General features: G+C 62.2%; 51 protein-coding genes, 2 pseudogenes and 1 riboswitch (1 of these 54 cut by a window edge). Of the genes and pseudogenes, 33 read left to right on the forward strand and 20 right to left on the reverse strand.

The genetic code is table 11. The features are described 5' to 3' along the window. Window positions 1-446 carry the 5' portion of a lipoprotein insertase outer membrane protein LolB gene (lolB, locus tag ACI2JX_RS14650; RefSeq protein WP_186554197.1) on the reverse strand. It extends 172 nt beyond the left edge of the window, so only the first 446 of its 618 coding nucleotides appear in the window; the start codon lies at window positions 444-446; its stop codon lies off the left edge, out of view. A gap of 3 nt (window positions 447-449) precedes the next feature. Next, a complete protein-coding gene (locus ACI2JX_RS14655) occupies window positions 450-2171 on the reverse strand; it encodes a tetratricopeptide repeat protein (protein ID WP_404690354.1) in 1722 nt (573 codons plus the stop codon). Window positions 2172-2383: 212 nt separating this feature from the next. Between ACI2JX_RS14655 and hemA the strand changes: the two genes are divergently transcribed. From hemA to ACI2JX_RS14685, 6 genes are all read left to right on the forward strand, one after another. Further along, window positions 2384-3661, forward strand: coding sequence for a glutamyl-tRNA reductase (hemA, locus tag ACI2JX_RS14660; protein WP_186554195.1), 1278 nt, complete (start codon window positions 2384-2386; stop codon window positions 3659-3661). Then, window positions 3658-4740: a peptide chain release factor 1 gene (gene prfA, locus ACI2JX_RS14665; protein WP_264234729.1), complete on the forward strand. Its 1083-nt coding sequence runs from the start codon at window positions 3658-3660 to the stop codon at window positions 4738-4740. Before hemA ends, prfA begins: the two co-directional genes overlap by 4 nt. Further along, on the forward strand, window positions 4740-5570 hold the full coding sequence (prmC, locus tag ACI2JX_RS14670; protein WP_404690355.1) for a peptide chain release factor N(5)-glutamine methyltransferase: 831 nt from the start codon (window positions 4740-4742) through the stop codon (window positions 5568-5570). The genes prfA and prmC overlap by 1 nt, the downstream gene beginning before the upstream one ends. Beyond that, window positions 5564-6319: a molybdopterin-synthase adenylyltransferase MoeB gene (locus tag ACI2JX_RS14675; protein ID WP_404690356.1), complete on the forward strand. Its 756-nt coding sequence runs from the start codon at window positions 5564-5566 to the stop codon at window positions 6317-6319. Before prmC ends, ACI2JX_RS14675 begins: the two co-directional genes overlap by 7 nt. Then, window positions 6312-7109 (forward strand): glutamate racemase, encoded by a 798-nt coding sequence (gene murI / locus ACI2JX_RS14680; protein ID WP_264234732.1) that lies wholly within the window; start codon window positions 6312-6314, stop codon window positions 7107-7109. The genes ACI2JX_RS14675 and murI overlap by 8 nt, the downstream gene beginning before the upstream one ends. Before the next feature lie 114 nt (window positions 7110-7223). Next, window positions 7224-7742, forward strand: a complete 519-nt coding sequence (locus tag ACI2JX_RS14685) for an acyloxyacyl hydrolase (protein ID WP_264234733.1) — start codon at window positions 7224-7226, stop codon at window positions 7740-7742. A gap of 32 nt (window positions 7743-7774) precedes the next feature. Here the strand turns inward: ACI2JX_RS14685 and ACI2JX_RS14690 are convergent, their stop codons facing one another. The 5 genes from ACI2JX_RS14690 to ACI2JX_RS14710 form a co-directional block, all read right to left on the reverse strand. Continuing rightward, window positions 7775-8473 (reverse strand): SDR family oxidoreductase, encoded by a 699-nt coding sequence (locus ACI2JX_RS14690; RefSeq protein ID WP_264234734.1) that lies wholly within the window; start codon window positions 8471-8473, stop codon window positions 7775-7777. Next, window positions 8470-9912, reverse strand: a complete 1443-nt coding sequence (gene phrB / locus ACI2JX_RS14695) for a deoxyribodipyrimidine photo-lyase (RefSeq protein WP_404690357.1) — start codon at window positions 9910-9912, stop codon at window positions 8470-8472. Before phrB ends, ACI2JX_RS14690 begins: the two co-directional genes overlap by 4 nt. Window positions 9913-9919: 7 nt before the next feature. Beyond that, the gene (locus ACI2JX_RS14700; protein WP_404690358.1) at window positions 9920-10789 is read right to left on the reverse strand and encodes a MerR family transcriptional regulator; all 870 of its coding nucleotides are present in this window, start codon (window positions 10787-10789) and stop codon (window positions 9920-9922) included. Beyond that, window positions 10779-11738, reverse strand: coding sequence for a DUF523 and DUF1722 domain-containing protein (locus ACI2JX_RS14705; RefSeq protein ID WP_404690359.1), 960 nt, complete (start codon window positions 11736-11738; stop codon window positions 10779-10781). Before ACI2JX_RS14705 ends, ACI2JX_RS14700 begins: the two co-directional genes overlap by 11 nt. A 108-nt stretch (window positions 11739-11846) precedes the next feature. Beyond that, window positions 11847-12833, reverse strand: coding sequence for an NAD(P)/FAD-dependent oxidoreductase (locus ACI2JX_RS14710; protein WP_186554185.1), 987 nt, complete (start codon window positions 12831-12833; stop codon window positions 11847-11849). A 187-nt stretch (window positions 12834-13020) separates the two neighbouring features. Between ACI2JX_RS14710 and ACI2JX_RS14715 the strand changes: the two genes are divergently transcribed. Together ACI2JX_RS14715 and hemH are read left to right on the forward strand one after the other, a co-directional pair. Continuing rightward, window positions 13021-13926, forward strand: a complete 906-nt coding sequence (locus tag ACI2JX_RS14715; protein WP_404690360.1) for a TIGR01777 family oxidoreductase — start codon at window positions 13021-13023, stop codon at window positions 13924-13926. A 13-nt stretch (window positions 13927-13939) separates the two neighbouring features. Further along, window positions 13940-14953 (forward strand): ferrochelatase, encoded by a 1014-nt coding sequence (hemH, locus tag ACI2JX_RS14720; protein WP_404690361.1) that lies wholly within the window; start codon window positions 13940-13942, stop codon window positions 14951-14953. A 135-nt stretch (window positions 14954-15088) separates the two neighbouring features. On the opposite strand, the gene ACI2JX_RS14725 is transcribed toward hemH, so the two are convergent. Both ACI2JX_RS14725 and upp read right to left on the reverse strand, forming a co-directional pair. Next, window positions 15089-16363: a uracil-xanthine permease family protein gene (locus tag ACI2JX_RS14725; protein ID WP_404690362.1), complete on the reverse strand. Its 1275-nt coding sequence runs from the start codon at window positions 16361-16363 to the stop codon at window positions 15089-15091. A 2-nt stretch (window positions 16364-16365) separates the two neighbouring features. Then, window positions 16366-17004, reverse strand: coding sequence for a uracil phosphoribosyltransferase (upp, locus tag ACI2JX_RS14730; protein WP_186554181.1), 639 nt, complete (start codon window positions 17002-17004; stop codon window positions 16366-16368). A gap of 165 nt (window positions 17005-17169) precedes the next feature. On the opposite strand from upp, the gene ACI2JX_RS14735 reads away from it, so the two are divergent. The 3 genes from ACI2JX_RS14735 (at window position 17170) to ACI2JX_RS14745 (ending at window position 18666) form a co-directional block, all read left to right on the forward strand. Beyond that, window positions 17170-17727 (forward strand): hypoxanthine-guanine phosphoribosyltransferase, encoded by a 558-nt coding sequence (locus tag ACI2JX_RS14735; RefSeq protein WP_186554180.1) that lies wholly within the window; start codon window positions 17170-17172, stop codon window positions 17725-17727. A gap of 112 nt (window positions 17728-17839) precedes the next feature. Continuing rightward, window positions 17840-18310: a hypothetical protein gene (locus ACI2JX_RS14740; RefSeq protein WP_264234740.1), complete on the forward strand. Its 471-nt coding sequence runs from the start codon at window positions 17840-17842 to the stop codon at window positions 18308-18310. 68 nt (window positions 18311-18378) lie between these two features. Then, entirely contained in the window at window positions 18379-18666 is a 288-nt protein-coding gene (locus ACI2JX_RS14745; protein WP_404690363.1) for a PA4642 family protein, read from the forward strand. 301 nt (window positions 18667-18967) lie between these two features. Here the strand turns inward: ACI2JX_RS14745 and mqo are convergent, their stop codons facing one another. After that, entirely contained in the window at window positions 18968-20473 is a 1506-nt protein-coding gene (gene mqo, locus ACI2JX_RS14750) for a malate dehydrogenase (quinone) (RefSeq protein ID WP_186554177.1), read from the reverse strand. 605 nt (window positions 20474-21078) lie between these two features. Beyond that, entirely contained in the window at window positions 21079-21312 is a 234-nt protein-coding gene (locus ACI2JX_RS14755) for a hypothetical protein (protein WP_186554176.1), read from the reverse strand. A 145-nt stretch (window positions 21313-21457) separates the two neighbouring features. Here ACI2JX_RS14755 and ACI2JX_RS14760 point away from each other — a divergent pair, with 145 nt between their 5' ends. Then, the gene (locus ACI2JX_RS14760; RefSeq protein ID WP_186554175.1) at window positions 21458-22042 is read left to right on the forward strand and encodes a YajG family lipoprotein; all 585 of its coding nucleotides are present in this window, start codon (window positions 21458-21460) and stop codon (window positions 22040-22042) included. Window positions 22043-22311: 269 nt separating this feature from the next. On the opposite strand, the gene ACI2JX_RS14765 is transcribed toward ACI2JX_RS14760, so the two are convergent. Then, entirely contained in the window at window positions 22312-22518 is a 207-nt protein-coding gene (locus ACI2JX_RS14765) for a hypothetical protein (protein ID WP_186554174.1), read from the reverse strand. Window positions 22519-22677: 159 nt separating this feature from the next. Here ACI2JX_RS14765 and ACI2JX_RS14770 point away from each other — a divergent pair, with 159 nt between their 5' ends. Beyond that, window positions 22678-22938 (forward strand): hypothetical protein, encoded by a 261-nt coding sequence (locus tag ACI2JX_RS14770; protein ID WP_264234743.1) that lies wholly within the window; start codon window positions 22678-22680, stop codon window positions 22936-22938. A 31-nt stretch (window positions 22939-22969) separates the two neighbouring features. Here ACI2JX_RS14770 and ACI2JX_RS14775 read toward each other — a convergent pair whose 3' ends face one another. Further along, on the reverse strand, window positions 22970-24139 hold the full coding sequence (locus tag ACI2JX_RS14775) for a 1-acyl-sn-glycerol-3-phosphate acyltransferase (protein ID WP_404690364.1): 1170 nt from the start codon (window positions 24137-24139) through the stop codon (window positions 22970-22972). Between the two features lie 121 nt (window positions 24140-24260). Here ACI2JX_RS14775 and ACI2JX_RS14780 point away from each other — a divergent pair, with 121 nt between their 5' ends. From ACI2JX_RS14780 to ACI2JX_RS14795, 4 genes are all read left to right on the forward strand, one after another. After that, window positions 24261-24446, forward strand: a complete 186-nt coding sequence (locus ACI2JX_RS14780; protein ID WP_264234745.1) for a CPXCG motif-containing cysteine-rich protein — start codon at window positions 24261-24263, stop codon at window positions 24444-24446. After that, window positions 24446-24706 (forward strand): putative signal transducing protein, encoded by a 261-nt coding sequence (locus tag ACI2JX_RS14785; RefSeq protein WP_264234746.1) that lies wholly within the window; start codon window positions 24446-24448, stop codon window positions 24704-24706. The genes ACI2JX_RS14780 and ACI2JX_RS14785 overlap by 1 nt, the downstream gene beginning before the upstream one ends. 13 nt (window positions 24707-24719) lie before the next feature. Beyond that, window positions 24720-25340, forward strand: coding sequence for an SOS response-associated peptidase (locus ACI2JX_RS14790; RefSeq protein WP_264234747.1), 621 nt, complete (start codon window positions 24720-24722; stop codon window positions 25338-25340). Window positions 25341-25439: 99 nt separating this feature from the next. Next, the gene (locus tag ACI2JX_RS14795) at window positions 25440-26255 is read left to right on the forward strand and encodes a M48 family metallopeptidase (protein WP_186554168.1); all 816 of its coding nucleotides are present in this window, start codon (window positions 25440-25442) and stop codon (window positions 26253-26255) included. Window positions 26256-26308: 53 nt separating this feature from the next. Here ACI2JX_RS14795 and ACI2JX_RS14800 read toward each other — a convergent pair whose 3' ends face one another. The 3 genes from ACI2JX_RS14800 to ACI2JX_RS14810 form a co-directional block, all read right to left on the reverse strand. Next, window positions 26309-26893: a TMEM165/GDT1 family protein gene (locus tag ACI2JX_RS14800; protein ID WP_186554301.1), complete on the reverse strand. Its 585-nt coding sequence runs from the start codon at window positions 26891-26893 to the stop codon at window positions 26309-26311. Window positions 26894-26984: 91 nt separating this feature from the next. Next, a riboswitch (yybP-ykoY riboswitch) is annotated at window positions 26985-27105 on the reverse strand. 40 nt (window positions 27106-27145) lie between these two features. Next, window positions 27146-28144: a class I SAM-dependent methyltransferase gene (locus tag ACI2JX_RS14805; protein ID WP_186554167.1), complete on the reverse strand. Its 999-nt coding sequence runs from the start codon at window positions 28142-28144 to the stop codon at window positions 27146-27148. Between the two features lie 50 nt (window positions 28145-28194). Next, entirely contained in the window at window positions 28195-29160 is a 966-nt protein-coding gene (locus ACI2JX_RS14810) for a 2-hydroxyacid dehydrogenase (RefSeq protein WP_404690365.1), read from the reverse strand. A 291-nt stretch (window positions 29161-29451) separates the two neighbouring features. Here ACI2JX_RS14810 and ACI2JX_RS14815 point away from each other — a divergent pair, with 291 nt between their 5' ends. The 10 genes from ACI2JX_RS14815 (at window position 29452) to ACI2JX_RS14860 (ending at window position 42522) form a co-directional block, all read left to right on the forward strand. Then, window positions 29452-31134, forward strand: a complete 1683-nt coding sequence (locus tag ACI2JX_RS14815) for a fatty acid--CoA ligase (RefSeq protein ID WP_186554165.1) — start codon at window positions 29452-29454, stop codon at window positions 31132-31134. 332 nt (window positions 31135-31466) lie between these two features. Then, window positions 31467-33386: a DUF1302 domain-containing protein gene (locus ACI2JX_RS14820; RefSeq protein ID WP_264234750.1), complete on the forward strand. Its 1920-nt coding sequence runs from the start codon at window positions 31467-31469 to the stop codon at window positions 33384-33386. 26 nt (window positions 33387-33412) lie between these two features. Continuing rightward, the gene (locus ACI2JX_RS14825; protein ID WP_264234751.1) at window positions 33413-34777 is read left to right on the forward strand and encodes a DUF1329 domain-containing protein; all 1365 of its coding nucleotides are present in this window, start codon (window positions 33413-33415) and stop codon (window positions 34775-34777) included. Window positions 34778-35103: 326 nt separating this feature from the next. Then, window positions 35104-37818, forward strand: a complete 2715-nt coding sequence (locus ACI2JX_RS14830) for a LuxR C-terminal-related transcriptional regulator (protein ID WP_404690366.1) — start codon at window positions 35104-35106, stop codon at window positions 37816-37818. A 161-nt stretch (window positions 37819-37979) separates the two neighbouring features. Next, the gene (locus ACI2JX_RS14835) at window positions 37980-39587 is read left to right on the forward strand and encodes a tetratricopeptide repeat-containing response regulator (protein ID WP_264234896.1); all 1608 of its coding nucleotides are present in this window, start codon (window positions 37980-37982) and stop codon (window positions 39585-39587) included. Next, complete coding sequence (locus ACI2JX_RS14840) at window positions 39584-40276, forward strand: sensor histidine kinase (protein WP_404690367.1); 693 nt, start codon at window positions 39584-39586, stop codon at window positions 40274-40276. The genes ACI2JX_RS14835 and ACI2JX_RS14840 overlap by 4 nt, the downstream gene beginning before the upstream one ends. A gap of 135 nt (window positions 40277-40411) precedes the next feature. Beyond that, window positions 40412-40690 carry an AbrB/MazE/SpoVT family DNA-binding domain-containing protein gene (locus tag ACI2JX_RS14845; RefSeq protein ID WP_404690368.1) on the forward strand — a complete coding sequence of 93 codons (279 nt, stop codon included), beginning with the start codon at window positions 40412-40414 and terminating at the stop codon, window positions 40688-40690. Continuing rightward, window positions 40687-41040, forward strand: a complete 354-nt coding sequence (locus ACI2JX_RS14850) for a type II toxin-antitoxin system ChpB family toxin (RefSeq protein ID WP_367616057.1) — start codon at window positions 40687-40689, stop codon at window positions 41038-41040. The genes ACI2JX_RS14845 and ACI2JX_RS14850 overlap by 4 nt, the downstream gene beginning before the upstream one ends. Before the next feature lie 24 nt (window positions 41041-41064). Then, the gene (locus tag ACI2JX_RS14855) at window positions 41065-41709 is read left to right on the forward strand and encodes an MBL fold metallo-hydrolase (RefSeq protein ID WP_368971832.1); all 645 of its coding nucleotides are present in this window, start codon (window positions 41065-41067) and stop codon (window positions 41707-41709) included. 93 nt (window positions 41710-41802) lie between these two features. Beyond that, the gene (locus ACI2JX_RS14860; protein ID WP_186554157.1) at window positions 41803-42522 is read left to right on the forward strand and encodes an OmpA family protein; all 720 of its coding nucleotides are present in this window, start codon (window positions 41803-41805) and stop codon (window positions 42520-42522) included. A 51-nt stretch (window positions 42523-42573) separates the two neighbouring features. Here the strand turns inward: ACI2JX_RS14860 and pta are convergent, their stop codons facing one another. Beyond that, complete coding sequence (gene pta, locus ACI2JX_RS14865) at window positions 42574-44661, reverse strand: phosphate acetyltransferase (protein ID WP_312151650.1); 2088 nt, start codon at window positions 44659-44661, stop codon at window positions 42574-42576. Between the two features lie 31 nt (window positions 44662-44692). Continuing rightward, a complete protein-coding gene (locus tag ACI2JX_RS14870; RefSeq protein ID WP_186554155.1) occupies window positions 44693-44980 on the reverse strand; it encodes a DUF3565 domain-containing protein in 288 nt (95 codons plus the stop codon). Between the two features lie 14 nt (window positions 44981-44994). Between ACI2JX_RS14870 and ACI2JX_RS14875 the strand changes: the two genes are divergently transcribed. From ACI2JX_RS14875 to ACI2JX_RS14885, 3 genes are all read left to right on the forward strand, one after another. After that, a complete protein-coding gene (locus tag ACI2JX_RS14875; protein ID WP_186554154.1) occupies window positions 44995-45480 on the forward strand; it encodes a peptidylprolyl isomerase in 486 nt (161 codons plus the stop codon). 145 nt (window positions 45481-45625) lie between these two features. Beyond that, complete coding sequence (locus tag ACI2JX_RS14880; RefSeq protein WP_264234756.1) at window positions 45626-46108, forward strand: glutathione peroxidase; 483 nt, start codon at window positions 45626-45628, stop codon at window positions 46106-46108. Between the two features lie 150 nt (window positions 46109-46258). Further along, entirely contained in the window at window positions 46259-47362 is a 1104-nt protein-coding gene (locus ACI2JX_RS14885; protein WP_404690369.1) for an NADH:flavin oxidoreductase, read from the forward strand. Here ACI2JX_RS14885 and ACI2JX_RS14890 read toward each other — a convergent pair. Next, complete coding sequence (locus ACI2JX_RS14890; protein ID WP_264234758.1) at window positions 47331-48548, reverse strand: glycosyltransferase family 1 protein; 1218 nt, start codon at window positions 48546-48548, stop codon at window positions 47331-47333. The two genes, ACI2JX_RS14885 and ACI2JX_RS14890, sit on opposite strands and share 32 nt — an antisense overlap. Before the next feature lie 269 nt (window positions 48549-48817). Between ACI2JX_RS14890 and ACI2JX_RS14895 the strand changes: the two are divergent. Both ACI2JX_RS14895 and ACI2JX_RS14900 read left to right on the forward strand, forming a co-directional pair. Next, window positions 48818-49450 (forward strand): annotated as a pseudogene (locus ACI2JX_RS14895) (PAS domain-containing protein); the annotation flags it as partial. A 177-nt stretch (window positions 49451-49627) separates the two neighbouring features. Then, window positions 49628-50044, forward strand: a pseudogene (locus ACI2JX_RS14900) (methyl-accepting chemotaxis protein); the annotation flags it as partial. A 40-nt stretch (window positions 50045-50084) separates the two neighbouring features. Here the strand turns inward: ACI2JX_RS14900 and cysZ are convergent. Beyond that, on the reverse strand, window positions 50085-50813 hold the full coding sequence (gene cysZ / locus ACI2JX_RS14905; RefSeq protein WP_186554149.1) for a sulfate transporter CysZ: 729 nt from the start codon (window positions 50811-50813) through the stop codon (window positions 50085-50087). Between the two features lie 327 nt (window positions 50814-51140). On the opposite strand from cysZ, the gene trxB reads away from it, so the two are divergent. Continuing rightward, entirely contained in the window at window positions 51141-52103 is a 963-nt protein-coding gene (gene trxB, locus ACI2JX_RS14910) for a thioredoxin-disulfide reductase (RefSeq protein ID WP_033701267.1), read from the forward strand. Window positions 52104-52212 lie beyond the last annotated feature (109 nt).

A 52212-nucleotide genomic window follows, 5' to 3' on the forward strand; every position in this document is an offset into this window, starting at 1 on the left:
AGGGTCAGTTGGCTCTTGCTGTCAGGCGCGGGCAGGCCGCGCACCCACCAGACCAGATGGGAGACGGGCAACTGCCAGCCCAGTTGTTGTTCGAGCAGAGCCTCCGGGCTGGGGGCTTCATAGCGGCCCTGATTGGCCACTTCCAGCACTACGCCGCCGGGGCGACCGGTCAGCCGCGCCGCGCCACGGCCGAGCGGGCCGGCCAGGCGAATATCGTAATAGTCCTGGCGTTGCAGCCAGAACAGGGTGCCGCTGCCGGAGTCTTTCGGCGCACGGATACCGACCTTGCCGTTGATCTGCCAGCCGTCGAGGGTGCTCAGCTGAGCTTTGTGCTCACGCCACAGCTTTGGGTCGCCCTGGCCGTGCAAGGCTTCGCGAGAACCGAAGCCGGCGCAACCGGCCAGCAGGGCGATCAGGGTAAAGGTGATGCAATGACGCAGAAACATGGCTTAAAGGGTCTCTGATCCGGTCAGGCGCAAGACGGTCTTGCGCAGGATGGTGCTGTCGGGCTGGGCTTGGAAGGCTTTGGCCCAGACCTGGCGGGCTTCACGACGTTTGCCGTTGGCCCAGAGCACTTCGCCCAGGTGGGCGGCCACTTCATGATCGGGGAAGCGCTCCAGGGCCTGGCGCAGCAAGCGTTCGGCCTCGTCGAGGTTGCCCAGGCGGTAGTTGACCCAGCCCAGGCTGTCGAGTACGGCGGGGTCATCGGGGGTCAGCTGATGGGCTTTTTCGATCAGCTGCTTGGCCTCGGCATAGCGGGTGGTGCGGTCGGCCAGTGTGTAGCCCAGGGCGTTGATGGCCATGGCGTTTTCCGGCTCGCGAGCGATGATCGCGCGCAGGTCTTTTTCCATCTCGGCAAGATCGCCGCGCTTCTCCGCCAGCATGGCGCGGGTATAGAGCAGGTTGAGGTCGTCCGGGTAACGCTTGATCGCTTGTTGCAGTACTTGGTCGGCTTGCGCGTCCTTGCCGTTGTTGCCGTAGCTCTCGGCTTCGATCAGGTACAGCTGGATGGCGTAGTCCGGTTGCGCTTCGCGGGCTTCGGCGAGCAGGCGCGAGGCTTCGCTGCCGCGGCCATTGGCAATCAGGATGTCAGCCTGGCGCAGTTGCGCCGGCAGATAGTCTGGGCCGGTGCCGACCAGGGCGTACTCGCGCAGCGCCGCTTCAGGGTCGTTGCGCTCCTCGCGGATGCGTCCCAGGTTCAGGTGCGCGGCATCGACGTTGCTGTCGCGCTCGACCAGCTCTTGCAGGTAGCCCTCGGCTTCGTCCCAGTCTTTGTTCTCCAGGCACACCAGCGCCAGCGAGTAACGCAGCTCGTCATCCTCCGGGTACTGCTGGAGCATGCTTTCGAATTCGGCCTTGGCGTCGCCGATGCGATCCTGTTCTACCAAGGTGCGGGCGTAAGTCAGGCGCAGGCGTTTGTCGTCGGGATTGTCGCGAATGGCCCCGCGCAGCAGCGGCAAGGCCTCCGAGCCACGGTCCAGGGCTTGTAGCAGGCGAGCGCGAAGCAGGATCGGGGCGATTTCGCCGTTTTGCGGTGGGTGCGCCTCAAGCAGCGACAGCGCTTCTTCAGCCTTGCCGTCCTGATTGAGCAGCAGCGCCTTGCCGAACACCAGTTGGCCGTTATTGGGGTATTTGACCAGCAGCCGTTCGAAGCTTTGCATCAGGCCGTCACGGGTGCTTTGGTCGGTTTCGGCGGCAGACAGGGCGAGGAAGTCGAAGTGAGTATCGCCTTGGCCTTGCAGGACTTTTTCCATGTAGGTCATGGATTCGTCATAACGCCCGGAGCGTGCCAGCTGGATTGCGGCGGCGCGCTGCGCATCGAGGTTCTGCGCGTCATTGCGCGCCCAGATCAACGCGGTATCCAGGGCCGGTTCGTCAGCCCCGAGGTACTCGGCGATGCGGTAGGCGCGTTCGGAAACGGCGGGGTCTTGGGTTTTCTCTGCCTGATCGACGTAGTTGGCCAGGGCGATGTCGAAGCGGTTGCGCTGGCCGGCCAGCTCCGCTACCAGCAGGCTGTAGACGGTTTCCTGCTTGAACGATCCGTACGCCACGGGCTTTTCCTGCGCGGCCTTGGCGGCCACAGACGACTGCGCCTCGCTGTCTTTCGGGGCCAGGCTCTGGCAGCCCTGGAGCAGGGCGAGGGTAAGCAGCAGTGCGTAGGATCTATTCATAGATGAGGCTTAGAAGTGCTAACCGGCGGTCGGAGCATGATGACACAAGCGCAGTGGCAAACCCACCTGCGAAGGCATGCTGTTCATTTCAGGATGACTGTGTTTGCGCCAGGGTATGGCCGCAATCTATTAGGACAATAGCGAACGGTGGTTGTTCTGAATCCTGCGAAGTAGGACAATTATCGGCTTCACGTCACAACCAGCGACCTTGCATGGCCTTTCTTGCACTTGGTATCAACCATAAGACTGCCTCGGTAGACGTACGCGAGCGCGTGGCGTTTACGCCAGAGCAGCTGGTCGATGCCCTGCAGCAGCTTTGCCGACTGACCGCCAGCCGTGAGGCGGCGATTCTTTCGACCTGCAACCGCAGTGAGCTCTATATAGAGCAGGACCACCTGGCAGCCGATGCCGTGCTGCAATGGCTGGCCGAGTACCATAAGCTGAGCCTCGACGAGCTGCGCGCCAGTGCCTACGTGCACGAAGAGCACGACGCCGTGCGGCATATGATGCGGGTCGCCTCCGGGCTCGACTCGCTGGTGCTTGGCGAACCGCAGATTCTTGGCCAGATGAAGTCGGCCTACGCCGTCGCTCGCGAGGCTGGCACCATTGGTCCGCTGCTTGGCCGGTTGTTCCAGGCCACCTTCAGCGCCGCCAAGCAGGTGCGCACCGACACCGCGATCGGCGAGAACCCGGTGTCGGTGGCGTTTGCCGCAGTCAGCCTGGCCCGGCAGATCTTCAGCGACCTGGGCCGCAGCCAAGCGCTGCTGATCGGTGCGGGCGAGACCATCACCCTGGTCGCCCGCCATCTGCATGAGCAAGGTGTGCGGCGCATCGTGGTGGCCAACCGGACGCTGGAGCGCGCCAGCATTCTTGCCGAACAGTTTGGCGCGCATGCCGTGCTGCTGGCCGACATCCCCCAGGAATTGGCCAACAGTGACATCGTCATCAGTTCGACCGCCAGTCAGTTGCCGATCCTCGGCAAAGGGGCGGTGGAAAGCGCCTTGAAACAGCGTCGGCACAAACCGATCTTCATGGTCGACATTGCCGTGCCGCGCGATATCGAACCAGAAGTTGGCGAATTGGACGACGTCTACCTGTATACCGTCGACGACCTGCACGATGTGGTCGCGGAAAACCTCAAGAGCCGCCAGGGCGCGGCCCAGGCCGCCGAAGAGCTGGTCTCGGTGGGCGCCGAGGATTTCATGGTGCGCCTGCGCGAGCTGGCCGCGGTGGATGTGCTCAAGGCCTACCGCCAGCAGAGCGAGCGGCTGCGCGATGAAGAACTGCAAAAGGCCCAGCGCCTGCTGGCCAACGGTGGCAACCCGGAAGATGTGCTGGCCCAGTTGGCTCGGGGCCTGACTAACAAACTCTTGCACGCCCCCAGCGTGCAACTGAAAAAGCTCTCGGCCGAAGGCCGCGTAGATGCGCTGGCCATGGCCCAGGAACTCTTTGCCCTCAATGAGGGCTCCACGGACAAACCCCCGCAATGAAAGCGTCGCTGCTGAACAAACTGGACATTCTCCAGGATCGCTTCGAGGAACTCACCGCCCTGCTGGGCGATGCCGAGGTCATTTCCGACCAGACCCGTTTTCGTGCCTATTCGCGCGAGTACGCCGAAGTCGAGCCGGTGATCACTGCTTTCAAAGAGTGGCGCAAGGTTCAGGACGACCTCGAAGGCGCGCAAGCGCTGCTCAAGGACAGCGACCCGGACCTGCGCGAAATGGCCGTGGAAGAGGTGCGCGAGGCCAAGGATCAGTTGGCCGCGTTGGAGGTTCAGTTGCAGCGCATGCTGCTGCCCAAGGACCCTAATGACGGGCGCAACGTGTTCCTGGAAATCCGCGCTGGCACTGGCGGTGACGAGGCGGCGATTTTCTCCGGCGATCTGTTCCGCATGTACTCGCGCTACGCCGAAAAACGCGGCTGGCGCCTGGAGATTCTCTCCGAGAACGAGGGCGAGCACGGCGGCTACAAGGAAATCATCGCCCGGGTCGAAGGCGACAATGTCTACGCCAAGCTCAAGTTCGAGTCGGGCGCGCATCGCGTGCAACGCGTGCCAGAGACCGAGTCGCAGGGGCGTATCCACACCTCGGCGTGTACCGTGGCGGTACTGCCCGAGCCGGATGAGCAGGTGGCGATCGAGATCAACCCGGCCGACCTGCGTGTCGACACCTACCGTGCCTCTGGCGCCGGTGGTCAGCACATCAACAAGACCGACTCGGCAATCCGCATTACCCACTTGCCCACCGGGATCGTGGTCGAGTGCCAGGAAGAGCGCTCGCAGCACAAGAACCGTGCTCGCGCCATGTCCTGGTTGTCGGCCAAGCTCAACGACATTCAGACCAGCGCCGCGCAGAACGCGATTGCCAGCGAGCGCAAGCTGCTAGTCGGCTCCGGTGACCGCTCCGAGCGGATCCGCACCTACAACTATCCACAGGGCCGAGTCACCGATCACCGCATCAACCTGACCCTGTACTCGCTCGACGACATCCTCGCCGGTGGCGTCGAAGCCGTGATCGAACCGTTGCTGGCCGAGTACCAGGCCGATCAATTGGCCGCGCTGGGGGAATAATGACCATCATCGCCAGCCTGCTGCGCAACGCGCAACTGCCCGACTCCCCGACCGAACGGCTGGATGCCGAGCTGCTGCTGGCTGCCGCCCTGGGCAAGTCGCGCAGCTACCTGCACACCTGGCCCGAGCGAATCGTCAGCAGCGAGGCGGCGCAAGTGTTCGCCGATTTCCTCGGCCGCCGTCGCGCCGGTGAGCCGGTGGCGTACATTCTTGGTCAGCAGGGCTTCTGGAAGCTCGATCTTGAAGTGGCGCCGCATACCCTGATTCCCCGTCCAGACACCGAGCTGCTGGTGGAAACTGCCCTTGAATTGCTGCCTGCGACCCCCGCACGAATGCTCGATTTGGGTACCGGCACGGGCGCCATCGCCCTGGCCCTGGCCAGCGAGCGACCGGCTTGGCAGGTGGTGGCAGTGGACCGTATCGATGAGGCGGTGGCCCTGGCCGAGCGTAACCGCCAGCGTCTGCAGCTGAACAATGTCCACGTGCGCACCAGCTACTGGTACGACGCCCTGGACGGCGAACGTTTTGACCTGATCATCAGTAACCCGCCCTACATCCGTGCCGAAGATCCGCACCTGGCGGCTGGCGATGTCCGCTTCGAACCGAGCAGTGCCCTGGTGGCGGGCCAGGACGGGCTGGATGATCTGCGCGTCATCATTGCCCGGGCCCCAGGACACCTGCTGCCGGGCGGCTGGCTGCTGCTCGAGCACGGCTACGATCAGGCCGCAGACGTGCGTGAGTTGCTCAGCCAGCAGGGTTTCGGTGACGTTTGCAGCCGGATTGACCTGGGCGGCCATGAGCGCATCTCCTTGGGGCGCCTGCCATGCTGAGTGACCAGGAACTGCTGCGTTACAGCCGGCAGATCCTGCTGGCCCAGGTCGACATCGACGGCCAGTTGCGGCTCAAGCAAAGCAAGGCGCTGGTGGTCGGCGTGGGTGGGCTCGGCTCGCCGGTGGCGCTGTACCTCGCGGCAGCGGGTGTCGGCGAACTGCACCTGGCTGACTTCGATACGGTCGACCTGACCAACCTGCAACGCCAGATCATCCACGACACCGACAGCGTTGGCCTGGGCAAGGTGGATTCGGCGATCAAGCGCTTGCAGGTGATCAATCCTGAAATCACGCTGGTCGCTCATCGCCAGGCTCTGGATGAAGATTCACTGTCGGCTGCGGTGGCAGCGGTCGACCTGGTGCTGGACTGCTCCGACAATTTCACCACCCGCGAGGCGGTCAACGCCGCTTGCGTGGCGGCTGGCAAGCCGCTGGTCAGTGGTGCGGCGATTCGTCTGGAGGGGCAGCTTTCGGTATTCGATCCGCGCCGCGAAAACAGCCCGTGCTACCACTGCCTGTATGGCCATGGTAGCGAAGCCGAGCTGACCTGCAGTGAAGCCGGCGTGATCGGCCCCTTGGTGGGGATGGTGGGCAGCCTGCAAGCGCTCGAGGCATTGAAGCTGCTCGCTGGCTTTGGCGAGCCATTGGTCGGCCGCCTGCTGCTGATCGACGCGCTGAGCACGCGCATGCGCGAGCTCCGGGTCAAGCGCGACCCTGCGTGTGCAGTGTGCGGCACTCGCCATGGCTGATCGTTCGGCGCCAGTGGGCGTGATGGATTCGGGGGTCGGCGGTCTGTCGGTACTCGCCGAGATCCAGCGCCTGCTGCCCAACGAGTCGCTGTTGTATGTGGCTGACAGCGGGCATGTGCCGTATGGCGAAAAGTCTCCCGATTACATCCGCCAGCGCTTGCGCCATATCGCTGGGTTCTTCCAGCAGCAAGGCGCCAAGGCCATGGTCCTGGCCTGCAACACGGCTACCGTGGCCGCAGTGGCCGACCTGCGCGAGCTGTATCCCAGCTGGCCGCTGGTGGGCATGGAGCCTGCGGTCAAGCCCGCTGCTGCGGCGACCCGCTCGGGCGTGGTCGGGGTGCTGGCCACCACCGGCACCCTGCAGAGTGCCAAGTTCGCCGCCTTGCTCGATCGCTTTGCCAGTGATGTACGGGTAATCACCCAGCCATGTCCGGGCCTGGTCGAGTGCATCGAGGCGGGTGACTTGTTCAGCCCCCAATTGCGCCAGCTGCTGGCTGGCTACGTGCAGCCGCTGCTCAGGGCCGGCTGCGATACCTTGATTCTCGGTTGCACCCACTACCCCTTCTTGCGTCCGCTGCTGGCCGAAATGGTGCCGGCCGATGTGGCGATCATCGACACCGGCGCTGCGGTGGCGCGGCAGCTGCAACGGCTGCTGGCCGAGCGCCAGCTGCTGGCCGACGGCCCGGCCCGCGATACGGCGTTCTGGAGCAGTGCGGACCCGGAAAATCTGAGAAAAATCCTACCTTTGCTGTGGAAGAAGTCCGACAGCGTGCAAAGCTTTTCGATGTAAAAAAAGTGTGAAAAGCCACGCAGAAAGCTGAACTATCGTACAGCTGCTGATTTCTATTGCTTTGCCTGTGAGGGCGAAACACTAACAACAGCATCAGGAAAAAGGACGTTTCTCATGAAGAAACTGCTTGGTTTGGTGGCGGCTGCCGCCTTGACTGTGGGGCACTTGGGCGCGGCGCAGGCCGCTGATGTTTCTTTCTCGGTGGGGCAGACCGGCGATTCGACCATGGTCTACCGGTTGGGTCTGCAGTCGAATTGGGATGCAAGCTGGTGGCAGACCAGTGTCGGTCGCCTAACCGGCTATTGGGATGGGGCGTACACCTACTGGGATGGCGATCAGACCGCGAGCAACCATAGCCTGTCGTTCGCGCCGGTATTCGTCTACGAGTTTGCCGGGGACTCGGTCAAGCCGTACATCGAAGCGGGAATCGGCGTGGCGGCGTTCTCCAGCACTGAACTTGAAAGCAATGAGCTGGGTTCGTCCTTCCAGTTCGAGGACCGCATCGGCTTTGGTTTGCGCTTTGCCGGCGGGCATGAGATTGGCGTGCGCGCCATTCATTATTCCAACGCCGGGATCAAGCAACCCAACGATGGGGTTGAGAGCTATAGCCTGCACTACCGCATGGCACTTTAGGTTTGCCGGGGCCGCTTTGCGGCCCTTGTTGCCTACCGTGGCAACGGCCAAAGGCTGTTGAGGCTCAGAGCCTCTAGCACTAATTCAGGTTCACGCTTGGGCAGGCTGGCCAGCAATACTTGCGCAGCACTCTGCGCCGTCCACTGTTCAGGCACCGCCTGGGCCAGCGTCACCGGCGCTTTCAACGACTGCGGCGCTACTAGCGTCAGATCGATACCCAGGTCCAGCAATACCTGGCGCTGCTCGCGGAACCAGTGCGGGGGGCTGTTGAAACCGCTCAGTGGCTGATTGGGTTCATACAGTTGCATCGCCGAGTAACGACTGAGGATAGCCATGACCTGTGCAGCATCGCCCTTGGTCAGCAAGGGCAGGGCAGCGGCCAGGCAATTGGCACTGGCTTGCAGGTTACTGGTTACGATGCTTTGGAACAGGTCGGTATCCGGCAGATCATCCGCCAGGTAGTCGCAGGTGCCGGCATTGATGAGCAAACCATCCAGCGATCCCCACGCCGCCTGCAGCTGTGTAACGGCGGCCTGCGCCTGCGAACTGTCATGCAACTGCCCAGGTAAAAGCAGCAGGCGTTCGCCGTAGTGGCTGGCCAAGGCTGTGAGCTCCTGGCTTTGTATGCCACTGGCGGCGACCCGATGCCCCTGCTCGAGCAATCCGCTCACCAGAGCTATACCGAGTCCATTGGTCGCGCCGGTTACCCAGAAACTGCGTGAGTTATTCAAGATACTGCCCCCTGATCCTGCCAGCCGGCCAAGCCTTTGAAGGCTTCCAATGCGCGCTGGCGACTACTAGCGAGATCGACAATCGGACTCTGGTAAGAGTTTGTAGCAAATAGATCGGCAGACTTCACGGGCAAATGAATAGTTTTTTCATTTAGGCCCTTCAATTGAGGGAGCCAATGGCGAATGAAGCGCCCCTTGGGGTCGAAGCGTTGCGATTGGGTGACCGGATTGAAGATGCGGAAATACGGCACGGAGTCGGTTCCAGTCGATGCGCTCCATTGCCAGCCGCCGTTGTTGGCTGCCAGGTCGCCGTCGATCAAGTGACGCATGAAGTAGCGCTCGCCCTGGCGCCAGTCGATCAATAAATTCTTGCTCAGGAACATGGCGACGATCATCCGTAAGCGATTGTGCATCCAGCCGGTTTCCAGCAGTTGGCGCATGGCGGCGTCGATCAGTGGGAAACCGGTACGTCCTTCCTGCCAGGCCTTCAAGTCTTCAGGGGCATCTCGCCACGGCAGCGCTTCGGTATGCGCACGGAAGGGGCGATGGCGCGACACCTGTGGATAACCCACCAGGATGTGCTTGTAGAATTCGCGCCAGAGCAGCTCGTTGATCCAGGTCTGAACCCCGCTGCTGCCACTGTCGAGCTCGCCGTGGTTGGCGGACAGGGCGGCGTGCAGGCATTGGCGTGGCGAAATCACCCCGGCGGCCAGATACGGTGAGAGCTGGCTGGTGCCAGGTTCGGCAGGCAGGTCACGCAGCTGCGGGTAATCCTCGACCACGTCCTCGATAAAGGCCGCCAAGCGGCGCTGCGCCTCGGCTTCGCCGGCGGGCCAATGCTCGCGCAGGGTGAGCGGGGGCGCCTCGAAACCCTCGATCTGGTGTGGGATGGGGTCGTTGGCGATGGCTAAAGGCGCCTGCGCGTTGACCTTGTGCGCCAGCGCTGGCAGGCCATGATGCAATCGCTCCAGGCAGGCACGCTTGAATTGGCCGAACACTTGGAAGTAGTGCCCGCTGCGGGTCAGGACTGTGCCAGGGCGCAGCAGCAGTTGATCAAGGTAGGTCGATGTGGACACTCCAGACTGATCCAGCAGGGCTTGGGTGGCCTCGTCGCGTCGCTGTTCATTGATGCCGTACTCCTCGTTCCAGTGCACGGCTTCTACCTGGTGCTCACGGCAGACCTCCAGCAGCACTTGCGGCACCTGCTGCCAGGTAGCGGTCTTGCGGATCAGCAAGGGGATGTTCAGTTGTTCCAGCGAGTGGCGCAGGTCGCGCAGGTTGCGCAGCCAGAAGTCGACCTTGCACGGCGCGTCGTCATGTTCCAGCCATTGGCCGGGGCTGGCGATCCACAGGGCAATGGTCGGCCCACGTGCGCAGGCGGCACTCAAGGCGCTGTTGTCATCTATTCGCAGGTCGCTGCGCAGCCAGATCAGTTGCATGTGTGAGTCATCTCTGTGATTGCTGCAGAAGGCGCAAGGCCGCCTGCGGAGTGTCGAACAACAACAGCTGCGGCAGTGCCAAGGCATGCAACTGGGCCTCATGGAGGGAGACTGTCTCGCCGCCCAGGAGTTTCACCCCGTCGATGCCCCGCAAGGTTCGCTCCAGCACCACCACGTCGATACGCGGGCCCAGGTGCAGCAGCAGGGCCCGTGGTTGCCACTGATTGACCGCGCGTAGCAGTTGCGCGCCACTGACCGGCTGCTCCAGTACCTCAACCTGATAGCCGCTGCTGCTCAGCAACCAGGCGCATAGCCACAACTGGGCATCGAAGGGGCGCTCGCTGTCGACGGCCAGCAAAACCGGGCTGCCTTGCAGTTGCTGATTGTCGTGGTAGACCCGCGCCCCCAGCTTGCTGCGCAGCCAGGTGTGGAAGAAAGCGTGCTCCAACCGTGCGTTGAAGTGGGTTTGCCAACGCCGTGCGAGGCTGTGCAGCAGCGGCATCAGCAGCTGCTCGCAGAGGGTGATCGCCGGGTACAGCGCCATGGCCTGGTTGAGCTGTTGGTCAAGGGGGCGCTGGGCGAGCATGCCGATGGCCTCGATCAGCGCCTGTTCACGGCTCTGCCAATCGCCAACGGGTGCGATACTTGGCGCGCGCTCGAGCAGCTCGCGGACCTGCCCTACCGAAGCGCCGCGCTCCAGCCAACTGAGGATGGTCTGCACGCGCTCGACTTGCTCCTCAGGATACAACCGGTGCCCCTTGGCTGTGCGCTGCGGCTTGAGCAGCCCGTAACGCCGCTCCCAGGCGCGCAGGGTGACCGGGTTGACGCCAGTGCGGCGCGCCAGCTCGCCAATGGCCAGCAGCGTTTCAGACGGCATTGCGCAATCCCAGGCTTTCGGGATGTGGCTGTAGATAAGCTTGCTGGTTCAAGTATGGATCCGGATGGTTGCGCAGGTGGTGTTTGAGCAAGGTGAGCGGCACTACAAGCGGCACGATGCCTTGCTGGTACTGGCCGACCACCTGCTGCAGCTCGGCGCGGTCGTCACTGCCTAGTGCGCCGCGCAGGTAACCACTCAGGTGCTGCAGCACATTGCCGTGGGTGCCGCGGCTGGCGCAGCGGCGCAAGGCCTGCATCAACTGGCTGAAGTAATCGGTGCCGACGGTCTGCGGGTCGTCATCACGGCGCAGATTGCCCAGCAACCGTCCGAGCTGACGATAGGCCTGTGGGTTATTGGCCATCAGCAGGTATTTGTAGCGTGAATGGAAACGGATCAAGGCCCCGCGAGTGAGCCCTTCGGCGAGTTGTTGCTGCCAGTCGGCATAGGCATAGACGCGGCTGATGAAGTTTTCCCGAAGCACTGGATCATGCAGGCGGCCTTCTTCCTCCACAGGTAGATCGGGGCGGCGCGCGCAGAACTCATCGGCGTAGGCGCCACGCCCGCCCTTGACCGAAGGATGGCCGTTGTCCTGGTACACCTTGACCCGCTCAAGGCCGCAGGAGGGCGACTTCTGCATGAAGATGTAGCCGCAGATATCATCGAGTTCAGTGGCCATCTGTTCGCCGTAAGCGCGCAGCGGTCCCGACAGATCCATCCCGGGGTTGCGGGTAGCGACCACTTCGGGTCGTTGCGGATCGCCCACCAGACGGATCGGATCGCGCGGCACGCCCAGGCCGATGGCCACTTCGGGGCACAGCGGCACCCAATCGAAATGCGCTTCGAAAGATTTGAGGCACAGCTCCGAAGCCTTGTGGCCGGCGTTGTAGCGCACGCTATGGCCGAGCAGACAGGCACTGATACCGATGCGGGGTTTCGACGAAGCGTTCATTCGCTGTCTCCGGAAAACTTGTACACAGGCGTATCTTATGTACAAGTCTATTCCAGCACAGCCATAAACTTATGCAAACAATTATTTCTGTATAGGTTGCCCGGATGCTTAGTCCAGATGCTCCAGCAGTCGTCTGGCCGCCTCTTGCCCGCTCAGCCAAGCGCCCTCGACCCGCCCCGACAGGCACCAATCACCACAGGCATACAAGCCCAGGTCGGCATCGGCCAACGCTCCCCATTCATGGTTGCCCGCGGGTCGTGCGTAGAGCCAGCGGTGGGCCAGGGCGAACGAGGGTGCGGGGACCACGCAGCCAACCAGTTCGGCGAACTCACCCCACAGTTGTTCGATCACGGCCTCCTTGCTCAGGTCGATATGCTGCTTGCTCCAGTCTGAAGTGGCATGCAGTACCCAGGTATCCAACTGCTCGTCGCGGCCTGGCTTGCTACGGTTGCGGGCTAGCCAGTCGAGCGGATTGTCCTGTACGAAGCAGCCTTGCATCGGCGTATCGAGTGGGGTTTCGAAGGCCAGGGCAATCGCCCAGGTCGGCTCCATTTGCACGCCAGCGGCAACCGCGGCCAGTTTTGGCGTGGCGGCCAGCAAAGGCGTAGCCTGAGGCGCGGGCACGGCGATCACCACGCGGCTGAACGGGCCATGGCTGCAGCCTTCGGTGTCCTGCAGATGCCAGTACTGCTTGCCGCGAAATACCTCGGCGATGCGGCAGCCGAAGTTGACCGTGACATCCTTGAGCAGACCGCGGGTGATCGCGCTCATGCGTGGCACGCCAACCCAACGGGTCTGTTCGTCGGGGGAGGGGGTTAGCTCGCCGTCGCGGTAGTTGTACAGCTGTGGCTTCCACTGCTCGGCCCAGCCGGCAGCCACCCACTGCTGCACCTGCTCGACGAAGCGTCGGTCGCGGGCGGTGAAGTATTGGGCGCCGAGGTCCAGCGCGCCAGCTTCGCTGCGCTTGCTGGCCATGCGCCCACCGCTGCCATGGCCTTTGTCGAACAGGTGGACGGTCTGCCCGGCCTTTTGCAAGGCCTGGGCTGCGGAAAGGCCGGCGATCCCGGCACCGATGATGGCAATAGGTACTGTCATGATGGCCTCTTCGAACCTTGCTATAAGCAGATTACGCGGTCAGGCAAACCTGTACAATGCACAATGTTTGTATAAGGTTATTCCGCTCGATAGGCTAGGTTGGCCTATGTTTATCCGAGAGCGTTCGGTCAAAAAAGTGCCTTGATCTTAAAAATAGACCACGGCCGCCCTCTGCGAGGACACAGCCATGCATATATTGCTGACCGGCGGTACTGGCTTGATCGGCCAGCACCTTTGCCAGTTCTGGATAAACCAGGGCCACCGCCTGACTGTCTGGAGCCGCCGCCCGGAACAGGTGCCTAGATTGTGTGGTTCGGCGGTACGCGGGATTGCCCGTCTGGATGACCTGGCCGCAGACGATGTGGTCGATGCAGTGGTCAATCTGGCTGGCGCGCCGATTGCCGATCGGCCATGGACCGCTGCCCGGCGCCATCTGCTGTGGGCCAGCCGGATTACCCTCACCGAGCAATTGCTGGGCTGGCTGGAGCAGCGTCAGCAGCGCCCGCAGGTGTTGATTTCTGGCTCCGCTGTCGGCTGGTATGGCGATGGTGGCGAGCGTGAGCTGACCGAGGCGTCGCCGCCGGTCAAGGAAGATTTCGCCAGCCAGCTGTGCATCGCCTGGGAGGAAACCGCGCAGCGTGCGCAGGCCCTGGACATTCGCGTGGTGCTGGTGCGCACGGGGTTGGTGCTGGCCAGTGATGGCGGCTTTTTGTCGCGCCTGCGCGTGCCGTTCAAACTCGGCCTGGGCGGGCCTTTGGGCGATGGTCGGCAATGGATGCCGTGGGTCCATATAGACGACCAGGTCGCCCTGATTGATTTTCTCTTGCGGCACAACGACGCCAGCGGTCCTTATAATGCCTGCGCGCCAGAGCCAGTACGCAACCGCGAGTTCGCCAAGCGCCTGGGCAAGGCCCTGCACCGCCCGGCTCGCTTGCCGGTGCCGGCGCTGCTGCTCAAGGCTGGGCTCGGCGAGCTGTCGACCTTGCTGCTTGGCGGTCAGCGTGCGCGCCCGGTGCGCTTGCTGGCGGCGGGTTTCACGTTCCGCTTCAACGATCTGCAATCGGCGCTGGACAACCTGTCCAGCCGCCTCTGACATAGGACGCTGCATGACCGATCATGCTCTGCTGCTGGTCAACCTGGGTTCACCGGCTTCAACCTCGGTGGCCGACGTGCGCCGCTACCTCAATCAGTTCCTGATGGACCCCTACGTGATTGACCTGCCGTGGCCAGTGCGGCGCTTGCTGGTCTCGCTGATCCTGGTCAAGCGCCCGGAACAGTCGGCCCATGCCTACGCCTCGATCTGGTGGGATGAGGGTTCTCCGCTGGTGGTGCTGACCCGCCGCCTGCAAGCGGCGATGGTCGACCATTGGCCGCATGGTCCGGTGGAAATGGCCATGCGCTATGGCCAGCCGGCACTGCCCGATGTGCTCGCTCGATTGGCCGCGCAAGGCGTGCGCAAGGTGACCTTGGCGCCCCTGTATCCACAGTTCGCCGACAGCACGGTGACCACGGTTGTCGAACTGGCCAAGCAGACCATTGCCGAGCGCCAGTTGCCGCTTGAGATGCGCGTGCTGCAGCCATTCTATGACCAGCCAAGCTACATCGATGCCTTGGTCGCCAGTGCCAAGCCGCACCTTGAGCAGCCCTACGATCACCTGCTGCTGAGCTTCCACGGCTTGCCCGAGCGCCACCTGAAGAAGCTCGATCCAACCGGCAGGCATGATTTTCAGGCGGCTGATTGCTGCAAGGATGCCAGCGCCGAGATGCGCGCCGTGTGTTACCGCGGTCAGTGCCTGGCGACGGCCAAGGCTTTTGCGCAAAAGATGGGCATTGCCGATGGCAAGTGGTCGGTGTCGTTCCAGTCACGGTTGGGCCGTGCCAAGTGGATCGAGCCGTATACCGAGACGCGCCTGGATGAATTGGCCAAGGCGGGCGTGAAGAAGCTGCTGGTGATGTGCCCGGCGTTTGTCGCGGACTGCATCGAGACGCTGGAGGAGATCGGTGATCGCGGGCGTGAGCAGTTTATTGAGGCAGGTGGCGAGGAGTTGGTCCTGGTGCCATGCCTGAACGATCACCCGGAGTGGGTGAAGGTGTTGGCGGGGATGTGCGAAAAGGCCTGAGGTTTGAGGTTGGTAATACTGGCCTCTTCGCGGGCAAGCCCGCTCCCACAGGGGGCGCGGTGCACTCGATCCCTGTGGGAGCGGGCTTGCCCGCGAAGAGGCCAGTACTGACATCACCAATCTACTGCCCTAGAATCAGGGCAACTGATCATCCATCTTCTTGTTCTTCCAACCATCATTGCCCGGCAGCAACAGGTTCAGGGCAATGGCCACCACGGCGCACAGGGCGATACCCTTCAGGCCCCAATCGTCCGGGCCGTCGCCGCTGCCGATCAGCACGCCGCCGATACCGAATACCAGGGTCACCGAAACGATCACCAGGTTGCGAGCCTCGCCCAGGTCGATCTTGTGGCGGATCATGGTGTTCATGCCCACCGCAGCAATCGAACCGAACAGCAGGCACAGGATGCCGCCCATCACGGGCACCGGAATGCTCTGCAGCAGTGCTCCGAACTTGCCGATGAAGGCCAGGGTAATGGCGAAAATCGCCGCCCAGGTCATGATCTTCGGGTTGTAGTTCTTGGTCAGCATCACCGCGCCGGTCACTTCGGCGTAGGTGGTGTTGGGTGGGCCGCCGAACAGGCCGGCTGCGGTCGTAGCCAGGCCATCACCGAGCAGGGTGCGGTGCAGACCGGGTTTTTTCAGGTAGTCGCGACCGGTCACGCTACCCACGGCAATCACCCCGCCGATGTGTTCGATCGCTGGCGCCAGGGCAACCGGCACGATGAACAGAATGGCCTGCCAGTTGAAGGCCGGGGCGGTGAAGTTAGGCAGCTCAAGCCACGGCGCGGCAGCAATCTTGGCAGTGTCGACCACGCCAAAGGCGAACGACAGGGCGAAGCCCACCAGTACGCCCGAAATGATCGGCACCAGGCGGAAGATACCTTTGCCGAACACTGCCACGATCAAAGTGGTGAGCAGGGCCGGCATCGAAATCAGCATCGCGGTCTTGTACGGCATCAACGCGGCGCCGTCGCCGCCCTTGCCCATGGCCATGTTGGCGGCAATCGGCGCCATGGCCAGGCCAATGGAAATGATCACTGGGCCGATCACTACCGGCGGCAGCATGCGGTCGATGAAACCGGTGCCCTTGATCTTCACCATCAAGCCCATGAAGGTGTAGACGAAGCCGGCTGCCATCACCCCGCCCATGGTTTCAGCCAGGCCGAACTGACCCTTGGCGAGAATGATCGGGGTGATGAAGGCAAAGCTGGAGGCGAGAAACACCGGTACCTGACGGCCGGTCACCAACTGGAACAGCAGGGTGCCGATACCCGCGGTGAACAGCGCCACGTTAGGATCGAGGCCGGTGATCAGCGGCATCAGCACCAGCGCGCCAAATGCCACGAAGAGCATCTGCGCGCCCGAGACGACCTGGCGCCAGAGCGGGTCGTTGAAGCCGTCCTGCATGGTCAGGCGTCCTTCTGCTTGGTGCCGAAGATCTTGTCTCCAGCGTCGCCCAGGCCAGGGATGATGTAGCCATGTTCGTTCAGGCACTGGTCGATCGAAGCGGTATAGATGCTCACGTCCGGGTGAGCCTGTTCGACCGTGGCGATCCCTTCGGGCGCGGCCACCAGGACCATCGCGCGGATTTCCTTGCAACCGGCTTTTTTCAGCAGGTCGATGGTGGCGACCATTGAGGCGCCGGTCGCCAGCATTGGGTCGATGATCAGCGCCAGGCGCTGGTTGATATCGGGGGCGAGCTTTTCCAGGTAGGTGTGTGCTTCGAGGGTTTCCTCGTTGCGCGCAACGCCCACGGCGCTGACCTTGGCACCTGGGATCAGGCTGAGCACGCCGTCGAGCATGCCGATGCCGGCACGCAGGATGGGCACTACAGTGATCTTCTTGCCGGCGATTTTCTCGACCTGGACTTTACCGCTCCAGCCGTCGATTTCGTAGGATTCCAGCGGCAGGTCTTGAGTGGCTTCGTAGGTCAGGAGCGCGCCGACTTCCTGGGCGAGTTCGCGAAAATTCTTGGTGCTGATGTCGGCACGGCGCATCAGGCCGAGCTTGTGGCGGATCAGCGGATGGCGGATCTCACGAGTAGGCATAGGGGAGGGCTCCGGGAGGCGGGCAAAAAAACCGCGCTAGATTAATCTATTCAGCCTGAGCTGTCGTCTGGTCATTCAGCACGTTAGTCCATAAACGCTTGATCTGGGACGAGCGGATGCGTACCTTTGCCCGCTTTTCCAATTCCGACCCCCTTGGAGAGCGCCATGTCCGCCGATCTCGAGCACATCCGTCAAGTCATGCGCGAGGCAGACTGCCTGTACAACGAAGCCGAAGTAGAGGCCGCTATCGCCAAGGTCGGCGAGCAGATCTGCCAAGAGCTGCACGACAAGAACCCGGTAGTGTTCTGTGTGATGAACGGCGGCCTGATCTTTGCGGGCAAACTGCTGACTCACTTGCAGTTCCCGCTGGAGGCCTCGTACCTGCACGCCACCCGCTATCGCAACAAGACCAGCGGCGGCGAGCTGTTCTGGAAGGCCAAGCCAGAAGTGTCGTTCATCGACCGTGACGTGTTGATCGTCGATGACATCCTCGACGAAGGTCACACCCTCAGCGCCATCATCGACTTCTGCAAGCACGCTGGTGCCCGCTCGGTGTACACCGCCGTGTTGATCGACAAGGACCACGACCGCAAGGCCAGCCCTGATCTGAAGGCCAACTACGTCGGCCTGCCGTGCGTCGATCGCTACATCTTCGGTTACGGCATGGACTACAAAGGCTACTGGCGCAACGCCAATGGCATCTTTGCCGTAAAAGGCCTGTAAGGCTCTGTTGGCCCTATCGTGCTCCCGCTGTCAAAGCGGGCTTGCCCCGCGATAGGGCCAGTACAGGCCAACCGCTCATGCTAGAGTGCCCCTTCATGCCAAGGAGCCTCACATGCGTGCGTTTATCCCCCTCCTGCTGGCGGTGAGCTTGCCGTTGTCCGCGGCGCCATTGCACAGCCAGTTCCTTCCGCCCGATGACCAGTCCCTGCGCCAGGAAGCGCCGACCGGCCAGCAATTGCTGCAGGTCACCGACTACTCGGTGGTGGTGGGTACCCAGCGTCAGTCCGACCAGCAGCCAATCCCGATTACCGCTTCATTGCAGATGCGCCTCAAAGGCAAGCCCCTGAGCAAGGGGGCGACCATCAGCCAGGTGCTGCTCAGCTTCGATGGCGAGGGTGGCAAGAGCCTGAAGAAGCCGGTGTACGACGACAAGACCCGAACCCTGACCTTGAACTATCCGCTCGCTGACTACCGGGTGATCATGGATTTGCTGCGCAACGAGACGCTCTATGTGCAGTTTCTGACCTACGCCAATGGCCATATCTGGGCCGATCTGCACACCGGTACCGTACGTACGCGTTGAGGCCTGCGCGCTGCGAGGGGTAAACTGCCGGCCTTCGAAATTCCGTGATGGTCCAGTTGGAGTCGGCAATGCGTAAAGACAAGAAGCAGGTGATTGGTGACGAGATCAGCGACGACTACATCAAGTCGTTCCTTCAGTTCGAGCCGGCCGATGGCGTGACCTCGCCGTCTGTGCACAAGCTGGTCAAGGCTTACCGTGGTCTGCGCATTGACGACTTCGAGCGTTTTGTCGGCTTCTTCGTCGAGGCCGGTTTGGACCTGGACGGTAAAGACGAGCATGGCCAGACCTTCGTCGAGCAGATTGCCGATCAGCGCAATGCGCCTGAGTACATCGAGATCATCAACAACGCGCGTTGATCCAGCAAATCGTAGTGACTGGCTGATATGACGGGGCCGCAAAGCGGCCCCAAGAGGTCGGTAGTTACGCAGCACAAAAAAAGCCCCGAAGGGTAGTACTGCTCACCTAAGGCCCTTGTCGCCTGCTTTGGGGCCGCTTTGCGCCCCTTCGCGGGCAAGCCCGCTCCCACAGGTGTAGCGCCGTTCTCAAGTTAAGCGCTTTACCTGTGGGAGCGGGCTTGCCCGCGAAGGGGCGCAACGCGGCCCCAAAATCGTAAGTGAACAGCATTACCCCAAAGGGCGTTTTTTCGTTTCAGCCAGCTCAGGCGTAATGCTGAGCCGGGCTGCTTTCCACCATTTCCAGGGCTTCGTCGTTGTAGGCGCTGATCTTGCGGTACAGCGCGGCATCGGTAGCCAGGACCTTCTCGCGAGCCGGGAAGATTTCCTTGAGCTTGGCCGCCCAGGCACCCTTGGCCTGCTCGGGGAAGCAGCGCTCGATCAGCTCAAGCATGATCGAGACGGTCACCGAAGCACCTGGGGAGGCGCCCAGCAGTGCCGCCAGGCTGCCGTCCTGGGCCGAGACCAGCTCGGTACCAAACTGCAGCACGCCGCCTTTCTTCGGATCTTTCTTGATGATCTGCACGCGCTGGCCAGCCACTTCCAGGCGCCAGTCCTCGGCCTTGGCCTCAGGATAGAAGCGGCGCAGCGACTCGAGGCGTTGCTCCATCGACTGCATCACTTCGCTGACCAGGTACTTGGTCAGGTCCATGTTGTCGCGCGCTACCGCCAGCATCGGGCCGATGTTGCCCATGCGTACCGACAGCGGCAGGTCGAAGAACGAACCGTGCTTGAGGAACTTGGTAGTGAAACCGGCGTAAGGTCCGAACAGCAGCGATTTCTTGCCATCGACCACGCGAGTGTCCAAGTGCGGCACGGACATCGGCGGGGCGCCGACCGCAGCCTGGCTGTAGACCTTGGCCTGGTGCTGCTTGACGATTTCCGGGTTGTCGCAACGTAGCCACTGGCCGCTGACCGGGAAGCCGCCGAAGCCTTTGCTCTCAGGGATGCCCGAGGCTTGCAGCAGTGGCAGTGCCGCGCCACCGGCGCCGAGGAAGACAAAGCGGGCGTCGACTTCACGGGTGCTGCCGCTGTTGACGTCCTTGATGCTGACCGTCCAGCCGCTGCCGTTACGGCGCAGGCCGATGACCTTCTTGCTGTACTTGACCTGGGTGTCCGGGCTGTTGCCCAGCAGCTTGAGCAGCTTGTTGGTCAGGGCGCCGAAGTTGACGTCGGTGCCTTTCAATACGCGGGTGGCGGCGATGTGCTGGTCAGCCGGACGGCCGGGCATCATCAACGGCATCCAGTCGTTCATCACCGCCTTGTCTTCGGTGTATTCCATCTCGGCGAAGGCGTGGTGCTGCTTGAGCAGCTCGAAACGCTTCTTGAGGAAGGACACACCCTTGTCACCTTCGACGTAGCTCAGGTGTGGCACGGGGTTGATGAACGCACGCGGCGAGCCGAAGCTGCCTTTCTTGCTCAAATAAGCCCAGAACTGGCGCGAAACCTCGAACTGGGTATTGATGTGCACGGCCTTCTTGATGTCGATGCTGCCATCGGCGGCCTGCGGCGTATAGTTCAGCTCACACAGGCCGGCGTGACCGGTCCCGGCGTTGTTCCAAGGGTTGGAGCTTTCCGCAGCCCCGGAGTCCATCGCTTCGACGACCTCCAGTTTGAGGGCCGGGTCGAGCTCTTTGAGCAGTACGGCCAGGGTGGCACTCATGATGCCCGCGCCTACCAGTACTACATCAACCGATTCGTTCTGCGCCATTTAACGCGTCTCCACAATCTACAGCACCTAATTGACAGCATAGGATCCCTGGGGTTGCCAGGTTCGCCATGTCCGACTCTTCGCAGTTCTTGCAACTTCCGCGGACACCGCCAATCAGTCTCAGGGTTCATCTATTGAACGCTGTTGCCGCGGGTGCGGCAATTCGACTTATGGTCAAGGCATCCGACGTGCGTTATGGACCGGCCTCAGTTACTCATCGAGGATGAGCGAAGTTGCCGGCCATTAGGGGCCGTTCGGGACACATCTGCCGCTTTTGCACATGCCAGACTGTTCATTTTGCTCGCCACACTCTTGTGAAGTTGTGAAAACCCGTTTTTCCACGCTCTTTTGGAGACGTGAACCTCAAAAAGGGACTGCGCGATGGCAACCCACAGGTTCATGCAAAGCAGAAGGCCAGAAAAAGCAGGCACGACAGCCGATGCAAGACCTGAAGTGGAAGGCTCTCTGTGGGCGAGGCGGTGAAGGTGCCGGGGTCAATCGGCAGGTGCGGGGCCCGATCAGGAGACGTCCTTATAATCGGGGGGAGATTATAACGATGTCGCGGGCAGAAAGGTCGTTAATCGCGGTTTTTATTGCAGCGTTTGTCAGGCTGGCAGGCTGCGTTGCTGCCAGTGACGGCTTGCGCGGGCGCAAACTCGGGCGCTGGAAGGCAGTGGTTGGCCCAGCCAAGCCAGTTTGGCTTCGCTGACCTGGACCCAGCCACTGCCCGCTGGAGGCTGGCCGCAGTGCTTGAATGCCAGGCATTTTCCGTCGCAGTCCAGGCGAGCGTAGGTAAGGTGGCGCGGGCGGTGGAAGAGCAAGGTCCAGAGCGAGGCCATGGCGGTTGAGTCCTATTCGAGGGGGCTGGCGCTAGGATAAGGGCTCAGCCATGAAACCATTGTGACAAGCGGATTTAGCCGATGGCTGGCCCTTGTGGGGCTGGGTATACTGTGGGCCTTTGCCGCATTTTCTGGAGAAACGCGCATGTTGCAACGTCTGCTGTTCGGTTTGATCGCGGTGGCCAGCCTGAGCCTGGTCGGTTGTGCCCACAGCCCGCAACAACTCAGCCCGCAGCCCAAGCTCACGGCCCAGCTCAATCCGGTCGGGCGTGGCCAGCCGGTGGTGGTCAAGGTGGTCGATGGTCGTGCTTCGCAGTCACTCGGCACCCGCGGTGGCATGTACCCCGAGACCAGTACCATCAGCGTCAACGGCAACGATGTCGTGCCCAAGCTGCAGGCCCAGGCTGAAGCGGCTGTGCGTCTGCTGGGCTTCACCCCGACTCCGAATGCCTCCAATGCGCCGCAGTTGACCGTGACCCTGGCCGAGCTCAAGTACCAGTCGCCCAAGGACAAGATGTACGTGACCGAGGCAACCATCGGCGCCACCTTCCGTGCTGACGTGTCGAACGCCAACCGCCGCTACAGCGGCCGTTACGGGGCCTCCCTGGACCAGCGCTTCGGCATGGCGCCGAACCAGGAAACCAACACCAAGCTGGTCAGCGACGTGCTGAGCGATGCGCTGACACGTCTGTTCAAGGACCCGACCATTGGTCAGGTACTGGCCGAGTAATACGCCCCCTGTAATGCAAAAGCCCGCTGCCTGAGCGTAACGCTGTTCATTTAAGACCCGTATCGTCTGCTTTGGGGCCGCTTTGCGGCCCTTCGCGGGCAAGCCCGCTCCCACAGATCGACGCCGACCGTCCGAGCGGCGCTATCCCTGTGGGAGCGGGCTCGCCCGCGAAGGGCCGCAAAGCGGCCCCAAAACCTTAAATGAACAGCAGCTGTCTAAGCGGGATTTTTGGTGTCTGGACCAGACAAAGCAATCCCCGCTATTCGGCCTTAGGCTGCTTCTATATGAAAATCCAACCAGCTCAACCCGGTCTGCCCATCCACCTCTGGTAGATCTTCATGCGCATGCCCACCCAAGGCGCAATACACCAGCCACTGGCGGTCCTGCACATTGATGGCAAAACCATCGATCAGCGCCTGTTGTTCATCGCTCTGGGCAACGAGGTAGAGGCGGTCCTGGTTTTCGGCATGCAGCATGACTAGCTCCGTGAGAAGAAAAGGCCGACAGGGTGGCCTGTTCTGATGACGAGCATGTGACAGATGAAATTTAGTGACAGTTGGTCGTAAAAAATCGGCGCGCGCGATGGGCTTGAGTAGAATGCCGGGCTTTCGTTGTGGCAATTCCGAGGTCGTGCAATGTCGTTGCAAGTGCTCTGGGGGCTGTTGGCTTCCCACCCAGGCAAGCTGATCAACCTGCTTGCCCTGTTGATTACCTGCCCAGGCGGGCTACTGCTGCAGAGTGCCCGGCGTCGCGCGGTGATGACCCGCGAGAGCCTGGCGGTCGATGAAGGGTTGGTCGATGCCTTCGACCGTCGCGTGCCACGCTACTACTACATCCTCGGCTTCTCGTGCCTGGCGATGGCGCTGCTGTTGTCCTGGTTCAGCACCTGGATCTAAGCAGGGGGGCCGCCTAGCGGCCCCAGCCCATTCAGGCGACCGGGCTTTGCGCCTTGACCTGATATTGGTTGCGCACCGGCGTTGCGTATTGCAGCACCAGATACGGTTGCTGCTCGACCGGGCAAGCATCCAGGCGGCGCTGCCATTCTTCCTTGGCGCGCGCCAATTCTTCAGCAGGGAACAGCTTGTCCGCGCTCGGCACCTGCAGCGCAGGATCGGCCTCGCTCCACATGGCATACGCCAGGTAATGCACCGGGAACAAGCGGTAGCCGCCGAGGATCTGCCGGTCGATTTCCTGCGCCAGTTGCTTGGTGTCCTCGAAGAATTCGGTCACCGGCGGGGCAAAGTTGATGTGCACCCGACCTTTATAGCCGGTAATGCCCAAGGCAATGCTGTTGTCATCCTCGCCAGGCGCCTTCTTGTAGGTGCCGGTGGTAGCGCGAATATACAGCTCGCGGGCCTTGGCCTGATCGCATGGGTCGTATTCGTAGCTGATCGATACCGGGGTCAGGTTCAAGCCCTGGATCACCGCGCCGAATGGCTCGTCCTTGCGGCTCATGTGGAACATCTTGAGGATCGCCGAATCGGTGCGGTCGTCACCATCCTTGGCGCGGCCTTCGGCCTGGGCGATCCAGATCGAGGCGCCATCGTTGCGGATCGAATGATTGATATAAGCCGATAGCAACTGGTAGGCCGCGAGCTTCTCGCGCCGACCGCTGAGCGAGCGATGGACGATGAAACTCTTGTTCAGGCGCATCATGTCGCTGACGAACGGCTTTTGCAGCAGGTTGTCACCGATGGCGATGCGCGGGGTCGGCAGGCCCGCGTGATACACCGCGTAGTTGACGAAGGCCGGGTCCATGACGATGTCGCGGTGGTTGGCCAGGAACAGATACGCGGTGCCCGACTTGAGCTGCTCGACCCCAGAATACGTCACGCCATCGGTGGCGCGCTCGATGGTCTGGTCGACGTAGTACTCGACTTTGTCCTGCAGGGTCGACACGCAGGTCACTCCGGCGAACTCTTTGCGCAGGCGGCGGGCGATCAGCGGCTTGAGCAGCCAGCCGAAGGCGCCCGCGGCGCGCGGGAAGCGGAAGTGGGTGAGGATATCGAGGAATGCCGGGTCGCTGAGCAGGCGTGCCAGAACGGCAGGGACCTCAGCGTCGTCGTACGGTCGGATGGCATCGAATTCGCCCATCATGCTCTCTTGTTGGAAACGGCTAGGGTAATAGGTAGGGATCGGTTCCGAAAAACGGCTCGGACACACGCAGGCCCTGTAAATAGACCGGCAATTATACGCACAAGTCACTGCGGAGGCCGCGATGCTGGAATCAGCCATCTACGACTGCCCATATTGTGGTGAAGAGGTCGAGACCACGCTCGACCTGTCGGGCGGTGATCAAACCTACATCGAGGACTGCCAGGTCTGCTGTCGTCCTATTCTCTTCATCCTGCAGGTGCATGGTGACGAATGGATGCTCGATGTGAAGCGCGAGGATGACGCCTGATGCAACGAATTTATGAGCCCGAAGGCCTGCTGGAGGCCGAATTGCTGCTTGCCATGCTCGCCAGTGAGGGCATCGATGGGCACCTGGTCGGGCGCGACCTGGTCGGCGCCGCAGGCGAGCTGCCGATGCAAGGGTTGCTTGGGCTGGCAGTGCACGATGAACAGGCCGAGTACGCGCGCCAGCTGATCGATGCGTACAATGCTGCCCAGCCACTTGCTGGCGACGAGCCGGAAAGTGTTCCCGGAACCCTGATTTGCTAGGTTGTTTATTGCCATGTGTGGACGTTATGCCCTGTTTCGCTGGTCCCCGGCATTTGCCGCGTTGCCGGGATACCCTGCCGACCAACAGGCGCAATGGAACATCTCACCTGGAGCCTCGGTGATCATCCAGCGCCAGGTCGACGGCCAGCCGCAGCTGGCCCGGGCCCGCTGGGGCCTGACCCCGCCCTGGTTGACCGACTTGTCCCGGACTCCGGCTCAAGCCCGCGCGGAGACCCTCGCCGAGCAGCCGATGTTCCGTGAGGCGTTCCGCCAGCGGCGCTGCCTGATGCCAGCCAACGGCTTTTATGAGTGGCGCGGCAGCGTGCGCAAGCGGCCTTACTGGCTGACGCCGGGCGAGGGTGCTTCGCTGTTTTTCGCGGCGGTGTGGGAGGCGTATCCTGTTCAGGAGCAGGTGTGGCTCAGTTGTGCGGTGGTCACTCAGGCGGCGGTGAATCAGCGCCGGCCGTTGATCCTTGACGAGGCAGGGCAGGCGGCGTGGCTTGATCCGGATACGCCGGTGGCACGTTTGCAGGAGCTGTTGGCGAGCCCTCCGGCAGCCTTGCGTGAGCGGGCGTTGGCCAACTTCGTCAATGATCCGAAGCTCGATGCGCCGGAGTGCCTGACCCCGGCTTGATGGACTAGCAGAAAGTCCTCGCGATAAATCTTCCCTGCGGCTCTAGCGGCCTCAAGCGTCTGGCCCTAGGATACGCGGCACGTAAATAGGGAGTGTTTTATGCGTAAGTCATTTGTTGTCAGCATGTTGAGTGCCAGTGTCCTGCTCGGCGGCTGCCAGGCGGTGAATACCACCAGTGGTGGCGCCGTGGGCGTGGAACGCAAGCAGTACATGTTCAGCATGCTCTCGACCGATGAGGTCAACCAGATGTACGCCCAGTCGTACCAGCAGACCCTCAGCGAGGCATCGAGCAAAGGCGTGTTGGACAAAAGCAGCGCCGAAGCGAAACGCGTGCAGGCCATCGCCGATCGGCTGATCGCCCAGGCGCCACAGTTCCGCCCGGATGCGGCGCAGTGGAAATGGGAAGTCAACGTGATCAAGAGCGACGAGCTCAACGCCAACTGCGGGCCAGGCGGCAAGATCATCGTCTACACCGGCCTGATCGATCAGCTCAAATTGACCGATGACGAAATCGCCGCTGTGATGGGCCACGAAATCGCCCACGCCTTGCGTGAGCACGGCCGCGAAGCCATGTCCAAGGCGTATGGCGTACAGATGGCGCGCTCCGGGGCCGGTGCACTGCTGGGGTTGGGCCAGGACAGCATGGCGCTGGCCGACACCGTGGTGAACTACGCCATGACCTTGCCCAACAGCCGCGCCAACGAGAACGAGGCTGACTTGATCGGTTTGGAGCTGTCGGCACGTGCCGGCTACAACCCGAACGCTGCGATCACCCTGTGGAACAAGATGAGCAAGGCTTCCGAAGGCGCCCCGCCTGAGTTCATGAGCACTCACCCGGCGTCCAGCAGCCGGATCGCTTCGCTGCAAGCGGCCATCCCCAAGGTGATGCCGTTGTATCAAGCTGCCAAGAAGTAACTTGAAACGACTGGGGCTGCTGTGCGGCCCCAGTCATTTCATGATCCAGCCCCTTAGCCTATCCAGCCACTGGTCTTCATCGCCGAATACACCGCGACGATCGCCAGCACCACGAATGCCGCAGCCGCCAGACGACGAATCAGCGTCAGTGGCAGTTTGTCGGCAGCAAAATTACCCGCCAGTACCACCGGCACGTTGGCAATCAGCATGCCCAGGGTGGTGCCGATGATGACCATGATCAGGTGCGGATACTGCGCAGCGAGCATCACCGTGGCGACCTGCGTCTTGTCGCCGATCTCTGCCAGGAAGAACGCGATCAGCGTCGTCAGGAAAGGCCCGAACCGGCGCGCAGCGCTGCTTTCGTCGTCGTCCATCTTGTCCGGAACCAGCGTCCACAACGCGGTAGCGGTGAAGCTGGCAGCCAGGATCCAGTGCAACACGCTCTCGCTGAAGAAACCACTGACCCATGCACCGACTGCGCCCGCAGCGGCATGGTTGGCCAGGGTAGCGGCGACGATACCGGCGATGATTGGCCAGGGCTTGCGAAAGCGAGCGGCGAGAATGAGCGCGAGCAGTTGCGTCTTGTCGCCGATTTCAGCGAGTGCAACGATTGCGGTGGGGACCAACAGGGATTCCAGCATCAGGGTTCCTACGGGGGCGGGTCGACACGGCTATGACACGTACAGCCTTCCCGCCCCGGGTAAGGTGTGCGTGTCATAGGTCTTGTCAAACCCTGGATCCGTCTGCGCGGACCGTGGGTCGTACGCGCCATGGTCTGTGGACCAAGTGTGTTGACGCGTACCGGGCAAGCGAGGGTGCTTGCGGGAGACTACTCCCCTAGGACGGAGCGGATTCTGCCTAGGCCAATGCGTTTGGGCAAGCGCTATTTTTCAACCGCGCTTGGCCTGGTAGATGCGAAAGCCGCCTGCTTCGGTCAGCGTCCGGCAGTTGCCCAAGGCCTCCTGGATGAATGGTTGGTAGCGCAGGAAGGTGTTGGCCACCAGGCGAAGTTCGCCACCGGATCGCAGATGTTCTGCCGACTTTTTCAGCAGGTTTTCCGAGGCCTGGTAGTTGGTATGTACCCCGGTATGAAACGGCGGATTGCTCAAGATGACCTGCAGATCGCGCGGCGCCGCATCGATGCCATCACCGCTGATGACCTCGCCCTGCAGGCCATTGGCGGCCAAGGTCAGTCGGCTGCTGGCAACGGCAAAAGCATCCACATCGAGCAAGGTGACCTGGCTGTCCGGGTAGCGTCGCTTGATGATCGAGCCGATCACCCCGGCGCCGCAGCCAAAGTCCAGCACATGGCCGACCGGCAAGCCGTCCAGGTGCTCCAGCAACAGTGCAGTGCCGCGATCGAGGCGACCATGGCTGAACACCCCGGGCAGGCTGACGATCTTCAGTGGGCCGTCGGCCAGCTCCAGCTCAAAGCGCTCAGCCAGGCTTTCCAGGGGTTTTGCTTGCGGGGCGTTTTCCACCGTCACTTGCCACAGCTGGCAATGCCGCGCGCTGTCGAGCTTGCGCGGTTTGCCGAAGGCCTGCAGCTGCTTGGCCGCGCCTTCGATACCCCCGCGTTTCTCGCCAACCAGATACAGCTCGCGGCCGGCCAAGCGCGAGGCCAGGGCATTGAGCAGGTAGGCGGCAAGTTCGCGTGACTTGGGCAGAAACAGCACGGCTGCGTCGAACGCTACGTCCGGCACATCGACACCATGCTGGTTGCGCCCGGCGAAGCGTGCCTCGAGCATCGCTTGGTCGCCAGCGTGCCAGGTCCAGCCATGGGCCTGCGGCAATTGGCCGAGCAGGTCGTCGGCGGGCAGGCCGGCGAGCAGCACCGAGCCTTGGAACAACTCCGCCTGACGGAGCAACACTTCACTGCGCGGGTCCATGGACGACGCCTCCTGAAAAAGTCGCGCAGTGTAGCAGAGGCGGCCTTGGCTCAGCTGACCACGCGGCGCGGCTGATCAGCAAAGAACGCCTGGGCGTTCTCACTCAGCTGCCCGACGATACGCTGGCGCGATTCCACCGCACCCCAGGCGCTGTGCGGGGTGATGATCAGGCGTGGAATGTCGCTGGCCAGCAGTGGATTGCCATTGACTGGCGGCTCGACACTGAGCACGTCGGTGGCCGCACCGCCCAGGTGGCCGCTGCGCAGGGCATCGGCCAGGGCCTGTTCGTCGATCAGGCCGCCGCGGGCGGTGTTGACCACCAACGCGCCAGGCTTGAGCAACGCCAGTTGTGCGCTGCTGATCATGTGCCGGGTGTGGTCATTGAGAGGGCAATGCAGGGTGAGGGCATCGACTTGCGGCAGCAGCTCATCCAGAGGCAAGCGTTCGGGGCGCTCCGGGCGACCCGGGATCTGCCCGCTCAGCACGCGCATGCCGAACGCTTCGGCCAGGCGCGCCACAGCGCCGCCCAGCTCGCCATGGCCGAGCAGGCCGAGGGTTTTGCCTTCCAGCTCGACAATCGGGAAGTCCAGCAGGCAGAACTGGCTGGCCTTGGCCCATTGCCCGTCGCGCACTGCCTGGTTGTAGTCGCACAGGCGCGTGGCCAGGGCTAGCAGCAGGGCGATGGTGTGCTGGGCGACCGAGGGGGTGCCGTAGCCTTGGCAGTTGCACACGGTGATGCCTTGGGCGCGGGCCGCTTGCAGGTCAACGTTGTTGGTGCCGGTGGCCGCTACCAGGATCAGCTTGAGCTGCGGGTTGGCGGCCAGGGTAGCGGCATCGAGCTGGACCTTGTTGCTGATTACCGCGGTTGCGCCCTGCAAGCGCTTGGCGACCTGCTCGGCACTGGTCGACGGGTACAGCTGCAGGTCGTCGAATTGGCTAGCCAGAGGTGACAGGTCGAGGTCACCCAGGTCCAGTGACTGGTGATCAAGAAAGACGGCGCGGCGCGGGCTGGGCATGAGAGGCTCCGGTGGCAGGGGCGTGATCGGGGCCGCTGCGCGGCTCATCGCAGGCAAGCCAGCTCCTACAACAATTGCGCATGACCTGTAGGGGCTGGGCAAGCCTGCGATGGGCTGCGCAACAGCCCCAGGCGTGCCCCAGTGTCAAGGTCGTGCAGGTATCGCGTCAACGCCACTCATACCTGCCACCTGCAAATCATTCCTTCGGCTGATTTGGCTGTCACATCGCCGATCTAGAGTAACGACTGCGTAAATACCCAGACCCGCCCGTATTCGACAAAAGGGATACCCATGTTGCAGACCCGCATCATCAAGCCCGCCGAAGGTGCCTACCAGTACCCACTGTTGATCAAACGCCTGCTGATGTCTGGCAGCCGTTATGAGAAAACCCGCGAAATCGTCTATCGCGACCAGCTGCGGCTGACTTATCCCCAGTTGGTCGAGCGCATCGCGCGGCTGGCCAATGTGCTGACCCAGGCTGGGGTCAAGGCGGGCGACACCGTGGCGGTGATGGACTGGGACAGCCACCGTTACCTGGAATGCATGTTCGCCATCCCGATGATTGGGGCGGTGGTGCACACCATCAACGTGCGCCTGTCGCCTGAGCAGATTCTCTACACCATGAACCACGCTGAAGATCGCCTGGTGCTGGTCAATAGTGACTTCGTGGCTCTCTACCAAGGCATTGCCGGGCAATTGACCACCGTCGACAAGACCTTGCTGTTGACTGACGGCCCGGACAAGAGCGCCGAGCTGCCGAACCTGGTCGGCGAATATGAGCAACTGCTGGCCGCTGCCAGCCCGCAGTACGACTTCCCCGATTTCGACGAGAACTCGGTGGCCACCACCTTCTACACCACCGGTACTACCGGTAACCCCAAGGGCGTCTACTTCACCCACCGTCAGTTGGTATTGCACACGCTGGCCGAGGCGTCGGTGACCGGCAGTATCGACAGCGTGCGCTTGCTGGGCAGCAATGACGTCTACATGCCCATCACGCCGATGTTCCATGTGCATGCCTGGGGCATTCCCTATGCGGCGACCATGCTGGGCATGAAGCAGGTCTACCCTGGGCGCTACGAGCCGGACATGCTGGTCAAGCTGTGGCGCGAGGAGAAGGTCACCTTCTCCCACTGTGTGCCGACCATTTTGCAGATGCTGATCAACTGCCCCTCCTCGCAAGGCCAGGACTTCGGCGGCTGGAAGATCATCATCGGCGGCAGCGCCTTGAACCGTGCGCTGTACGAGGCTGCGCTGGCTCGCGGCATCCAGCTGACTGCCGCCTACGGCATGTCGGAAACCTGCCCGCTGATCTCCGCAGCGCACCTCAATGACGAGCTGCAGGCCGGCAGCGAGGATGAGCGGGTGACCTATCGGATCAAGGCCGGAGTGCCGGTGCCACTGGTGGAGGCGGCAATCGTCGATGGTGCGGGTAATTTCCTCCCCGCCGATGGCGAGACCCAAGGCGAGCTGGTGTTGCGCGCACCTTGGTTGTCGATGGGGTATTTCAAGGAGCCGGAAAAAAGCGCCGAGCTGTGGGCCGGCGGCTGGCTGCACACCGGCGATGTCGCCACCCTCGACGGCATGGGTTACATCGACATTCGCGACCGGATCAAGGATGTGATCAAGACGGGCGGCGAGTGGATTTCCTCGCTCGACCTTGAAGACTTGATCAGCCGTCACCCCGCTGTGCGTGAAGTGGCAGTGGTCGGGGTGGCCGACCCGCAGTGGGGTGAGCGGCCGTTCGCCTTGCTGGTGATCCGTGAAGGGCAGAGCATCGACGCCCGCACGCTCAAGGATCATCTCAAGCCGTTTGTCGAGCAGGGTCACATCAACAAGTGGGCGATTCCCAGCCAGATCGCCGTTGTTACTGAAATTCCCAAGACCAGCGTCGGCAAGCTCGACAAGAAGCGCATCCGCGTGGATATCGTCGAGTGGCAGGCGAGCAACAGCGCCTTCCTGTCGACCCTCTGATGGGCCATGCGGGTTACCCCTCAATGGGCGTGACCCGCATTGCAGAGCGCGCGGCGGCTTGTCAAATGAAGAAATTGCGCCATGCTTGAGCACTGTCAGCTCGCACACCAGACAGTCATGGAGCGAGCGGCAGGCACGGAACGCAAATCACACTTTAGAGGGATCAAGCGCCTGTGCCTGCTGGCTATAGTCGGGGCCAGGGGATTTTCAGGAATGGGGGAGGACGATGCGTGCAACTCGCATCGTCGCGGGCAACAGCCTGCACACCGGTCGCTCGGACCGTTCTTGAAAGGACTCACTGCCATAACAAAAAAGTACATGGAGTAGCGTCGATGAAATCTGCAAACCAGTTCTGGCGCCGGGCAAAACTGCCCCTGGCCGTCAGCCTCGCTTCAACGCTCGCAAGTCCCGCGTTTGCCGTTAGTTTCAACATCGGGGAAATCGAAGGTCAGTTCGATTCGTCGCTCTCTGTCGGCGCCAGTTGGTCGACAGCCAATCCCAACAAGAACCTCATTGGCTCCAACAACGGCGGCAAAGGCTTGTCGCAGACCTCCGACGACGGCCACCTGAACTTCAAGAAAGGCGAGACCTTCTCCAAGATCTTCAAGGGTATCCATGACCTGGAGCTGAAGTACGGCGACACAGGTGTATTCGTGCGTGGCAAGTACTGGTATGACTTCGAACTCAAGGACGAACACCGCCAGTTCAAAGACATCAGCGACTCCAACCGCAAGGAAGGCGCCCAGTCTTCTGGCGCTGAACTGCTCGACGCCTTCATCTACCACAACTACAACATTGCCGACCTGCCGGGCACCGTGCGTTTGGGCAAGCAGGTGGTGAGCTGGGGTGAAAGTACCTTCATCGGCGGTGGCATCAACAGCATCAACCCGATCGATGTCTCGGCATTCCGCCGTCCAGGTGCCGAAATCAAGGAAGGCCTGATTCCGGTCAACATGTTCTATCTGTCGCAGAGCGTCACCGACAACCTGTCGGTGGAAGGCTTCTACCAGATCGAATGGGACCAGACGGTCGTCGACAACTGCGGTACCTTCTTCTCGCAACCCGACGTGATCGCCGACGGCTGTGACAACAACCTGGCCGTACTGGCTACGCAGAACTCGCTGGCCGGCCGCCTCGGCCCGCTGGCAGGTCCCATTGGCGCTACCCTGGCCGCACAGGGCGTGAGCTATGGTTCGCCTGACGAAGGTGTGATCGTACGCCGTGGCCCTGACCGCGATGCACGTGACAGCGGCCAGTTCGGCGTGGCCATGCGCTACATGTTCGAACCGCTCAATACCGAGTTTGGTGGCTACTTCATGAACTACCACAGCCGTGCGCCGATCTTCAGTGGCCGCGGTGCCGATGCGCAGTTCTATGACCCGAACAGGCTGGCCGGAGCACTGATCGGTGCTGGTGTACCGCCCGGACTGCTGCCGGGCCTGCTGCCGGGCTTGATGCCGCTGGTGGTCGCGGGTAACTCCAGCTACTACGTGGAGTATCCCGAGGACATCCGTCTGTACGGCCTGAGCTTCTCCACCACGTTGCCAACCGGCACCGCGTGGAGTGGTGAGATCAGCTACCGGCCGAACGCGCCGGTGCAGTTGAATACCACCGATATCCTGTTCTCGGGCCTGACCCCACTCAACCCGGATGTGTCCGTGCTCCCAGGCACCCCAGGTCAGGATCAGCCAGGCTATCGCCGGAAGGAAATCACCCAGCTGCAGACCACGTTCACCCACTTCTTCGACCAGGTCATGGGGGCAGAACGCTTGACCATGGTGGGTGAGGTCGGCTGGACTCACGTCGGCGGTCTGGAGAGTACCTCCAAGGCGCGATATGGCCGAGACCCGGTCTATGGCCCAGGTCCGCTGCCAAATGGCCAGTGCCAGGCGCTGAACAGCAACACCCTGGGTACTGCCGATGCCAACAACGTCTCGCGCTACTGCGAAAACGACGGCTATACCACCAGCGATTCGTGGGGTTACCGCATCCGCGCGATCTGGGACTACAACAACGTCTTCGCCGGGGTCAACTTGCGCCCAAGCGTGGCCTGGTCGCATGACGTCGACGGTTACTCGCCAGGCCCTGGCGGCAACTTCGAGGAAGGCCGCAAGGCGGTCAGTCTGGGCTTGGAAGCCGAGTACCAGAACACCTACACGGCGAACCTGTCGTACACCAACTTCTTCGACGGCAAGTACACCACTGTGGATGATCGCGATTTCATCGCGCTCAGCTTCGGTGTGAACTTCTAAGAACATTGATCCAGGACGACACGACAATGAACAAGACCAGAAGTCTGCTGAAAGCCGGTGTGCTGGGCATGTCCCTGCTGGCGACCAGCGTCATGGCTGCGGTTTCCGCTGACGAGGCGGCCAAGCTGGGCACCACCCTGACGCCGATGGGCGCGGAAAAGGCCGGTAATGCCGACGGCTCGATCACGGCCTGGCAACCGCTGTCCAAGACCGCTGGAAGCGTCGATGGCAAAGGGTTCCTTTCCGATCCATACGGTAATGAACAGCCCAAGTTCACCATCACCGCGCAGAACGTCGATCAGTACCGGGACAAGCTCTCGCCCGGCCAGGTAGCGATGTTCAAGCGTTACCCCAACACCTACAAGATACCGGTCTACCCGACCCACCGTGGCTCTAGCGTGCCTGCCTCGGTGTTCGCCGACATCAAGGAAAACGCCACCAAGACCACATTGGTTGGCGGCGGCAACGGCCTGGAAAACTTCAAGACCGCCGTACCGTTCCCGATTCCCAAGAGCGGTGTCGAGGTGATTTGGAACCACATTACCCGCTATCGGGGCGGCAGCGTGACCCGTCTGGTGACCCAGGCCACGCCGCAGCAGAATGGTTCCTACAGCCTGGTGTACTTCCAGGACCAGTTCGTCTTCCGTGACAAGGTAAAGGGGTTCGATCCCGCCAACCCGGGTAACGTCCTGTTCTACTTCAAGCAGAAGGTGACTGCTCCCGCGCGCCTGGCCGGTACCGTGTTGTTGGTCCACGAAACCCTCGACCAGGTCAAGGAGCCGCGCAAGGCCTGGATCTACAACGCCGGCCAACGCCGCGTACGCCAGGCGCCGCAGGTATCCTACGACGGCCCAGGTACCGCCGCCGACGGCCTGCGCACCTCCGACAACCTGGACATGTACAACGGCGCCCCGGATCGCTACGACTGGAAGCTGGAAGGCAAGAAGGAGATGTACATCGCCTCCAACAGCTACAAGCTCGACTCGCCGTCGCTCAAGTACTCCGACATCCTCAAGGCGGGTCATATCAACCAGGACCTAGCCCGTTACGAACTACGTCGTGTGTGGCATGTGGTAGCGACGCTCAAGCCGGGCCAGCGCCATATCTACGCCAAGCGTGACTTCTACATCGACGAGGATACCTGGCAGGCAGCGGTGATCGACCAGTACGACGGCCGTGACCAGCTGTGGCGCGTCTCCGAGGCCCACTCGCAGGACTACTACAACGTCGAAGTGCCGTGGTACACCCTGGAGGCGATCTACGACTTGCAGTCCGGTCGCTACCTCGCCCTGGGCATGAAGAACGAAGAGAAGCGCGCCTACGACTTCGGCTTCAGTGCCAGCCTGAGCGACTTCCAGCCCGCTGCGCTACGCCAGGAGGGTGTGCGCTAAGCTGAGATTCGAAAACTCCGTGTGACTCCCAGAACGCCCCGGCTTGCCGGGGCGTTTTGATTTCGGTGTCTGTGCCGCCCGCATCGCGGGGCAAGCCCGCTCCCACGCAGCGCAAGAAGACTCGTGGGAGCGGGCTTGCCCCGCGATGCGGCCGGTACAACCAGCCCCAGTACCTCAGGCGCGTCATCCCAATCAATCCGTACTGTTTCTTTTTGTCGTAGTCTTTTTCACGACATCCGTCCCCATCATCTTCAAATACGCTGCGATACCCGCTAGTCTCGCAACAATCCGTACTGCCGAAGTCTTCCAATTAGAACGAGCCGGCCATGACAGATTTGTCCCGTATGCATGGATTCGCCAGTCAGGCCTTAGGCCTGCTGGACGGGCGTTTCTTCCGGCCACCGTTGCCGGACGGCCACGTCCCGCGTGATCGCCTGTGTCAGCGCCTGCAAGCCGGGCTGGGCGGGCGCCTGTTGCTGGTCAACGCCCCGGCAGGTTTTGGCAAAAGCTCGCTGGCCATCGAATTCTGCCAGGGCCTGCCCGAGCACTGGCGCAGTCTCTGGTTGGGTCTGAGCCCGCGTGATGCCGATCCTGGCCGCTTCCTAGAGCGCTTGCTTGAAGGCCTGCAGCAGTTTTGTCCGGCACTCGGGGGCCAGGCCATGGGGCTGTTGAAGATGCGTCAGCGTCATCAACCGTTCGCGTTCGAAGAATGGCTCGATGGCTTGCTAGACGAGCTTGCGCTCTACCTGCAAGCCGATAGCCCGTTGCTGCTGGTACTGGACGACTATCACCTGGCCCAGGGGCCGGTTCTGGACCGTTGTCTGCAATTCTTCCTCAACCACCTGCCAGGTGGCCTGGTGCTGATGATCACCAGTCGCCAGCGCCCCGACTGGCACCTGGCGCGTTTGCGCCTGTCGCGCCAGCTGACCGAGCTGAACGAGCAGGATCTGCGCCTGACCCCCGAGGAAGCACTGTCGGTTATTGGTCGACAACCCACCGGCCTGCGTGGCCAGGCGCTGGACAACCTGATCCAGCGCAGCGATGGCTGGGTGGCAGGCTTGCGGTTCTGGCAACTGGCGGCCAGTGAGTCGGGGGACGAGCATGCCTTGCCCCAGGCCCTGCACGGGGGCGAAGGGCTGATTCGCGATTACCTGCTTGAAGAAGTCATCGATATCCTGCCAATCGATGTGCAGGCGTTTCTCTACGAGACGGCCTGCCAGGAGCGCTTCTGCGCCGAACTGTGCGATGCCCTGCGCGAGCGCCAGGACAGCGCGGCCATCCTGCGTTACCTGCAAGCCCATCAAGTGTTTTTGGTGCCCCTGGACGAACACGGCCGCTGGTATCGCTACCACCATCTATTTTCCGACCTGCTGCGCAGCCGCGACGCCTGCGAGCCACTAGCGGATCTGCACCTGCGTGCCTGCCGCTGGTTCGAGCGCCAGGGTTTGCTCGATGAAGCGGTAGAGCAGGCTTTGCGTGCTGGCCATCTGAATGTGGCCGCTGACTTGGTGCAGAGCCTGTCCGAGGAGCAGTTGCTGGCCGAGCAGAATGTCGGCATGTTGCTGCGCTGGAAAATGGACCTGCCCGACAGCCTGCTGATCAGCACGCCACGCTTGATCGTGCTCTACAGCTGGGCCTTGGGCCTGGCTTGTCAGCTGGACGCAGCCGAGGAGCTGGCCGCGCACTTGAGCCGCTTCCTGCCAGCGCCGTCGGCGACTGCGCAAAAGTCCATGCTGGCACAGTGGCTGGCCTTGAGCGGTGTGATCGCTCGCGGTCGCGGCGATCGCGAGCGCACCCTGGCCTACTGCGGCGAAGCTCTGCACAGCCTGCCGAACAAGCGCTATGGGCAACGCTTGGTGTGCCTTTCGACCTTGTCCAACCTGGCCATTGCCGACGCCGACTTCTGGCGTGCGCGCGGCTGGAATCGCGAGGCCCTGGAATTGGCGCAAAGGGTCGGCAATCCATTGTTCGAAGCCTTGGCCCATTACGACCGGGCGCGCGTGCTGCATGCCCGTGGTGAAGTAGAGCGAGCCCTGGACGAGGTGCGTCAAGGCTTGCAGCGCTTGCAAGGGCTGTCAGCGCAGCGGCTGTACGCCGTGCGTGCCCGGCTGACCCTGTACGAAGGCTACCTGCTGGCCACCCATCTACAGCCGGCGCAAGGTCGCGCCCGCCTGCGTGCAGGGCTCAGCGAAGCACGTGCCTGCCGCGACATCAGTGTGCTGATCGGCCACTGCGCGATCGCCTCACTGGAAGGCCGCGAGGGTCACTTCGCCGAGGCCTTCGCGGAACTGGCTGAGGCCGAACGGTTGATGCACATCTGGGACGTGCCGCCGATTTTCTACCTGGCCATGATCACCCTGGTGAAGTGCGAGCTGTGGTTGGCCCAGGGCCGTACCGACCTTGCCGAATCCTGGTTGCTGCGCCTGGGCCAGACCTACGGCGGCGAGCAGCCAGCGGCTGCGCCAGAGTTTCATCCGCTACTGCCGCTGCACATCGAATTGCAGCAGGCTCTGCTCGAACGCGTGCTCGGGCGCCCAGAAGACGCCGCTGAGCGCTTGCGGGGGTTGGTTGAGCGGGGGCAGGCCAGCGGCGGGCACATGTTGCTGGTCAGTGCCTTGTGCCAGTGGATCGCGTTGCTGCTGGCGCAAGGGCGCGACCAGCAGGCCGTGAGCCTGCTGCCCAAAGCCCTGGAGGCGGCTCAAGGGGGCGCCTTGCAGCCTTTCCAGAAGCTGATCGAAGAGCACCCCCACTGGTTACGCGAACACCTGTCGGTGCGTGCCGCCTGCGCCACTCAAGTCGCTTTGCTGGCGCGCTTGCCGCAGCTGCCAGCCAGCAACTCCAGCAATGAGGCGCTAAGCGGGCGTGAGCTGGCGGTGCTGGAGCTGATCGCCCAAGGCTGCTCCAATCAGCAGATCAGCGAGCGCTTGTTCATTTCGCTGCACACGGTCAAGACCCACGCCAGCCACATCAACAGCAAGCTCGGCGTCGAGCGGCGCACCCAGGCGGTGGCCAAGGCCAAGTCGCTAGGTCTGCTGGCATAGTGGTTGCCGGGGAGATTGCTGGCTAGAATAGTGGCTTAAGGCCATTATCGCTGGCGCCGCTGTTTTCGGGCTCATCTTTCTTGCCCTGCTGCCGATAACCGAATCGGCGGCATGCATCGCCGCACGCCATTTTCCAACTATTCCCAAGACAGGTCGTGTTGATGCTGCAGTACGGGCAAAAAAGCTTTCTGATCGTCGACGACTTCACCGACTTTCGCACTTCTACCCGCTCCATGCTCCGTGAGCTGGGCGTGCGTGACGTGGACACCGCCGACAGTGGCGAGCAGGCGCTGCGCATGTGTGCGCAGAAGCGCTACGACTTCGTGCTTCAGGATTTTCATCTGGGGGATGGCAAGAAGAACGGCCAGCAGGTGCTCGAAGACCTGATCCTCGACAAGCTGATCAGCCATGAATGTGTGTTCATCATGGTCACCGCCGAGAGCAGCCAGGCCATCGTCCTCAGTGCCCTTGAGCATGAGCCCGATGCCTACCTGACCAAGCCATTCAACCGCGTCGGCCTGGCCCAGCGCTTGGAAAAGCTGGTGCAGCGCAAGACCTTGCTCAAGCCCATCCTGCAGGCGCTCGACCGCGCCCGACCGGCCGAGGTATTGGCGGCCTGCGCCGCGCTGTGCAAGCAAGATCCGCGATTTGCACCGCTGTGCTTACGCTACCGGGCCGATGCCCTGCGCGATCTGGGGCGTTTTGACGAACTGGAAAAATTCCTCAAGTCGATCCTCGCCAGCCGCCCTCAGCCATGGGTCTATTCGATGCTCGGCAGCGTGCTGCACAAGCGCGGCCAGCATGCCCAGGCGCAAGGGGTCTATGAGCAGGCGCTCAAGGCCTTCCCGATCATGCCCAGCCTCTACGATGGCATGGCCGAGGTGCTGGTGGCCCAGGGCGAAACCAAGCGCGCCCAGCACATGCTCGAAGAGGCCGTGCGCCTTTCGCCCCTGGCTGTGCGCCGACAGGCCGCACTGGGCAAGCTGGCGCTGGATAACGAAGATTTCGAAAGTGCCTCCAAGGCCTACCGGCATGCTGTCAACCAGGGGCAGAGCTCGCGCTACAAAGACGCCGAAACCAACCTTGGCCTGGCCCAGGCCTTGATGAGCAAGAACGCAGGCTTTGGCCTGGATGCGCGCACCCGGGTCGAGATCAACACGGTGCTGAGCGAAGTGGCCAAGGAAAATGGCGACGACCAAGGGCTGCAGGTACGGGCCCGGCTGATGAAAGCGGCCAGTCTGCAACAGGCCGGTGATGCCGAAACTGCGGCGAAACTTACCGAGCAGGCCATGCAACGCCTGGACAAGATGGATCAGTTCTTCTCGGTGGAAGCGGCGCTAACGGTGGCCAAGCAACTGCAACAGCTCGGCCAGGAGTCGGCGGGCAGCGGCATTCTCAAGGGCTGCGTGGAAACCTACGGCGACGACCCCAAGGTCATGCAGAGCGTTGCCAAGCTCACCGATGACCCCACCGTGCTCGGCGCGGTCACCGAAGCGGTCGACCTCAACCGTCAGGGCGTGCGCAGCTACCAGGGCGGCCAGCTCAACGAGGCGCTGGAGATGTTCCGCCGGGCCCTGTCGCTGCAGCCGAAGAACATCAGCATTGCCCTCAACACCGCCCAGGCGTTGTTGCGTATCGCCGGTGAAGGCCCCTCGCCAACGCTGATGCAGGAATGCCGCGACTGCCTGCAACGGGTGGCTGGCATTCCCGCCAGTGACAGCCGTTATGATCGTTACCGCAAATTGCATATCCGGGTCTTTGGCGCATGAACCAGGACAATCATGGGCTGGATTTTTCCACGGTGATCGCCTCCACCGTGCATGACATGAAGAACTCGCTGTCGGCCCTGATCCAGGCCCATTCGCAATGGCTGGCGCGTCTGCCCGAGGCGCAGCGCGAGGGCAGTGAGCAGGGGGTGATAGAACATGAGTTGCGTCACCTCAACGGCATGCTGGTGCAAATGCTTGGGCTGTACAAACTGGGCGTCAACCAGTTGCCGATCTGCCCGGACTACCACGAGCTGGAAGACTTCATCGAAGCCCAGCTCGCCGCTCAGCAAGAGGTGCTCAAGCAGCGCGACATCCTCGCCACCTGGCGCATCGAAACCGACAACCCGCTGGGGTTCTTCGACCGCGAGCTGGTCGCCTCGGTGGTGGGCAATGTGCTGACCAACGCCATCCGCTATGCCGGCCACGCCTTGCTGATCAGCATCGAGGAGCAGGGCGAGCAGTTGATCATCAGTGTCAACGATGACGGGCCGGGTTATCCCGAGCGCATGCTCGAGCGCCAACAGGACTACGTACAAGGGATTGATTCGAGCACGGGCAGCACCGGCTTGGGCTTGTACTTCGCTGCGCGGATCGCGGCGTTGCATGAGCGCGATGGGCTCAGTGGGCGGATCGAGATTGCCAATGGCGGGGCGTTGGGCGGTGGGTTGTTCCGCTTGTACCTGCCTTGAATCTGACAGCGCTTCTCAGCGTTTTGTAGGATCGGTCTGGTTCAAGCTTTTTGGGCTTCAAAGAAAGCCTTGCGAATGACAATGTAGATACGGTGTTTCTACAAACAGCTTGCAATCATTCGGAGGGTTTCTACTATGTATCTACCTTTGGAGATACTTATGGAAGTCAAGATACTGCAGTGGGGTAACAGTGCTGCCATCCGCTTGCCAGCGGCTGTGCTAAAGCAGATGCGCTTGGGTATCGGCTCCAAGATGAGCCTCGATACCGCGGGCGAGTCGATGATACTCAAACCTGTCAGGTCCAAACCCAGATACAAGCTTGAAGAGTTGATGGCCCAATGTGACCTTGAGGCACCCGAGACCGAGGAGTTGGCGGCATGGAATGCCATGCGGCCAGTGGGGAAAGAAGTGTGAGGCGAGGTAAGTTCGCCAGAGGCGATATCGTGCGGATCAACCTCGACCCTACCGTTGGCCGTGAGCAGCAGGGCGCAGCCCGGCCGGCCCTGATCCTGACGCCTGGGGCGTTCAATACTTCAGGCCTGGCGGTGATTGTTCCGATCACTCAAGGCGGCCAATACGCACGACACGCTGGATTTGCCGTCACGCTCAGTGGCGCAGGAACACAGACACAGGGTGTGGTCCTATGTAACCAGCTGCGTGTCGTGGACCTTGAAGCCAGAAGTGCAAAGCGGATAGAAACCGTGCCCGAGGCGATAATCGAAGAGGCCTTGGCGCGAGTGCAAACGCTGTTCGATTACTCTTGAATGAAGGCAATTTGGTAGACCTAGATGAATGACGCCCCCACCGCCCTCATCCGCGAAACCTTCCCCGTCGGCCCCTTGCAATGTAACTGCACCCTGATCGGCGACCCAGTTAGCAAGAAGGCCATCGTCGTCGACCCGGGCGGTGACCCGGAAAAAATTCTCGCACGCCTGCAAGCCCATGGCCTGACCTTGGTGAGCATCATCCACACCCATGCCCACTTCGATCACTTCCTGGCGTCCGGCAAGCTCAAGGAGCTGACCGGCGCGACCTTGCACCTGCACAAGGACGACCAGCCACTGTGGGACAACCTGCCCATGCAGTGCCAGATGTTCGGCGTGCCGTATACCCCAGTACCGCCGCCCGATCACTGGTTGGCCGATGACCAAGAGCTGGCCTGCGGCTGCGGCGTAGCCCTGCACACCCCAGGCCACACGCCCGGCTCGATGAGTTTCTGGTTCGCCGATGCCAAGCTGCTGATCGCCGGCGACACCCTGTTCCGCCGGGGTATCGGTCGCACCGATTTGTGGGGCGGCGATCAGCGGGCTATCGTTCGTTCGATCAAGGATCGCTTGTACCGCCTGGATGAAGAGGCTGTGGTGGTGACCGGGCATGGCCCTGACACCCGCCTCGGCGATGAGATGCGCGAGAACCCGTTTGTGCGCGCTTGAAATTTCATGGAATTTTTCCGCTTCGCTGTAATCCAAGGCTGGCATAGATCCATTCAAGATCACTGCACACTTGAATTTCAGTAGGAGCTTTCCATGTTCACCATGCGTCGTCTGATTATCGTCGCTACCGCCGCTGCCCTGATGTCGGGCTGCGTAAGCCAGAACCCTTACGACAACCAGGGTCAGGCGCAGGGCTCCTCGGGCATGAGCAAGACCGCCAAGTACGGCGGCCTGGGCGCACTGGCCGGCGCCGTGGCCGGCGCCGCAATCGACCACAACAACCGTGGCAAGGGCGCACTGATCGGCGCTGCTGCGGTTGGCGCTGCCGCCGCGGGCTATGGCTACTACGCCGATAAACAGGAAGCCGCGCTGCGTGCGAGCATGGCCAATACCGGCGTCGAAGTGCAGCGTCAGGGTGACCAGATCAAGCTGATCATGCCAGGCAACATCACCTTCGCCACCGACTCGGCGAACATCTCGCCAAGCTTCTACTCGCCGCTGAACAACCTGGCCGGCTCGTTCAAGCAATTCAACCAGAACACGATTGAGGTTGTCGGCTTCACCGACAGCACCGGCAGCCGCCAGCACAACATGGACCTGTCCCAGCGTCGCGCCCAGGCGGTCAGCACCTACCTGACGTCCCAAGGTGTCGATCCATCGCGGGTTTCGGTGCGTGGCCTGGGTCCAGACCAGCCAATTGCCAGCAACGCCGATGCCAATGGTCGTGCGCAGAATCGCCGGGTTGAAGTCAACCTCAAGCCGATTCCTGGCCAGCAATACGAGCAGCAAGGCCAGGTACAACAGTACCCGTAAGCTGTACGCGATGAAGAGAAGGGCAAGCCAGTCGGCTTGCCCTTTTTCGTTTCAGGGCGTTCTGCTGGCCTGGATGGCGGTGAGCGCGATGGTGTGGACGATATCGTCGACCTGCGCCCCGCGCGGCAAGTCGTTGACCGGCTTGCGCAGGCCTTGCAGCATCGGCCCCAGGCTGACCCCGTCAGTACTGCGCTGCACCGCTTTGTGGGTGGTGTTGCCGGTGTTCAAGTCCGGGAACACGAACACCGTGGCGCGCCCGGCTACTGGGCTATGTGGCGCCAGTTGGCGGGCGATCTCGGGGTTGGCGGCGGCGTCGTACTGCAACGGGCCGTCGATCAGCAGGTCATGCTCTGCCTGCTGCGCCAGGCGAGTGGCCTCGCGCACTTTCTCCACCTCCTCGTCACTGGCCGAATCGCTGGAGTAGCTGATCATCGCCACCCGTGGCGCAATGCCAAAGGCCTCGGCCGACTCGGCGCTCTGCCGGGCGATCTCGGCCAGCTCCGCGGCACTGGGGTGCGGGTTCATCACGCAGTCGCCGTACACCAGCACCTGCTCGGGGAACAGCATGAAGAACACCGACGACACCAGGCTGCTGCCTGGCGCGGTCTTGATCAGCTGCAAGGCTGGGCGAATGGTATTGGCCGTGGAATGGACCAGGCCCGACACCAGGCCATCGACCTCATCCAGGGCCAGCATCATGGTGCCGATCACCACCGGGTCTTCGAGCTGCTGCTCGGCCATCGGCGCGTTAAGGTTCTTGCTCTTGCGCAGGTCTACCATCGGTTCGACATAACGTCCACGAATCAGGTCGGGGTCGAGCACTTCCAGGTCAGGCGGCAGGGTAATGCCCTGGGCACGGGCCACCGCTTCGACTTCCTCAGGCTTGGCCAGCAGCACGCAGCGGGCAATGCCTCGCGCTTGGCAGATGGCCGCGGCCTGTACCAGCAGCGGTTCGGCACCCTCGGGCAGGACGATGCGTTTGTTGGCTTGCTGGGCCCGCTCGATCAACTGATAGCGGAATACTGCCGGAGACAGACGCAGTTCGCGCGGCGTGCCGCAACGCTGATGCAGCCAGGCCGCATCCAACTGGCTGGCCACGAAGTCAGTGATGAATTCGGCGCGTTCGCGGTCATCTACCGGGATTTCCCGGTTCAGCGAATTGAGCTGGTTGGCAGTGTCATAGGAGCCGGTGCTCACCGACAAGATCGGCAAGCCTGCCTGCAACGCCCCGCGACACAAGCCGAGGATCCGTGGGTCTGGCTTGCTGTCGCTGGTCAGCAACAGGCCAGCCAGAGGCACACCATTGATCGCTGCCAGGCTCACGGCAAGGATGATGTCGTCGCGATCGCCAGGTGTCACCACCAAGGTGCCGGGCTTGAGCAGCGGCACAGTGTTGGCCACTGTGCGGGCGCAGATGATGATGGTGTTCATCCGCCGTTGTTCGTAATCGCCGGCATTGAGTACTTGTGCGCCGAGCAGCTCGGCCACATCACGGGTGCGTGGGGCGTTGAGCTCAGGCTGGTAGGGGATACAGCCCAGCAGGCGGAAGTCGTTACCGCGCAACAGCGGCGAGTGCTCGCGCAGGCGGCTGGCGAACTCGGCCATGCTTTCCTCGGTGCGCACCTTGTTGAGGATCACCCCCAGCACTTTGGGGTCGCGTGGCCCGCCGAACAGCTGGGCCTGCAATTCCACCCGGCCAGACAATTCGCTGAGCACCTCGTTTTCTGGCGCTGAGACCAGAATGACCTCGGCGTCCAGGCTCTTGGCCAGGTGCAAGTTGACCCGCGCCGCGTAGCTGGCGTGGCGAGTCGGCACCATGCCTTCTACCACCACCACATCGTTGCCGACGCAGGCCTGTTGATAGAGGCGGATGATTTCTTCGAGCAGCTCGTCCAGCTGGCCGTCGCCGAGCATGCGCTCGACATGCGCCAGGCTCAGCGGCGTCGGCGGCCTCAGGCCATGGGTGCGGGCGATCAGTTCGGTGGAGCGTTCCGGGCCGGTGTCACCGGGATGGGGCTGGGCGATCGGCTTGAAAAAACCAACCTTCAGCCCGCCGCGCTCCAGGGCGCGAACCAGGCCTAGGCTGATGGAGGTCAGGCCGACGCCAAAGTCGGTTGGCGCAATGAAAAATGTTTGCATGCGTGCTTCTCGAGATAAGCGGTGCAAGGGATCAATCGCCAAGGGTATCGCTATCGGCCCCTTGCGCGCACCAGCCACAATCGAATAGCTGGCCGATGCGCTGTTCGCGCAGCGCTGCATCGAGTACCCAGGGCCGGGCCTGCCACGGCGGTTGGTGGCGCAGGTGCTGGGTGTGGCCGCAGGACAGATCGACTACCCAGTGGCCTTCTTCGTCCTGATGAAAGCCTGTGACCCGACTGACGGGTCGCCCATCGTGGGCGGTGCGTTCGCAATCGGGCGATGCCTTGGTTACACTTGTCCGCTCTACATTCTTTTGCAAAAGGTCTCGCCCCCATGCCGATCGCCGCCAACAAGGCTGTCTCCATCGACTATACCCTGACCAACGACGCCGGGGAGGTCATTGACAGCTCCGCCGGCGGCGCGCCGCTGGTTTACCTGCACGGTGCTGGCAACATCATCCCAGGCCTGGAAAAAGCCCTGGAAGGCAAGAACGTCGGTGACGAACTGGAAGTTGCCGTCGAGCCAGAAGAGGCTTACGGCGAATACCTGGCCGAGCTGGTCAGCACCCTGAATCGCAGCATGTTCGAAGGCGTCGACGAGCTTGAAGTGGGCATGCAGTTCCACGCTTCTGCTCCGGACGGCCAGATGCAGATCGTCACCATCCGCGACCTGGACGGCGATGACGTCACTGTCGACGGCAACCACCCGCTGGCTGGCCAGCGCCTGAACTTCAAGGTCAAGGTTGTCGATGTGCGTGATGCCAGCGAAGAAGAAATCGCTCATCGCCACATCCACGGCGAAGGTGGCCATCACCACTGATTTTCTGCGCTAAGCTCAGAGAGTCGCCAGGCGCTCGGGCAAGCCGTACTTGCCCTCCATGGGAGGGTTGACGGTTTGCCCGCGCGCCTTTTTAGTGGGCGCAATTCGCCCCAGCGACAACCGGGAACCGAGAGGGGATTACATCATGAGTGCATTTCACGACCTGACGTTGAAGGCGTTGGACGGCAAGGACCTGCCCCTTGCACCGTTCAAGGGCCAGGTGGTGCTGGTGGTCAATGTCGCCTCCAAGTGTGGTCTGACGCCGCAGTACGCTTCGCTGGAGACGTTGCACCAGCAGTTCAAGGGCAAGGGCTTCAGTGTCTTGGGCCTGCCCTGTAACCAGTTCGCCGGCCAGGAGCCTGGCAGCGAGAAAGAGATTCAGGACTTCTGCAGCCTCAACTACGGCGTGAGCTTTCCTCTGAGTGGCAAGCTTGAGGTCAATGGCCCGCAGCGCCATTCGTTGTACCGCCTGCTGGCGGGCGAGGGGGCTGAGTACCCGGGGGATATCAGCTGGAATTTCGAGAAGTTCCTGGTGGGCAAGGACGGCCGCGTACTGGCCCGGTTTGCCCCGCGCACTGCACCGGATGATCCGACGGTGGTGCAGGCGATCGAAAAAGCCTTGGGCTAATCGCCCTGGGGGCACCATCAGAGTGACTACTGGCTACAACAGCCATCACAGACACTTCGATAGCCCCCGATCACTCTAATCAATAGTGCTGTGCCGGCCATCTGGCGCCCCCTAAGCTCAGGTGAATTTCTCACCTACTGGGAGCGCCCGATGTCCACCAACCCGCTGTTCCAACCCTTTACCCTGGGCGCCCTCGAGCTGCCGAGCCGGGTGGTCATGGCCCCTATGACCCGCACCTTCAGCCCCGGCGGTGTGCCGCATGACGGCGTGGTCGAGTACTACCGTCGCCGCGCCGCTGCCGGGGTTGGCCTGATCATCACCGAAGGCACCACGGTCGATCACAAGGCGGCCAACGGTTACCCCAACGTGCCGCGCTTTCATGGTGAGGATGCCCTGGCCGGCTGGAAGCGGGTGGTCGACGCCGTCCACGCTGAAGGCGGGCGCATCGTGCCGCAGCTATGGCACGTGGGCAGCGTGCGCCGCCTGGGCACTGAGCCAGATGCAGCGGTGCCAGGCTATGGGCCCAGCGGCAAGCGCAAGGACGACAAGGTCCTGGTCCATGAGATGAGTCACGCCGATATCCAGGAGGTGATCGCTGCGTTCGCCCAGGCTGCGCGGGATGCCCAGGCCATCGGCATGGATGGGGTCGAGATCCATGGCGCCCACGGCTACCTGATCGACCAGTTCTTCTGGCAAGCCAGCAACCAGCGTGATGATGAATATGGCGGTGATCTGGCCGCGCGTTCGCGCTTTGCCATTGAACTGATCCAGGCCGTGCGCGCGGCGGTAGGGCCGCACTTCCCGCTCATCCTGCGTTTCTCCCAGTGGAAGCAGCAGGACTACAGCGCCCGCCTGGTAGAAACGCCTGAGGCCCTGGCCGCCTTCCTCAAGCCCCTGGCCGACGCCGGTGTGGATATCTTCCATTGCTCGACCCGCCGCTTCTGGGAGCCTGAATTCCCAGGCTCGGCGCTGAACCTGGCCGGCTGGACCCGCAAGCTCACCGGCAAGCCCACCATCACCGTTGGCAGTGTTGGCCTGGATGGCGAGTTCCTGCAGTTCATGGTCGACACCGACAAGGTGGCCAAGCCCGCCAGCCTGGAAGGGCTACTGCGCCGCTTGGATGATCAGGAGTTCGACCTGGTGGCGGTAGGGCGCGCGCTGTTGGTCGACCCGCAGTGGGCACAGAAAGTCCGCGAGGGGCGTGAACAGGAGGTGCTGCCGTTCAGCCGCGAGGCGCTGTCGAGCCTGGTTTGATGGCCATGGCAGAGGCAGTGCCGATGTTGGCAGGGAGAGTGGGCTGACGAGAGGCGCTACTCAGATACCCCTCGAACTGCTCGACAATCGCCGGCCAGCCCTGGCGGCTAGCGTGCTGGCGGGCATTGAGGCGGACCCGGCGCAGGGTCTCGTTTTCTTCCAGCAGCCAGCAAGCGGCATCGATGAACGCTGCCTGGTCACCCGGCATGGCCAGCGCACCGCTATGGCCGTGGCGGATGTGCTGGGCGGCAGCGGCTTCGTCGTAGGCGACCACGGCCAAGCCTGAGGCCAGCGCTTCGAGGACCACATTGCCGAAAGTCTCGGTGAGGCTCGGGAATAGAAACAAGTCGCCGCTGGCATAGTGCTCGGCCAGCACCTCACCCCGTTGAGCCCCGCAAAACACCGCATCGGGCAACTGCTGCTCCAGGCTGGCGCGTTGTGGGCCGTCGCCAACCATGATCAAACGCAGGCGCCGCTGTGGATAAGTGCGCTGTAGCGCCTCCATGCACGGGCGCAACAGGGAGAGGTTTTTCTCTGCCGCCAGCCGCCCGACATGCAGCACGGCGACGTCGTCCGGCGCCAACCCCCACTGCTCGCGCAGCGCCTGACTGCGCCGGGCCGGATTGAACAGGCAGGCATCGACGCCGCGCGCCATTAGCGCCAGGCCCACGAACCCCCGCCGCTCCAGCTCCAGGCGCTGGCTGATGCTCGGCACCAGCGTGGTTGCCGTGCGCCGGTGGAACCAGCGCAGGTAGTGGGTCAGCAGCCGTGCCAGCAGACCCAACCCGTATTGCCCGGCATATTGCGCAAAGTTGGTGTGAAAGCCGCTGACCACGGCGATCCCCAGGCGCCGCGCGGCACGCAGGGCGCTTAGCCCGAGCGGCCCTTCGGTGGCGATGTACAACACGTCCGGCCGCTGCCGGCGCCAACGCCGCCACAGCTTGTGCACCGATACTCCGCCCCACTGCAGTCCCGGATAACCCGGCAGCGGCCAGCCCTTGCACAGCAGCAGGTTGTCGTCGTCCTGTGCAGCGGGGTCACCGGCCTGGCGTGGGCGGATGATCTCGACCTGATGCCCGCGTTGGCGCAGGCCGTCGCTCAGCCGGCCAAGGGTGTTGGCCACGCCGTTGATCTCGGGTGGAAAGGTTTCGCTGACCAGGGTGATGCGCAGGCTCGGTGTATTCATGACAAAAAGTTTCCGCGCGCGCCGTTGCGGTTAAGTGACGGCGTTGTGACGGGCAGATGACGGCTGATTTCCGGCTGTTTCGCTTGTATGAATATTTCCTTGCAGGGCACTCAAGAAGGTAGCCGATCCAGCCGATGCAGATGCATTCGAATGGCCGTTTGCGCTCCAGGAGTGCGGTAATGTTCAACAACAAACTCAAGCAAGAAATCCAGCAGTTGCGTGAAGAGCTGCTGTCCATGGAGCAGGTCAAAAGCAGCCTCGACAGCGAGATGCTGGTGCTTCAGCTCGACCCCCAGGGGCGCATTGAAACGGTCAACAGCAACTTTGAGCAGGAAATGCTCTATCGCGCCGAGCAACTGATCGGGCGCAACATCGAAGAAATCGTGCCGGCCCATGTGAAAAAGCTCGATTTCTACCAGCGCATGAGCAGTGCCATCACTCGTGGCGAGCATCTCAATGGTGCCTTCCGTCTGCTGCGCGGCAATGGCGAGGAGGCCTGGTTGCGCTCGATCTTGCAGCCGGTCAAAGGCAGCGACGGCCGGATCAAGTATTTCAGCCTGCACTCCAGCGACCTGACTCGTACCATCGAAACTTCCCGCGAACACGAAAGTTTGATCAAGGCGTTGATGCGCTCCACAGCGGTGATCGAGTTCAACCTCGACGGCCAGGTGCTGACCGCCAATGACCGCTTTCTACAGACCATGGGTTATCGCCTGGAGCAGGTGCGCGGCAAACACCACCGGCTGTTTTGCGAGCCGGAAGAAGCCAACTCGGCCGATTACCAGGCGTTCTGGGACAAGCTGCGCCGTGGCGAGTTCGTGGCTGACCGGTTCAAGCGTATCGATGCCCATGGCCGGGTGGTTTGGCTCGAAGCGTCCTATAACCCGATCATCGATGCCCACGACGTGCTGTACAAGGTGGTTAAGTTCGCCACGGTCATCACCGATCAGGTCAATCAGGAATTGGCGGTAGCGCAGGCCGCAGACATTGCCTACACCACCTCCGTGGGCACCGACGCCAGTGCGCGTAAGGCGACCGATGTGGTCACGCAGACGGTCAGCGTGATGCGCGGTCTGGAAGCCTCGATGCAGGAGGCCGCCGAGGGCATCCAGGCGCTGGACACCCAGTCACGGGTGATCGGTTCGATCATCAAGACCATCAGCGACATCGCCGGGCAGACCAACCTGCTGGCGCTTAACGCCGCCATCGAGGCCGCGCGTGCCGGCGAGCAGGGCAGGGGGTTTGCGGTGGTTGCCGACGAAGTACGGCAACTGGCCTCGCGTACCAGCACCGCTACCGAGGAGATCGCCCGGGTGGTGCAGCAGAACGAGCAGTTGGCCCAGGCCGCGGTGGATATCATCGACACCAGCAAGCGCCAGGCCGAGCAAGGCCTGAGCTTGGCCGGTGAGACCGGCGATGTGATCGTCGAGATTCAGGATGGGGCGAAGAAGGTAGTGGAAGTGGTAGGCCAGTTCTCCAGCCAGCTGAGCCACTGATCCTGGTGCCGAGGGGCTGCGCAAGGCAGCCCCATGCTTTTCAGCTACGCTCGCGCACCCAGAACAGGGTGGCCCCGGCCACCGCCGCCGGCATCATCACGATGTTGACGAACGGAATCAGCAACGCCAGGTAGGTAATCCCACCAAAGCCCATGCTCTGCCAGCGCTTTTGGCGCAGCCAGGCGAGCATGTCCTGCCAGCTCATCTTGTTGTTGTCGGCCGGGTAGTCGATGTACTGGATGGCCATCATCCACACGCCGAAGATCAGCCACAGCGGCGCGGCAATCACGTTCACCACCGGGATGAACGAGAGGATGAACAAGCCGAGCGCACGAGGTAGGAAATAACCCAGCTTGCGCATTTCCCGACCGAAGGTACGCGGCACCATGGCCATCAGCTCACCCCAGCTGAAGGCTGGGAAGGTGTCCTCACCACGCACCACCACCTCGACCTTCTCAGCGAGGAAACCGTTGAACGGCGCAGCGATGATGTTAGCCACCAAGGTGAAGGTGAAGAAAATCATCAACACCAGCAAGGCGACGAACAGCGGCCAGAGGATGTAGGTGAGAAAGCTCAGCCAGTCCGGCAAGGTCGGCATCAGCGTATCGACCCACAGGCTGAATTGATGTCCGGCGAAGTACACCAAGGCGCCGAACAGCAACAGGTTGATTGCCAGCGGCAGCAGCACGAACAGCCGAAGGTTAGGGCTCAGGACCAGTTTCAGGCCTTCGCGCAGGTACTGGGGGCCGGAAAGGACGGGGGCTTGCATCGAGACGCTCCGCAAAAGAGAAAACGCGCTGACCTTACCGAGTTTGCCGCCCCGACGAAAGGCGGGCAGGTGCCGAGAAACGGGCTGTAACAAAAGCAGGTGGATAATTTCTATCGGTTTTTCGCTTGGATAGAGCCTCTCTATAAGGTGGATTGTCGGAGGATATTTCCTTAATCTCTGCGACCTCGCTACAGTGCGCTCAACTTTCGGTTTTCGGACCTGCGCGTTGTAGCCTTCCCCAAGTGCTGCGTGGGTCCTTTTTATTCCAGCTGCCGCCGCCGGTACATCGATGCCGACCCCGTGCGGCCCGCTCGACAGGAGTTCGACATGTCTGAAGTACGTCATTCGCGCGTGATCATCCTCGGTTCCGGCCCTGCCGGTTACAGCGCCGCGGTGTATGCCGCACGCGCCAACCTCAAGCCGCTGCTGATCACTGGCATGCAGGCTGGCGGTCAGCTGACCACCACCACTGAAGTCGACAACTGGCCGGGCGACCCCCATGGCCTGACCGGCCCAGCCCTGATGCAGCGCATGCAGGAGCACGCCGAGCGTTTCGAGACCGAGATCGTGTTCGATCACATCAACGCCGTAGACCTCGCCAACAAGCCGTTCACCCTGCAAGGCGACAGCGGCACCTACACCTGTGACGCACTGATCGTCGCCACCGGTGCCAGCGCTCGCTACCTGGGCCTGCCGTCGGAAGAGACCTTCATGGGCAAGGGCGTTTCGGCCTGCGCTACCTGCGATGGCTTCTTCTATCGCAACAAGCCGGTCGCTGTGGTGGGTGGTGGTAACACCGCTGTCGAAGAAGCCCTGTACCTGGCCAACATCGCCAGCAAGGTCACTCTGGTGCACCGCCGCGAAACCTTCCGCGCCGAGAAGATCCTGGTCGACAAGCTCAACGCCCGTGTAGCCGAAGGCAAGATTGAGCTCAAGCTCAACGCCACCCTGGACGAAGTACTGGGCGACAACATGGGCGTTACCGGTGCGCGTCTGAAGAACAACGACGGCAGCAGCGACGAGATCAAGGTTGACGGCGTGTTCATCGCTATCGGCCACACCCCGAACACTTCGCTGTTCGAAGGCCAGCTGACCCTCAAGGACGGCTACCTGGTGGTCAATGGCGGCCGTGAAGGTAACGCTACCGCGACCAACGTTGAAGGTGTGTTCGCCGCGGGCGACGTGGCTGACCACGTTTATCGCCAGGCGATTACCTCGGCCGGCGCTGGCTGCATGGCGGCACTGGATGTCGAGCGTTACTTGGACGGGCTGGCTAACGCTTCGTTCTAAGGCATCTGATGCACAACGCTGGGCTGGTCAGCCAAAGCAATTGGCGGCCGGCCTGGCGCTATCGCGGGGCAAGCCCGCTCCCACGTGGTCATGTATACGCGTGGGAGCG

This window comes from Pseudomonas sp. NPDC088890 (genome assembly GCF_044900155.1).
In the GTDB taxonomy this organism is placed as follows: domain Bacteria; phylum Pseudomonadota; class Gammaproteobacteria; order Pseudomonadales; family Pseudomonadaceae; genus Aquipseudomonas; species Aquipseudomonas urmiensis.

What these genes read in the sequence shown, in the direction of transcription:
- ACI2JX_RS14655 (WP_404690354.1), bottom strand. Translation starts at nt 2,171, where the DNA reads ATGAATAGATCCTACGCACTGCTGCTTACCCTCGCCCTGCTCCAGGGC.
- hemA (WP_186554195.1), top strand. Translation starts at nt 2,384, where the DNA reads ATGGCCTTTCTTGCACTTGGTATCAACCATAAGACTGCCTCGGTAGAC.
- prfA (WP_264234729.1), top strand. Translation starts at nt 3,658, where the DNA reads ATGAAAGCGTCGCTGCTGAACAAACTGGACATTCTCCAGGATCGCTTC.
- prmC (WP_404690355.1), top strand. Translation starts at nt 4,740, where the DNA reads ATGACCATCATCGCCAGCCTGCTGCGCAACGCGCAACTGCCCGACTCC.
- ACI2JX_RS14675 (WP_404690356.1), top strand. Translation starts at nt 5,564, where the DNA reads ATGCTGAGTGACCAGGAACTGCTGCGTTACAGCCGGCAGATCCTGCTG.
- murI (WP_264234732.1), top strand. Translation starts at nt 6,312, where the DNA reads ATGGCTGATCGTTCGGCGCCAGTGGGCGTGATGGATTCGGGGGTCGGC.
- ACI2JX_RS14685 (WP_264234733.1), top strand. Translation starts at nt 7,224, where the DNA reads ATGAAGAAACTGCTTGGTTTGGTGGCGGCTGCCGCCTTGACTGTGGGG.
- phrB (WP_404690357.1), bottom strand. Translation starts at nt 9,912, where the DNA reads ATGCAACTGATCTGGCTGCGCAGCGACCTGCGAATAGATGACAACAGC.
- ACI2JX_RS14700 (WP_404690358.1), bottom strand. Translation starts at nt 10,789, where the DNA reads ATGCCGTCTGAAACGCTGCTGGCCATTGGCGAGCTGGCGCGCCGCACT.
- ACI2JX_RS14705 (WP_404690359.1), bottom strand. Translation starts at nt 11,738, where the DNA reads ATGAACGCTTCGTCGAAACCCCGCATCGGTATCAGTGCCTGTCTGCTC.
- ACI2JX_RS14710 (WP_186554185.1), bottom strand. Translation starts at nt 12,833, where the DNA reads ATGACAGTACCTATTGCCATCATCGGTGCCGGGATCGCCGGCCTTTCC.
- ACI2JX_RS14715 (WP_404690360.1), top strand. Translation starts at nt 13,021, where the DNA reads ATGCATATATTGCTGACCGGCGGTACTGGCTTGATCGGCCAGCACCTT.
- hemH (WP_404690361.1), top strand. Translation starts at nt 13,940, where the DNA reads ATGACCGATCATGCTCTGCTGCTGGTCAACCTGGGTTCACCGGCTTCA.
- ACI2JX_RS14725 (WP_404690362.1), bottom strand. Translation starts at nt 16,363, where the DNA reads ATGCAGGACGGCTTCAACGACCCGCTCTGGCGCCAGGTCGTCTCGGGC.
- upp (WP_186554181.1), bottom strand. Translation starts at nt 17,004, where the DNA reads ATGCCTACTCGTGAGATCCGCCATCCGCTGATCCGCCACAAGCTCGGC.
- ACI2JX_RS14735 (WP_186554180.1), top strand. Translation starts at nt 17,170, where the DNA reads ATGTCCGCCGATCTCGAGCACATCCGTCAAGTCATGCGCGAGGCAGAC.
- ACI2JX_RS14740 (WP_264234740.1), top strand. Translation starts at nt 17,840, where the DNA reads ATGCGTGCGTTTATCCCCCTCCTGCTGGCGGTGAGCTTGCCGTTGTCC.
- ACI2JX_RS14745 (WP_404690363.1), top strand. Translation starts at nt 18,379, where the DNA reads ATGCGTAAAGACAAGAAGCAGGTGATTGGTGACGAGATCAGCGACGAC.
- mqo (WP_186554177.1), bottom strand. Translation starts at nt 20,473, where the DNA reads ATGGCGCAGAACGAATCGGTTGATGTAGTACTGGTAGGCGCGGGCATC.
- ACI2JX_RS14755 (WP_186554176.1), bottom strand. Translation starts at nt 21,312, where the DNA reads ATGGCCTCGCTCTGGACCTTGCTCTTCCACCGCCCGCGCCACCTTACC.
- ACI2JX_RS14760 (WP_186554175.1), top strand. Translation starts at nt 21,458, where the DNA reads ATGTTGCAACGTCTGCTGTTCGGTTTGATCGCGGTGGCCAGCCTGAGC.
- ACI2JX_RS14765 (WP_186554174.1), bottom strand. Translation starts at nt 22,518, where the DNA reads ATGCTGCATGCCGAAAACCAGGACCGCCTCTACCTCGTTGCCCAGAGC.
- ACI2JX_RS14770 (WP_264234743.1), top strand. Translation starts at nt 22,678, where the DNA reads ATGTCGTTGCAAGTGCTCTGGGGGCTGTTGGCTTCCCACCCAGGCAAG.
- ACI2JX_RS14775 (WP_404690364.1), bottom strand. Translation starts at nt 24,139, where the DNA reads ATGATGGGCGAATTCGATGCCATCCGACCGTACGACGACGCTGAGGTC.
- ACI2JX_RS14780 (WP_264234745.1), top strand. Translation starts at nt 24,261, where the DNA reads ATGCTGGAATCAGCCATCTACGACTGCCCATATTGTGGTGAAGAGGTC.
- ACI2JX_RS14785 (WP_264234746.1), top strand. Translation starts at nt 24,446, where the DNA reads ATGCAACGAATTTATGAGCCCGAAGGCCTGCTGGAGGCCGAATTGCTG.
- ACI2JX_RS14790 (WP_264234747.1), top strand. Translation starts at nt 24,720, where the DNA reads ATGTGTGGACGTTATGCCCTGTTTCGCTGGTCCCCGGCATTTGCCGCG.
- ACI2JX_RS14795 (WP_186554168.1), top strand. Translation starts at nt 25,440, where the DNA reads ATGCGTAAGTCATTTGTTGTCAGCATGTTGAGTGCCAGTGTCCTGCTC.
- ACI2JX_RS14805 (WP_186554167.1), bottom strand. Translation starts at nt 28,144, where the DNA reads ATGGACCCGCGCAGTGAAGTGTTGCTCCGTCAGGCGGAGTTGTTCCAA.
- ACI2JX_RS14810 (WP_404690365.1), bottom strand. Translation starts at nt 29,160, where the DNA reads ATGCCCAGCCCGCGCCGCGCCGTCTTTCTTGATCACCAGTCACTGGAC.
- ACI2JX_RS14815 (WP_186554165.1), top strand. Translation starts at nt 29,452, where the DNA reads ATGTTGCAGACCCGCATCATCAAGCCCGCCGAAGGTGCCTACCAGTAC.
- ACI2JX_RS14820 (WP_264234750.1), top strand. Translation starts at nt 31,467, where the DNA reads ATGAAATCTGCAAACCAGTTCTGGCGCCGGGCAAAACTGCCCCTGGCC.
- ACI2JX_RS14825 (WP_264234751.1), top strand. Translation starts at nt 33,413, where the DNA reads ATGAACAAGACCAGAAGTCTGCTGAAAGCCGGTGTGCTGGGCATGTCC.
- ACI2JX_RS14830 (WP_404690366.1), top strand. Translation starts at nt 35,104, where the DNA reads ATGACAGATTTGTCCCGTATGCATGGATTCGCCAGTCAGGCCTTAGGC.
- ACI2JX_RS14835 (WP_264234896.1), top strand. Translation starts at nt 37,980, where the DNA reads ATGCTGCAGTACGGGCAAAAAAGCTTTCTGATCGTCGACGACTTCACC.
- ACI2JX_RS14840 (WP_404690367.1), top strand. Translation starts at nt 39,584, where the DNA reads ATGAACCAGGACAATCATGGGCTGGATTTTTCCACGGTGATCGCCTCC.
- ACI2JX_RS14845 (WP_404690368.1), top strand. Translation starts at nt 40,412, where the DNA reads ATGTATCTACCTTTGGAGATACTTATGGAAGTCAAGATACTGCAGTGG.
- ACI2JX_RS14855 (WP_368971832.1), top strand. Translation starts at nt 41,065, where the DNA reads ATGAATGACGCCCCCACCGCCCTCATCCGCGAAACCTTCCCCGTCGGC.
- ACI2JX_RS14860 (WP_186554157.1), top strand. Translation starts at nt 41,803, where the DNA reads ATGTTCACCATGCGTCGTCTGATTATCGTCGCTACCGCCGCTGCCCTG.
- pta (WP_312151650.1), bottom strand. Translation starts at nt 44,661, where the DNA reads ATGCAAACATTTTTCATTGCGCCAACCGACTTTGGCGTCGGCCTGACC.
- ACI2JX_RS14875 (WP_186554154.1), top strand. Translation starts at nt 44,995, where the DNA reads ATGCCGATCGCCGCCAACAAGGCTGTCTCCATCGACTATACCCTGACC.
- ACI2JX_RS14880 (WP_264234756.1), top strand. Translation starts at nt 45,626, where the DNA reads ATGAGTGCATTTCACGACCTGACGTTGAAGGCGTTGGACGGCAAGGAC.
- ACI2JX_RS14885 (WP_404690369.1), top strand. Translation starts at nt 46,259, where the DNA reads ATGTCCACCAACCCGCTGTTCCAACCCTTTACCCTGGGCGCCCTCGAG.
- ACI2JX_RS14890 (WP_264234758.1), bottom strand. Translation starts at nt 48,548, where the DNA reads ATGAATACACCGAGCCTGCGCATCACCCTGGTCAGCGAAACCTTTCCA.
- cysZ (WP_186554149.1), bottom strand. Translation starts at nt 50,813, where the DNA reads ATGCAAGCCCCCGTCCTTTCCGGCCCCCAGTACCTGCGCGAAGGCCTG.
- trxB (WP_033701267.1), top strand. Translation starts at nt 51,141, where the DNA reads ATGTCTGAAGTACGTCATTCGCGCGTGATCATCCTCGGTTCCGGCCCT.